48 protein-coding genes (2 of these 48 running past the window's edge) are annotated in these 57671 nt (G+C 73.8%); 28 read left to right on the plus strand and 20 right to left on the minus strand.

Translation table 11 applies throughout. The annotated features are described in order from the left end of the window. The 10 genes from ACIQG9_RS03275 to ACIQG9_RS03320 form a co-directional block, all read left to right on the plus strand. Window positions 1–2: a 2-nt sliver of a sugar ABC transporter permease gene (locus ACIQG9_RS03275; RefSeq protein WP_400397971.1), read on the plus strand. The gene continues 898 nt to the left of window position 1, outside the view; just 2 of its 900 coding nucleotides fall inside the window; its start codon lies beyond the left edge, outside the window; only part of the stop codon is in view: it crosses the left edge, with 2 bases visible at window positions 1–2. Window positions 3–220: 218 nt separating this feature from the next. Further along, entirely contained in the window at window positions 221–2041 is a 1821-nt protein-coding gene (locus ACIQG9_RS03280; protein ID WP_400397973.1) for a glycoside hydrolase family 13 protein, read from the plus strand. A gap of 781 nt (window positions 2042–2822) precedes the next feature. Beyond that, on the plus strand, window positions 2823–3164 hold the full coding sequence (locus ACIQG9_RS03285; RefSeq protein ID WP_400397975.1) for a hypothetical protein: 342 nt from the start codon (window positions 2823–2825) through the stop codon (window positions 3162–3164). 276 nt (window positions 3165–3440) lie between these two features. After that, on the plus strand, window positions 3441–4511 hold the full coding sequence (locus tag ACIQG9_RS03290) for a BMP family protein (RefSeq protein WP_400398775.1): 1071 nt from the start codon (window positions 3441–3443) through the stop codon (window positions 4509–4511). Window positions 4512–4775: 264 nt separating this feature from the next. Beyond that, window positions 4776–6347: an ABC transporter ATP-binding protein gene (locus ACIQG9_RS03295; RefSeq protein ID WP_400398776.1), complete on the plus strand. Its 1572-nt coding sequence runs from the start codon at window positions 4776–4778 to the stop codon at window positions 6345–6347. Then, complete coding sequence (locus ACIQG9_RS03300) at window positions 6344–7669, plus strand: ABC transporter permease (protein WP_400397977.1); 1326 nt, start codon at window positions 6344–6346, stop codon at window positions 7667–7669. Before ACIQG9_RS03295 ends, ACIQG9_RS03300 begins: the two co-directional genes overlap by 4 nt. Before the next feature lie 3 nt (window positions 7670–7672). Further along, window positions 7673–8953 (plus strand): ABC transporter permease, encoded by a 1281-nt coding sequence (locus ACIQG9_RS03305; RefSeq protein WP_400397979.1) that lies wholly within the window; start codon window positions 7673–7675, stop codon window positions 8951–8953. A 237-nt stretch (window positions 8954–9190) separates the two neighbouring features. Further along, window positions 9191–9898, plus strand: a complete 708-nt coding sequence (locus tag ACIQG9_RS03310; protein WP_400397981.1) for a cytidine deaminase — start codon at window positions 9191–9193, stop codon at window positions 9896–9898. Window positions 9899–9958: 60 nt separating this feature from the next. Then, complete coding sequence (locus ACIQG9_RS03315) at window positions 9959–11239, plus strand: thymidine phosphorylase (protein ID WP_400397983.1); 1281 nt, start codon at window positions 9959–9961, stop codon at window positions 11237–11239. A gap of 135 nt (window positions 11240–11374) precedes the next feature. Further along, on the plus strand, window positions 11375–12055 hold the full coding sequence (locus ACIQG9_RS03320) for a DUF4272 domain-containing protein (RefSeq protein WP_400397985.1): 681 nt from the start codon (window positions 11375–11377) through the stop codon (window positions 12053–12055). A gap of 1 nt (window position 12056) precedes the next feature. Here ACIQG9_RS03320 and ACIQG9_RS03325 read toward each other — a convergent pair whose 3' ends face one another. Beyond that, entirely contained in the window at window positions 12057–12899 is an 843-nt protein-coding gene (locus ACIQG9_RS03325; protein ID WP_400398777.1) for a putative RNA methyltransferase, read from the minus strand. Window positions 12900–13093: 194 nt separating this feature from the next. Here ACIQG9_RS03325 and ACIQG9_RS03330 point away from each other — a divergent pair, with 194 nt between their 5' ends. Continuing rightward, window positions 13094–14170, plus strand: coding sequence for an adenosine deaminase (locus ACIQG9_RS03330; RefSeq protein ID WP_400397987.1), 1077 nt, complete (start codon window positions 13094–13096; stop codon window positions 14168–14170). On the opposite strand, the gene ACIQG9_RS03335 is transcribed toward ACIQG9_RS03330, so the two are convergent. After that, window positions 14167–14646: an ATP-binding protein gene (locus tag ACIQG9_RS03335; RefSeq protein WP_400397988.1), complete on the minus strand. Its 480-nt coding sequence runs from the start codon at window positions 14644–14646 to the stop codon at window positions 14167–14169. The genes ACIQG9_RS03330 and ACIQG9_RS03335 overlap by 4 nt on opposite strands. Window positions 14647–14968: 322 nt before the next feature. Between ACIQG9_RS03335 and ACIQG9_RS03340 the strand changes: the two genes are divergently transcribed. From ACIQG9_RS03340 to ACIQG9_RS03355, 4 genes are all read left to right on the plus strand, one after another. After that, a complete protein-coding gene (locus ACIQG9_RS03340) occupies window positions 14969–18427 on the plus strand; it encodes a nitrate- and nitrite sensing domain-containing protein (protein ID WP_400397990.1) in 3459 nt (1152 codons plus the stop codon). Further along, window positions 18424–18828 (plus strand): roadblock/LC7 domain-containing protein, encoded by a 405-nt coding sequence (locus tag ACIQG9_RS03345; RefSeq protein WP_073839925.1) that lies wholly within the window; start codon window positions 18424–18426, stop codon window positions 18826–18828. The genes ACIQG9_RS03340 and ACIQG9_RS03345 overlap by 4 nt, the downstream gene beginning before the upstream one ends. A gap of 96 nt (window positions 18829–18924) precedes the next feature. Continuing rightward, window positions 18925–19302 carry a DUF742 domain-containing protein gene (locus tag ACIQG9_RS03350; RefSeq protein WP_130321596.1) on the plus strand — a complete coding sequence of 126 codons (378 nt, stop codon included), beginning with the start codon at window positions 18925–18927 and terminating at the stop codon, window positions 19300–19302. Window position 19303: 1 nt separating this feature from the next. Beyond that, a complete protein-coding gene (locus tag ACIQG9_RS03355; protein ID WP_210775114.1) occupies window positions 19304–19897 on the plus strand; it encodes an ATP/GTP-binding protein in 594 nt (197 codons plus the stop codon). A 143-nt stretch (window positions 19898–20040) separates the two neighbouring features. On the opposite strand, the gene ACIQG9_RS03360 is transcribed toward ACIQG9_RS03355, so the two are convergent. From ACIQG9_RS03360 to ACIQG9_RS03370, 3 genes are all read right to left on the minus strand, one after another. Then, window positions 20041–21270, minus strand: a complete 1230-nt coding sequence (locus tag ACIQG9_RS03360; protein ID WP_400397993.1) for an ABC transporter substrate-binding protein — start codon at window positions 21268–21270, stop codon at window positions 20041–20043. A 132-nt stretch (window positions 21271–21402) separates the two neighbouring features. Then, window positions 21403–23850 (minus strand): transposase, encoded by a 2448-nt coding sequence (locus ACIQG9_RS03365; protein ID WP_400397995.1) that lies wholly within the window; start codon window positions 23848–23850, stop codon window positions 21403–21405. A gap of 40 nt (window positions 23851–23890) precedes the next feature. After that, complete coding sequence (locus ACIQG9_RS03370; RefSeq protein WP_400397997.1) at window positions 23891–24880, minus strand: DNA primase; 990 nt, start codon at window positions 24878–24880, stop codon at window positions 23891–23893. A 118-nt stretch (window positions 24881–24998) separates the two neighbouring features. Between ACIQG9_RS03370 and ACIQG9_RS03375 the strand changes: the two genes are divergently transcribed. Continuing rightward, window positions 24999–25340, plus strand: coding sequence for a PadR family transcriptional regulator (locus tag ACIQG9_RS03375; RefSeq protein WP_400397999.1), 342 nt, complete (start codon window positions 24999–25001; stop codon window positions 25338–25340). A 59-nt stretch (window positions 25341–25399) separates the two neighbouring features. On the opposite strand, the gene cydC is transcribed toward ACIQG9_RS03375, so the two are convergent. The 5 genes from cydC to ACIQG9_RS03400 all read right to left on the minus strand — a co-directional run bounded on the left by cydC (window position 25400) and on the right by ACIQG9_RS03400 (window position 30673). Beyond that, a complete protein-coding gene (cydC, locus tag ACIQG9_RS03380; protein WP_400398000.1) occupies window positions 25400–27181 on the minus strand; it encodes a thiol reductant ABC exporter subunit CydC in 1782 nt (593 codons plus the stop codon). After that, on the minus strand, window positions 27178–28857 hold the full coding sequence (gene cydD / locus ACIQG9_RS03385; protein ID WP_400398001.1) for a thiol reductant ABC exporter subunit CydD: 1680 nt from the start codon (window positions 28855–28857) through the stop codon (window positions 27178–27180). The genes cydC and cydD overlap by 4 nt, the downstream gene beginning before the upstream one ends. Continuing rightward, on the minus strand, window positions 28854–29090 hold the full coding sequence (locus tag ACIQG9_RS03390; RefSeq protein WP_400398002.1) for a hypothetical protein: 237 nt from the start codon (window positions 29088–29090) through the stop codon (window positions 28854–28856). Before ACIQG9_RS03390 ends, cydD begins: the two co-directional genes overlap by 4 nt. A 235-nt stretch (window positions 29091–29325) precedes the next feature. Then, entirely contained in the window at window positions 29326–30231 is a 906-nt protein-coding gene (locus ACIQG9_RS03395) for a M56 family metallopeptidase (RefSeq protein WP_400398003.1), read from the minus strand. 10 nt (window positions 30232–30241) lie between these two features. After that, window positions 30242–30673: a BlaI/MecI/CopY family transcriptional regulator gene (locus ACIQG9_RS03400; RefSeq protein ID WP_400398005.1), complete on the minus strand. Its 432-nt coding sequence runs from the start codon at window positions 30671–30673 to the stop codon at window positions 30242–30244. Between the two features lie 176 nt (window positions 30674–30849). Between ACIQG9_RS03400 and ACIQG9_RS03405 the strand changes: the two genes are divergently transcribed. After that, on the plus strand, window positions 30850–34284 hold the full coding sequence (locus ACIQG9_RS03405) for a fibronectin type III domain-containing protein (protein ID WP_400398007.1): 3435 nt from the start codon (window positions 30850–30852) through the stop codon (window positions 34282–34284). 22 nt (window positions 34285–34306) lie between these two features. On the opposite strand, the gene ACIQG9_RS03410 is transcribed toward ACIQG9_RS03405, so the two are convergent. From ACIQG9_RS03410 to deoC, 3 genes are read right to left on the minus strand one after another with little or no spacing between them, the layout of a single operon-like run. Then, window positions 34307–35131 carry an aldehyde dehydrogenase family protein gene (locus ACIQG9_RS03410; protein ID WP_400398008.1) on the minus strand — a complete coding sequence of 275 codons (825 nt, stop codon included), beginning with the start codon at window positions 35129–35131 and terminating at the stop codon, window positions 34307–34309. Continuing rightward, window positions 35124–36554 (minus strand): aldehyde dehydrogenase family protein, encoded by a 1431-nt coding sequence (locus ACIQG9_RS03415; protein ID WP_400398010.1) that lies wholly within the window; start codon window positions 36552–36554, stop codon window positions 35124–35126. The genes ACIQG9_RS03410 and ACIQG9_RS03415 overlap by 8 nt, the downstream gene beginning before the upstream one ends. Before the next feature lie 6 nt (window positions 36555–36560). Further along, window positions 36561–37520, minus strand: a complete 960-nt coding sequence (gene deoC / locus ACIQG9_RS03420; protein WP_400398012.1) for a deoxyribose-phosphate aldolase — start codon at window positions 37518–37520, stop codon at window positions 36561–36563. A gap of 137 nt (window positions 37521–37657) precedes the next feature. On the opposite strand from deoC, the gene upp reads away from it, so the two are divergent. Both upp and ACIQG9_RS03430 read left to right on the plus strand, forming a co-directional pair. Then, window positions 37658–38290, plus strand: a complete 633-nt coding sequence (gene upp, locus ACIQG9_RS03425; RefSeq protein ID WP_400398014.1) for a uracil phosphoribosyltransferase — start codon at window positions 37658–37660, stop codon at window positions 38288–38290. A gap of 64 nt (window positions 38291–38354) precedes the next feature. Next, window positions 38355–39032 (plus strand): GPP34 family phosphoprotein, encoded by a 678-nt coding sequence (locus ACIQG9_RS03430; protein ID WP_400398016.1) that lies wholly within the window; start codon window positions 38355–38357, stop codon window positions 39030–39032. A gap of 72 nt (window positions 39033–39104) precedes the next feature. Here ACIQG9_RS03430 and ACIQG9_RS03435 read toward each other — a convergent pair whose 3' ends face one another. Then, on the minus strand, window positions 39105–40772 hold the full coding sequence (locus ACIQG9_RS03435; RefSeq protein ID WP_400398018.1) for a phospho-sugar mutase: 1668 nt from the start codon (window positions 40770–40772) through the stop codon (window positions 39105–39107). A 48-nt stretch (window positions 40773–40820) separates the two neighbouring features. Continuing rightward, window positions 40821–42899, minus strand: coding sequence for a protein kinase (locus ACIQG9_RS03440; protein WP_400398020.1), 2079 nt, complete (start codon window positions 42897–42899; stop codon window positions 40821–40823). 230 nt (window positions 42900–43129) lie between these two features. Here ACIQG9_RS03440 and ACIQG9_RS03445 point away from each other — a divergent pair, with 230 nt between their 5' ends. Together ACIQG9_RS03445 and ACIQG9_RS03450 are read left to right on the plus strand one after the other, a co-directional pair. Then, window positions 43130–44713, plus strand: coding sequence for a methylmalonyl-CoA mutase (locus ACIQG9_RS03445; RefSeq protein WP_400398022.1), 1584 nt, complete (start codon window positions 43130–43132; stop codon window positions 44711–44713). Window positions 44714–45337: 624 nt separating this feature from the next. Further along, the gene (locus ACIQG9_RS03450) at window positions 45338–46597 is read left to right on the plus strand and encodes an amidohydrolase (protein WP_400398024.1); all 1260 of its coding nucleotides are present in this window, start codon (window positions 45338–45340) and stop codon (window positions 46595–46597) included. On the opposite strand, the gene ACIQG9_RS03455 is transcribed toward ACIQG9_RS03450, so the two are convergent. Continuing rightward, complete coding sequence (locus ACIQG9_RS03455) at window positions 46554–47516, minus strand: DUF4349 domain-containing protein (protein WP_400398026.1); 963 nt, start codon at window positions 47514–47516, stop codon at window positions 46554–46556. The genes ACIQG9_RS03450 and ACIQG9_RS03455 overlap by 44 nt on opposite strands. A 119-nt stretch (window positions 47517–47635) precedes the next feature. On the opposite strand from ACIQG9_RS03455, the gene ACIQG9_RS03460 reads away from it, so the two are divergent. The 4 genes from ACIQG9_RS03460 to ACIQG9_RS03475 all read left to right on the plus strand — a co-directional run bounded on the left by ACIQG9_RS03460 (window position 47636) and on the right by ACIQG9_RS03475 (window position 51050). Continuing rightward, complete coding sequence (locus tag ACIQG9_RS03460) at window positions 47636–48265, plus strand: MBL fold metallo-hydrolase (RefSeq protein WP_400398028.1); 630 nt, start codon at window positions 47636–47638, stop codon at window positions 48263–48265. 3 nt (window positions 48266–48268) lie between these two features. Beyond that, entirely contained in the window at window positions 48269–49210 is a 942-nt protein-coding gene (locus ACIQG9_RS03465) for a hypothetical protein (RefSeq protein ID WP_400398030.1), read from the plus strand. A 31-nt stretch (window positions 49211–49241) separates the two neighbouring features. Continuing rightward, window positions 49242–49991 (plus strand): hypothetical protein, encoded by a 750-nt coding sequence (locus ACIQG9_RS03470; protein ID WP_400398778.1) that lies wholly within the window; start codon window positions 49242–49244, stop codon window positions 49989–49991. A 96-nt stretch (window positions 49992–50087) separates the two neighbouring features. Further along, entirely contained in the window at window positions 50088–51050 is a 963-nt protein-coding gene (locus tag ACIQG9_RS03475; protein WP_400398032.1) for a GNAT family N-acetyltransferase, read from the plus strand. A gap of 72 nt (window positions 51051–51122) precedes the next feature. Here the strand turns inward: ACIQG9_RS03475 and ACIQG9_RS03480 are convergent, their stop codons facing one another. After that, complete coding sequence (locus ACIQG9_RS03480; RefSeq protein ID WP_400398034.1) at window positions 51123–51578, minus strand: gamma-glutamylcyclotransferase; 456 nt, start codon at window positions 51576–51578, stop codon at window positions 51123–51125. A gap of 106 nt (window positions 51579–51684) precedes the next feature. Between ACIQG9_RS03480 and ACIQG9_RS03485 the strand changes: the two genes are divergently transcribed. Further along, window positions 51685–53088 carry an NAD(P)H-quinone dehydrogenase gene (locus ACIQG9_RS03485; protein WP_400398036.1) on the plus strand — a complete coding sequence of 468 codons (1404 nt, stop codon included), beginning with the start codon at window positions 51685–51687 and terminating at the stop codon, window positions 53086–53088. 82 nt (window positions 53089–53170) lie between these two features. Here ACIQG9_RS03485 and ACIQG9_RS03490 read toward each other — a convergent pair whose 3' ends face one another. Both ACIQG9_RS03490 and ACIQG9_RS03495 read right to left on the minus strand, forming a co-directional pair. Then, a complete protein-coding gene (locus ACIQG9_RS03490) occupies window positions 53171–53851 on the minus strand; it encodes a DUF998 domain-containing protein (RefSeq protein WP_400398038.1) in 681 nt (226 codons plus the stop codon). Window positions 53852–53945: 94 nt separating this feature from the next. Next, window positions 53946–54554 (minus strand): DedA family protein, encoded by a 609-nt coding sequence (locus ACIQG9_RS03495; protein ID WP_400398040.1) that lies wholly within the window; start codon window positions 54552–54554, stop codon window positions 53946–53948. A gap of 481 nt (window positions 54555–55035) precedes the next feature. Between ACIQG9_RS03495 and ACIQG9_RS03500 the strand changes: the two genes are divergently transcribed. Then, complete coding sequence (locus ACIQG9_RS03500) at window positions 55036–55311, plus strand: excalibur calcium-binding domain-containing protein (RefSeq protein WP_400398042.1); 276 nt, start codon at window positions 55036–55038, stop codon at window positions 55309–55311. A 213-nt stretch (window positions 55312–55524) separates the two neighbouring features. Then, complete coding sequence (gene thrS, locus ACIQG9_RS03505; protein WP_400398043.1) at window positions 55525–56742, plus strand: threonine--tRNA ligase; 1218 nt, start codon at window positions 55525–55527, stop codon at window positions 56740–56742. 65 nt (window positions 56743–56807) lie between these two features. Here thrS and ACIQG9_RS03510 read toward each other — a convergent pair whose 3' ends face one another. Then, window positions 56808–57671, minus strand: partial view of an ABC transporter ATP-binding protein gene (locus ACIQG9_RS03510; protein ID WP_400398045.1) — the 3' end only. 1170 nt of this gene lie beyond the right edge of the window; the window shows 864 of its 2034 coding nt (coding positions 1171–2034); the start codon falls outside the window, past its right edge; the stop codon is at window positions 56808–56810.

Below are 57671 nucleotides of genomic sequence, written 5' to 3' on the forward strand. Positions count from 1 at the left end.
GAATCGGAGGGGTGGCCGCCGTCCGCGTCCCGCGGGCTGAGCGGTCCAGGTCCGTCCACACCGGACCCGGCCGGCAAACCCTCCACAGGTACGGCACGCTGCGGCAAGGGCGTCGGGTCGACGTACACCGGAGCAGTCACGGGCCGACCGCCGCGACCGGGAGACCGGTCGCGGCGGGAGCCCGCTCTCTCCCCGTCCGAGCGACCCGAAAGGTCCTGCCATGTCGCCGCAACCACACCACGACGGATCCGCCCTCTACGTACCCGAGCAGGAACCCGCCCTCGGGCAGACCGTGCCGGTCTTCGTCCGGGTGCCGGCCGGCGCCGACGTCCGCCAGGTGCACGTGCGCACCACCGGCGACGGCGAGCCGCACTTCGCCGAGGCCACCGTCGACCGCACCACCGACGGGGACGTCTGGTGGCGGGCCGACGTCGAGGTGCGCAACCCGGTCAGCAACTACCGGTTCATGCTCACCGGGGCGAAGGGCTACCGCTGGCTGAACGCCGCCGGGCCGGTCGACCACGACGTGCCGGACAACGGTGACTTCAAGCTGGTCAGCTACCCCCCGCCGCCGGCCTGGACCCGGGACGCCCTGATCTACCAGATCTTCCCCGACCGGTTCGCCCGCTCCGCCGCCGCCGACGGCCGGACCCCGCCGGACTGGGCCATCCCGTGCGACTGGGACACCCCGGTGATCGGGCGCGGCCCGGAGACGCCCCGCCAGTTCTACGGCGGTGACCTGGACGGCGTCACCGAGCGGCTGGACCACCTGGACCGGCTCGGCGTCAACACCCTCTACCTGACCCCGATCTTCCCGGCCCGCTCCAACCACCGGTACGACGCGGCCAGCTTCGACACCGTCGACCCGCTGCTCGGCGGGGACGCCGCGCTGGCCCGGCTCACCGACGCCGTCCGGGCCCGGGGCTGGCGGCTGCTCGGCGACATCACCAGCAACCACACCGGCGACGCCCACGAGTGGTTCACCAGCGCCGTCGCCGACCCGCGCGCGCCCGAGCGGGAGCTGTACTACTTCGACGAGGCCACCGGCGACTACGAGTCCTGGAACGGGGTGAAGTCGCTGCCGAAGCTCAACTGGGGCAGCGCTGAGCTGCGTCGCCGCTTCGCCACCGCGCCGGACTCCCTGCTGCGCCGCTGGCTGCGCCCGCCGTACGCCCTCGACGGCTGGCGGGTCGACGTGGCCAACATGACCGGCCGGCGCGGCGCGGACGCCTACACCCACGAGGTGGCGAGGCTGCTGCGCGAGGTGGTCGCGCAGACCCGGGCCGACGGGCTGGTGCTCGCCGAACACGGCCACGACCACACCGGTGACCTGGACCGGGACGGCTGGCACGGCACGATGAACTACGTCGGCTTCACCGACCCGGTCTGGTCCTGGTTGCGGCACGGCGACGAGCCGTTGCCGAACTTCCTCGGCACCCCGGGCGGCGTCCGACGGCGGGCCGCCGAGGCGGTGCTGACCACCATGAACACCTACCGCTCGCTGATCTCCTGGCGGTCGTACGCCCACTCGTGGCAACTGCTCGGCTCGCACGACTCGGCCCGGATCCGCACCGTCGTCGGGGACGCGGCCCGGCAGGAGGTGGCCGCCGGCCTGCTCGCCACCCTGCCGGGCACCCCGGTCGTCTTCGCCGGTGACGAGCTGGGACTGACCGGGACCAACGGCGAGGGTTCGCGTACCCCGATGCCGTGGCACCGGCCGGAGAGCTGGGACGGCGGCACCTTCGCCGCGTACCGGTCGCTGCTGGCGCTGCGCCGGAACACCCCGGCGCTGCGGCACGGCGGCCTGCGCTGGGTGCACGCGGACGCCGACACGCTGGTCTTCCTGCGCGAGTCGCCGACCGGCACGGTGCTGGTGCTGGCCCGCCGGGCGGCGGCCCCGCCGGTGCGGCTGGCCGGCCTGCCGGCCGGGCTGCCGGCGGGGGAGAACGTCTACGGTGGCGCCCCGGCCCTGCGCCCCGACGCCGACGGCGGGATCACCCTGCCCGGCGACGGCCCGACCTTCCAGGTCTGGCGGCTCTGACGGCCGTTCGTGCCGGTGGATCGCGCCGTGTCCCGGGACGGCTGCCGTCGCGGGGCACGGCCTGCGCCAGGCGAGGTCGCGCCCGAGGGCGCGGCATCCGGCGAGGTCGCGCCGAGCCCTGCGCGGGTTGGGGCCGCGCTGCGCGGGCCGAGGCCGCGTTGGGTGGGTTGAGGTCGCATTGGGGTGGGTTGAGGTCGTGCTGCGCGCGGGGGTCGTGCTGCGCGCGAGGGTCGCCCTGCGCGCGCGAGGGTCGCGCTGCGCGCGCCAAGATCGTGCTAAATCAGGGATGTAGTGGCCTTCTCGTGGCCGGGAGGCCACTACATCCTGGATCTAGCACGATCATGAAGGCCGGCCCCCGGGCCGGGGGCTGGCCGGCTCGGGGCCGCGTGGTGTGGTCCGGCGTCCTGGCCCGGATCCCCGGCGCGGGTGCGCCAGGACGTCGGCGGGTGGGCCACCAGGTATGGGTGTGCTGGGTATGGATGGTCTGGGTGTGGGCGGTCAGGGTGTGGGCCGCCGGGTTTGGGTAGGGCCGGGCCGGGCGGGCCGGGCCAGGGCGGGCCAGGGCCAGGGCAAGCCGGGCTGGGGCGAGCCAGGGCTGAGGCGAGCCGAGCCAGGCCGGGCGAGCTGGGCTGGGGGCGAGCTGGGCCCGGCAGCCCGGGCTGGAGGCGGGCCGGGCCGGGCTGGGGAGCGGGGGCGTCGTCGCGACCGGCGGAGATCACGGATTGAACTCAGCCGTCGGGCCAACTACTACAAAGTGTCGTTGATGAGGGAGGATGGCCGGGTGGAAGCTCTTCGGCTGGTACTTCTCTATGTCCATCTGATCGGGTTCGCGCTGCTGCTCGGTGGCGCGATCGCCCAGTACGTCAGCGGCCGGCTGCGGATCAACGCGGCCATGCTCTGGGGCGTCGTGATCCAGTTGGTGACCGGCGTCGGCCTCGCCGCGCCGTTGCGCGACGGCGACGAGCCGGCGCCCGCAAAACTTGTTACCAAGTTGGTGCTGGCCCTGCTGATCTTCGTCATGGTCTTCTTCTCCCGGAAACGGGAGCAGGTGAACCGCGGCCACTTCCTGGCGCTCATCGGGCTCACCCTGGTCAACGCCGCCGTGGCGGTCTTCTGGCGGTAGTCGTCCGGGGGGCGTCGGGCGGTCGCGTAAAGGGACGTTCGTGACACCCGGTGGGTCCACTACCAGCACTGTGAGTGATCTGCCCCACGCCAGGGTTACGCCGGGATAACAGGCGTTCAACAGTCGTGCACGATTGGCGGCCGGTGGGTGGGCGCGGGCGTACGCTCCCGTCCGTAACGTGGGATGCCGGCAGCACAGCGCTGGTCGGTCAAGGGCTGCCACCGCACGAGGCGCGGTGTGCAATGGGAAGGAGACGTCTTGCGCTCTGTGCGTGGGATGCGGATCGCCTCCGCCGTCGTGGCGGGTGGGCTCGTGCTGGGCGCCGCCGCGTGTGGTGAGGCCCCCAAGGACGACAACAACGCGGGTGGCAGCGGCGCCAAGAAGTACAGCGCCTGCATGGTGACCGACGTCGGCGGCATCGACGACAAGTCCTTCAACACCTCCGCCTGGAAGGGCCTGGAGGAGGCGAAGAAGGCCAACGACAACATCGACATCAAGTACGTCGCGTCGAAGGCCGAGGCGGACTACGAGGTCAACCTGACCGGGTACGTCAACCAGAAGTGCGACTTCATCCTGGCCGTCGGTGGCCTGATGTCGGACGCCACCAAGAAGATCGCTGCCGCGAACCCGAACCAGCAGTTCGGCATCGTGGACGCGAACCCGGGCGTGGCGAACATCTACCCGATGCAGTTCGACACCGCCCAGGCCGCCTTCCAGGCCGGCTACCTGGCCGCCGGGATGAGCAAGAGCGGCAAGGTCGGCACCTACGGTGGCCTGCCGATCCCGCCGGTGACCATCTTCATGGACGGTTTCGCCGACGGCGTGGCCCACTACAACAAGGCCAAGAGCAAGAACGTCCAGGTGCTGGGCTGGGACAAGGCGACCCAGAAGGGTTCCTTCACCAACGACTTCGGCAAGCAGGACGAGGGCAAGAAGGTCTCCGACGCGCTGGTCGCCCAGGGCGCGGACATCGTCATGCCGGTCGCCGGCGGCGCCGGCCTCGGCACCACCGCCGCGGCCAAGGCCTCGGGCGGCAAGTACTCGGTCATCTGGGTCGACGTCGACGGCTGCGAGAGCACCCCGGACTGCGCGGCGCTGCTGACCACCGTGGTCAAGAACATCCCGGACGCCGTCAAGGAGGCCGTGCTCAAGGCCGCCGGTGGCGAGAAGCTCCAGGCCACGCCGGGCTTCGTCGGCAACCTGGCCAACAACGGCGTCTCGCTCGCCCCGTACCACGACTTCGACAGCAAGGTCCCGGCGGACCTCAAGGCCGAGGTCGACAAGATCAAGGCGGACATCGCCGCCGGCACCATCACGGTCACCTCGAAGGCCCAGCCGACCAAGTGACCGCCACCCCGGCCACCGCGATGGGATCATCGGCAGCGGAGGCCGGCGGGCACCAGGCATGACAGACCGGCCGCCTCGGCGTACGTGGGGAAGACCTGCGGGCGCCGGGGCGGCCGGTGCGCTCCATCCCCTCGGCCGACGTCACCCGGCGACCGGCTGACCAGCAGCTACGCTGCACCATCGCTCGCACTCCAGGAGGTTGCGCTGAGACTCGAACTGCGCGGCATCACCAAGCGGTTCGGTGATCTGGTCGCCAACGATCACATCGACCTGACGGTGGAGCCTGGAGAGATCCACGCCCTGCTCGGCGAGAACGGCGCCGGCAAGTCGACTCTGATGAACGTGCTCTACGGGCTCTACCAGCCCGACGAGGGCGAGATCCTGGTCGACGGCCAGCCGCTGAAGCTGAAGGGCCCTTCCGACGCGATCGCGGCCGGGATCGGCATGGTGCACCAGCACTTCATGCTGGTGCCGGTATTCACCGTCGCCGAGAACATCATGCTCGGGGCCGAGCAGGTCAAGGGCGGCATCGCCGGCTTCCTGGACCGCCGGCGGGCCCGCCGCGAGGTGGCCGAGGTCTCCGAGCGGTACAACCTGCGGGTCGACCCGGACGCGGTGATCGAGGACCTGCCGGTCGGCATCCAGCAGCGGGTGGAGATCGTCAAGGCGCTCACCCGCGACGTCGACCTGCTCATCCTGGACGAGCCGACCGCCGTGCTCACCCCGCAGGAGACCGAGGAACTGCTCACGGTCATGCGGTCGCTCAAGGCCGCCGGCAAGTCGATCGTCTTCATCACCCACAAGCTCGGCGAGGTCAAGGCCATCGCCGACCGGATCACCGTGATCCGGCGCGGGAAGACCGTCGGCACCGCCTCACCCGAGGCCAGCCGGGACGAGTTGGCCGCGCTGATGGTCGGCCGCAACGTCCGGCTGACCGTGGACAAGCAGCCCGCCACCCCGGGCAAGCCGATCCTGGAGGTCGCCGGCCTGGTCGTCGACGACGACCGGCAGATCCGCGCGGTCGACGGCATCGACCTGACCGTGCACGCCGGTGAGGTGCTCGGCATCGCCGGGGTGCAGGGCAACGGGCAGACCGAGCTGATCGAGGCGATCATGGGGCTGCGGCCCACCCTCGCCGGCACGGTCACCCTGGACGGGCAGGCCGTGCACGGCTGGTCGACCAAGAAGGTGCTCCGCGCCGGGGTCGGCTACGTCCCCGAGGACCGCAGCGTCGACGGCCTGGTCAAGGAGTTCAGCGTCGCGGAGAACCTGGTCCTCGACATCTACGACCGGCCGCCGTTTGGCCGGGGCCTGGCGCTCCGGCCGGACGCGATCGCCAGGTCGGCGAAGGAGCGGATCGAGCAGTTCGACGTCCGTACCCCGTCGGCGGACGCCGCGGTGGGCACCCTCTCCGGCGGCAACCAGCAGAAGGTGATCGTGGCCCGGGAGCTGTCCCGGCCGCTGAAGCTCTTCATCGCCGCCCAGCCCACCCGGGGCGTCGACGTCGGCTCGATCGAGTTCATCCACAGCCGGGTGATCCGCGAGCGGGACGTCGGCACCGCCGTCATGGTCGTCTCCAGCGAACTGGACGAGGTGATCGGCCTCGCCGACCGGATCGCGGTGATGTACCGCGGCCGGATCATCGGCATCGTCGGCCCGGACACCCCGCGTGAGGAGATCGGCCTGCTGATGGCCGGCATCATCCCGGACGCGCCCGGCGACACCGCCGGGACCGCCCCGACCGGCGGCCCGGCCACCCCGGCCAAGGCCACCGACGGTACGACCGGCGGCGTGGCCCCGGCCCCCGAGAGCCCTGGCAACGAGGACGAGGCATGAGCAACCCCAACCCGGTGTCCGGCTCCCCGGACAAGGAGCCGGCGACCGAGGCGGAGCTGACCGCGGCCGGCAAGGCCGACCGTGGCGCCACCATGACCGCCCCGAAGCAGCCCGCGCCGGAGCCCCGGCCCACGCTGGGCCGGCTCTTCCTGGACAACCTCTGGGCCGCCAACACGGTCACCGTCACGGTGCTCGCGCTGGTCCTGGCGATGGTGGTCGGCGCGGTCCTGATCATCGTGTCGGACCCGGAGGTGCTGGCCACCTACAGCTACATCACCGCCCGCCCCGGCGACGCGCTCAACGCGAGCTGGACGGTGGTCAGCGAGGCGTACACGAACCTGTTCAAGGGGGCGATCTTCGACCCCGAGGCGACCGGCTTCACCGCCGCGCTGAGCCCGATCTCGGAGACGCTCACCTACACCGCGCCGCTGGTCTTCACCGGCCTGTCGGTGGCGCTCGCCTTCCGGGGCGGCCTGTTCAACATCGGTGCCCAGGGCCAGGCGACTATGGGCGTCATCCTGGCCGCCGTCGCCGGCTTCGCGTTGCCGCTGCCGCCGGTGGTGCACCTGGTCGTCGCGCTGATCGCCGGTGCGGCCGGCGGCGCGATCTGGGGCTTCGTCCCGGGCATCCTCAAGGCGCGGACCGGCGCGCACGAGGTGATCAACACGATCATGCTCAACTACGTCGCGGTCTACTTCCTCTCCTGGGTCATCATCCAGAACGGGGTGCAGAACCCGGACCGGGCGGACGCGATCAGCAAGCCGGTCGACTCCTCCGCCCAACTGCCCCGGCTGCTCGGCGACAACCTCCGGGTGCACGCCGGCATCCTGGTCGCGGTGCTGGCCACCTGGTTCATCGCCTGGCTGCTCAACCGGTCGACGCTCGGCTTCGAGCTGCGCGCCGTCGGCGCCAACCCGGACGCGGCCCGTACCGCGGGCATCAGCGTCACCAAGACGTACGTGCTGGTGATGGTGATCGCCGGTGTGCTCGCCGGACTGGGCGGCAGTCAGATGGTCCTCGGGTCCACCGCGACCGCGCTGACCCCGCTGGTCGTCGCGCAGATCGGCTTCGACGGCATCCTGGTGGCGCTGCTCGGCCGGGTGAAGCCGTGGGGGGTGCTGCTGGCCGCGCTGCTCTTCGGCGCGCTCCAGGCCGGCGGCAACCGGATGCAGTCGTACTCGGGGATCTCGCTGGAGCTGGTCACCGTGCTCCAGGCGCTGATCGTCATCTTCATCGCCGCGCCGGCCCTGGTGAAGGCGATCTTCCAGCTCCGGGCCGCCCGCGCCGCCCGGCTGCAGACGAGCCTCGCGAAGGGCTGGTGAGGCATGTCCACCACCGCTGTTCCCGACGTCGCCGTGGCCACGGTCGACGAGGGTTTCTGGACCCGGAACCGGAAGGCCGGCGCGGTCCTGCTGGCGCTGGGTGTGCTCGCGGCGGTGCTGTTCGGGGCGCTCGCCACCGGCCAGCAGGCCCGGTTCACGCTCAGCGAGACCGAGGGTGGCGCGGCACTGGAGATCAACGGCACGATCGGCGCGATCCTGTTCGGGATCGTCGCCGCCGCGGCCGGCGGCGCGCTGCTGGCCGGGGTGCCGAAGCGCTGGTTCACCCTGGTGCTCGGCGTCGGGCTGGTCGCCTTCGTGCTGAGCTTCCTGTGCTGGCAGGTCTCCGCCGCCCCCGAGGGCCGCAACTTCATGCCGATGGTCAACATCGTGCGGGGCACCTTCGTCCTGGCCCTGCCGCTGATCTTCGGCGCCCTGGCCGGCGTGCTCTGCGAGCGGTCCGGTGTGGTCAACGTCGCCATCGAGGGCCAGCTACTGATGGGGGCGTTCAGCGGCGCGCTCTTCGGCAGCCTCACCGGTAGCGTCTGGGTGGGCCTGGTGGCCGCCGCGATCGGCGGCGCGTTCATCTCGCTGCTGCTGGCGGTCTTCGCCATCCGCTACCTGGTCGACCAGGTCGTCATGGGGGTGGTGCTCAACCTGCTGGCGGTCGGCATCACCGGGTTCCTCTACGAGCGGCTGATGCAGACCGACGCGGCGAAGTACAACAGCGCGCCGCGCTTCTCCAACTGGGAGATCCCGCTGCTCTCCGACATCCCGCTGCTCGGTCCGGCGCTGTTCCGCAGCAACATCTTCCTCTACCTCGGCCTGCTGCTGGTGCTGGTCATCCACATCGCGCTGTTCCGTACCCGGTGGGGGCTGCGGACCCGCTCGGTGGGCGAGCACCCGACCGCGGCCGACACCCTCGGCGTCAAGGTGCTGGGCCTGCGCTACCGCAACGTGCTGCTGGCGGGCGTGGTGGCCGGCATCGGCGGGGCGTCCTACACGTTGGCGCTCTACAGCTTCACCAAGAACATGATCGGCGGTAAGGGCTTCATCGCCCTGGCCGCGCTGATCTTCGGCCGGTGGAGCCCGACCGGCGCGCTGCTCGCCGCGCTCTTCTTCGGCTTCGCCGACCAGCTCGCCACCTACCTCGGCGCGATCGGCAGCAGCATCCCCAGCCAGTTCCTGGCGATGCTGCCGTACCTGGCGACGATCCTGGCGGTGGCCGGTCTGGTCGGCCGGGTCCGGGCGCCGGCCGCCGACGGCAAGCCGTACATCAAGGGCTGAGTCCCGAGTTCGCACCGTGCCCGGTGGGGGAGACCCCCGCCGGGCACGGTGTCTTTCGGACGGCACCGTCTCCGCTCGGTGCCGAATCGGCTGATGCGCCGACGTCACCAGCTCCGGAGGATGCCGGCGGCACCGCCCGGTGCCGGGACGGCCGGCCCGGGCCCGGGCGGGTGTCGGCGCACACCCGGAGGGCACCCTTCGCGCGCCCCACCAGGGTGACGTGGGCAGAATGAAGGGATGACCGACATCGACTGGGAGCGGCTACGGGCCGCCGCCACCGAGGTGATGCGCCACGCGTACGTGCCGTACTCGAAGTTCCCGGTCGGCGCGGCCGCCCTGGTCGACGACGGCCGGGTGGTGGTCGGCTGCAACGTGGAGAACGCCGGTTACGGCGTCACCCTGTGCGCCGAGTGCGGCGTGGTCTCCTCGCTGCACGCCACCGGCGGTGGCCGGCTGGTCGCCATGTCCTGCGTCGACGCCACCGGCGAGCCGCTCATGCCGTGCGGCCGGTGCCGGCAGTTGCTGTGGGAGAACGGTGGCCCGGAGTGCCTGGTCGAGTCGAAGGCCGGCCCGCTGCGGATGGCGGAGCTGTTGCCGCACGCCTTCGACGTGGCCGACATCGAGGCGGTCGTCGGCGAGACCCCGGTACCGGTGGTGCCGGACCGGTTGGCCGCCTGGCGGGGCCGGGGCACCGTCTTCGTCCACCCGGACCTCGCCGCCGGCCAGCAGGTCTGGACGGCGTACTGGGAGCGGTCGGCCGGGGACGACGCGGGCGCGGAGACCGGGGTGCTGGAGGAGGCCCCGAGCTGGGACGGCCCGGCCGAGGCGATCGCCTGGGGCCTGGCCCGTACGCCCCGGGTGGTGGTGGTCGACGCCACCGGGACGATCTTCTGGGCCGGCGAGGGCGAGCCACCGATGGAGATTCCGGTCCGCTGGGCGGGTTGAGGTTCGGGCCCGCCAGCGGGTCGCACAGCGCAAGCACCAACAACACGAAGGAACTCAACGGTGAGTGCTTTTACGGCGGTCGACGTCATCCGGACCAAGCGGGACGGGGGCGTGCTGAGCGACGCCCAGATCGACTGGGTGGTCGACGCGTACACGGCGGGGCTGGTGGCCGACGAGCAGATGTCGGCGCTGGCCATGGCGATCCTGCTGCGCGGGATGACCGCGCCGGAGATCGCCCGGTGGACCGCCGCGATGATCGCCAGCGGCGAGCGGCTGGACCTCTCCCCGGTGGCCCGGCCGACCGTCGACAAGCACTCCACCGGCGGCGTCGGTGACAAGATCACCCTGCCGCTCACCCCGCTCGTCGCGGCGTGCGGGGGCGCGGTCCCGCAGCTCTCCGGCCGGGGCCTCGGGCACACCGGCGGCACCCTGGACAAGCTGGAGTCGATCCCCGGCTGGCGGGCCGCGCTGAGCAACGACGAGTTCATCGCCCAGCTCCGCGACGTCGGCGCGGTGATCTGCGCGGCCGGCGAGGGGCTCGCCCCGGCCGACCGCAAGCTGTACGCGCTGCGCGACGTCACCGGCACCGTGGAGGCGATCCCGCTGATCGCCAGCTCGATCATGAGCAAGAAGATCGCCGAGGGGACCGGGGCGCTGGTCCTCGACGTCAAGGTCGGCTCCGGCGCGTTCATGAAGAACGTCGACGACGCCCGTGAGCTGGCCCGGACCATGGTGGCGCTCGGCGGCGCGCACGGCGTGCGCACGGTCGCCCTGCTCACCGACATGTCCACCCCGCTCGGCCTGACCGTGGGCAACGCGGTCGAGGTGACCGAGTCGGTGGAGGTGCTGGCCGGCGGCGGCCCGGCCGACGTGGTGGAGCTGACCCTGGCCCTGGCCCGGGAGATGCTCGACGCCGCCGGGCTGCCGGACGCCGACCCGGCCGCCGCACTGCGCGACGGCCGGGCGATGGATGCCTGGCGCGCGATGATCCGCGCCCAGGGCGGCGACCCGGACGCCCCGATGCCGACCGCCAACGAGGTCGAGGTGGTGCGCGCCGAGACCGACGGCTTCGTCGAGTCGGTCGACGCGTACGCGATCGGGGTGGCCGCGTGGCGGCTCGGCGCCGGTCGGGCCCGCAAGGAGGACCCGGTCAGCGTCGCCGCCGGGGTGGTGCTGCACAAGCGCCCCGGTGACCCGGTGCGCGTCGGTGACCCGCTGTACGAGCTGCGCGCCGACCACGAGGCGCGGATCCCGGCGGCCCGGGCCGAGGCCGAGCGGGCGGTCCGGGTGGCGGCTGCCGCGCCGGTCACGTCGCCGCTGGTCATCGAGCGGATCGGCTGAACGGCCGAGCCCCGACGACCGGTCGGCCGATGGGGGTCGGCGGCCATGGTGCCGGCCCCCACGGACCGCTATCCTCCCTGGCCAGGGGGGACAGACCGGCGGTGACGCCGGCGTGAGCAGACAGGGAATCCGACCGTGCTGGTAGCCGCCCCCGATCCCCGGGAGGTACGCGAGGCGAGCCTCGACGAGCTGTCCCGCCTGCGTCTGCCCCTGCCTCCCGCGCAGTTCCCGCTGGTCTGGGAGCCGGGCGACGAGATCGAGCTGCGGCCCACCGGGGAGATCGAGGCGCGCATCGCGGTGCTGCACCTGATCCTGGCCCGGTGCTTCGGGATGCCGGCCCAGTCGGCGATGAGCTGGCTGCTGGAGGCCCACCTGGTCGACCTGGTCACCCCGCCGGAGTGGCAGTTCGTGATGGGCGGCAAGGGCGACCACCGGTCGTTCGTGCTGCACCACGACGCGCTCTTCTCGCTGTCCTGGGTGCTCGGCCTGACCAAGCAGCTCGACCCGACCGTCCCGGTGGACGAGCGGCTGGTGGAGCGGATGCCGCACCTGGCCGGCGGGGAGACCTTCGGCCAGTGGCGGGCCCGGATCCTGGCCGCCCCGCAACATCCGGCGGACGCCGCCGCCCTGCTCGACCTGCACTACTGCCTGGACTGGGCGTACCTGGAGGTGGAGAAGTCGGGCCGGCGGCTGCCCGGCCTGGTGGACGCGAACGCGATCGGCCAGCGCCGGTGGGCGTTGGAGTGGGCGGTGATGCTGCGCGGGCCGTACCACGACGAGCCGCCGGGCTGGGAAGAGGTCGACCTCTCCACCTGAGTCAGCGGGGCCGCCAGACGGTGAGCCGTACCGCCGCGGTCACGGTGACCGGCGCGGGCAGCGCGGCGATCGCGGCGGCGAGCCGCTCCGGGTCGGTGTGCCAGGCGCTGGGCCCCATCCCGACCAGGGTGGCGACCTCCGCCCGGTCGAGGGCGAGCCGGGCGGTGTACCCGGTCGCCCGTTCCTCGGTGAAGTGCCCGGCCAGGCTGTCGGCGACCCGGTCCGCCTTGGCCGGGTCGACCCGCAGCAGGTCGAGCGCGTCGACCAGTTCGCCGAGGTGCGCCTCGGTGGGGGTGACCACCAGCAGCGCCCCGGCCGGGTGGAGCACCCGGTGGAACTCCGCGCCGTTGCGCGGGGCGAAGACGTTGAGCAGCACGGCGGCCGAGTGGTCGGCCAGCGGCAGCCGCTGCCAGGTGTCGGCGAGGGCGGCGGCGGCCCGGGGGTGGGCCCGGGCGGCGCGGCGCAGCGCCGGCTTGGCGACGTCCAGGGCCAGGCCGACGGCGTCCGGCAGCGCCGCCAGCACCGCCGCGAGATGCCGGCCGGTACCCGCCCCGGCGTCCACCACCAGCGGGTACGCCCCGAAGCCCGGCTCCGCCAGCACGTCCGTCGCCGCGTCGGCCAGGGCGGCGGAGACGACGTCGTAGTGCCCGGCGGCCAGGAAGTCGGCGCGGGCGGCCACCATCGCGGCGGTGTCCCCGACGTGCGGGGCGCGGCCGGTGAGCAGGTTGACGTACCCCTGGCGGGCGACGTCGAAGCTGTGCCGGCGCGGGCAGCGCAGCGCGCGGGTGTCGGCGGCCTCGGCCAGCGGCTCGCCGCAGACCGGGCAGCGCAGCCGGTCCCGCACCCGGGGATGCGCCGTGGGCTGGTCGGACGGGTGCGCGGCGGTCACCGGGGCAGCCTACGGGAGTGGTCGCGATGGGCCGGGTCATGCCGACGGCGCGACCGGCAGGCCGGGGCACGGCCCGGTCGGCCGGGGCCTGGGCCACACGCCGGCTGGTCCGGTCCCGGTCCCGGCCGGGGCGTGACTAGGGTCTGGGCATGGTCGCAATCCAATACGAGGACATCGTCAAGGTCCCGAAGGCGCTGCTGCACGATCATCTCGACGGCGGCCTGCGGCCGGCGACGGTCGTCGACCTCGCCGCCGAGGTGGGGCACGAGCTGCCCAGCACCGATCCCGAGGCGCTCGGCCGGTGGTTCGCGGAGGCGGCGAACTCCGGTTCGCTGGAGCGTTACCTGGAGACCTTCGCGCACACCGTCGGCGTCATGCAGACCGCACCGGCGCTGCGCCGGGTCGCCCGGGAGTGCGCGCTCGACCTGGCCGCCGACGGTGTGGTGTACGCCGAGGTCCGGTTCGCCCCCGAGCAGCACCTGGAGCAGAACCTCACCCTGGACGAGGTGGTCGAGGCGGTGGTCGCCGGCTTCGCCGAGGGCAGCGCGCAGGCTGCGGCGGCGGGCACGCCGATCCGGGTCGGCACCCTGCTCACCGCGATGCGGCACGCCGCCCGGTCGCAGGAGATCGCCGAACTGGCCGTCCGGCACCGGGACGCCGGGGTGGTGGGCTTCGACATCGCCGGGGCCGAGGCCGGGTTCCCGCCCACCCGGCACCTGGACGCCTTCGAGTACCTCCAGCGGGAGAACTTCCACTTCACCATCCACGCCGGCGAGGCGTTCGGGTTGCCGTCGATCTGGCAGGCGATCCAGTGGTGCGGGGCGGACCGGCTCGGCCACGGGGTGCGCATCGTGGACGACATCACCCCGGGTCCGGAGCCGGCGCTCGGCCGGCTGGCCGCGTACGTCCGGGACAAGCGGATCCCGCTGGAGCTGTGCCCGTCGTCGAACGTGCAGACCGGGGCGGCGGCGTCCATCGCCGACCACCCGATCGGGCTGCTCCGCGACCTGCGCTTCCGGGTGACGGTGAACACCGACAACCGGCTGATGAGCGGCACCTCGATGTCGCGGGAGATGGCCCTGCTGGCGGACGCCTTCGGCTACGGCTGGAAGGAACTCCAGTGGTTCACCATCAACGCGATGAAGAGCGCCTTCATCCCGTTCGACGAGCGGTTGCAGATCATCGACGAGGTGATCAAGCCGGCGTACGCGAAGCTGCTCGGCTAGCTCGACCGGTGCGGGTGGCCGGCGACCATGCCGGCCACCCGCCGCAGGATCTCGCGGGCCCGGGCCGCCTCGGCGCCGAGGCCGGTCTGTCGACGTAGCACGGCCGGCTCGGCGCGCAGCAGCGCCACGCCGCGCCGGATCAGCACCTTCGGTGCCTTGCGCTGCTCGGCCAGGTCCCGGGTCAACCGGCGGAGGAAGGTCGTGCCGCGCGGCCGGCGCAGCGCGTACGCCCCGGCGAGGAGCCCGCGTCGGCGACATTCCTCGACAATCTCGGCGGCGAAAATCCCTTCGGCGACGAAGAGTGGCGATCCGGTCACCTCGAATGGCCGGGTGGCTACCCGCCGGTCGGCACCGATCGAATAAACCGGCACGTCGGCCTTGCCCTGCTCGGCCAACCGGGCAATCGTTTCCACCGCCGTCGCGGCGTCCCAGGACGCGGGCGAGTCCCAGTCGACCAGCCCGTCGTGTGTCGGCAACGTAGGGTCATCGCCGTCCTTGTAGAAGTCGTCCAGGCACAGTACGGGAAGCCCGGTTCGCTGGGCTATGTACGACTTTCCTGAGCCGGACGGGCCAGCGAGAAGGACAACGCGGTGACGATATTCCATTACGTTCGGTAACTCCGGCCAGACGGATTGCGATCAAATTGCATCAACATCTCATCACACCTCCGGTGACCGACAACCTGGGCTTTCTCTTTCAGAGGCGGCGTGATGGAATCTCGGAGGTCCGACCCCGCCGGGTCGGTCGCTGGGCGTTGCCCGTGGCAACGCGGGACGCTGTAATCGCGAGGGCGGTGACGTGAGCAAACGGCCAAAGACGGCGGGCTCCTTCCTGTCGCGGCTGCGCCGGCCGGCAGGTTGGCTCCGCGACATGCCGATCTGGTCAAAGCTCGGTCTGATCATGATCGTGCCGACCATCGCCACGGTCGTGGTGGGCACCATCGGGCTGGTGGACCACCTGCAGACGCTCAACAATGCCAACCGGGCCGGTGACCTGGCCAACCTGGTGAGCTACTCCGGCGACCTGGTCAACACCCTCCAGGACGAACGCACCAACGCCGTCCTGCTGCTCGGCTCGCCCAAGGGGCAGGCCCGCGAGCAGTACCGGGAGGCGTACAACCGGGTCAACCAGCGGGTCGACCAGTCCAAGGCGCCCTACTCGCAGCAGCGGGCCGAGATCGAGGGCCTGCCGGCGACCCTGGAGTCGCAGCTCGCCCGGATCGACAGCGACCTGACGGAGATGCCCGGCATCCGGAGTCAGGTCTACAACGGCAAACTCCGCCTCAGCGAGGCGGTGGACCGGTACACCGGCCTGATCAACAACCTGATCGGCATCCGGGACTCGGCGACCCAGCTCGCCGGCGACAACGACCTGAGCGACCGGATGCGGGCCGCCGCCGCCGTGGCCCGAGCCAAGGAGTACGCCTCGGTGCGCCGGATCGCGGTGCACCAGGTGCTGCTCCAGAAGGCGTACACCCCGGTGCTGCGCGAGCTGTACATCTCCAGCAACACCGGTGAGCAGCAGGCGTTGCAGAGCTTCCAGGCGGTGGCCAGCCGCACCGAACGCGAGTTCCAGGACCAGACCGTGTCCGGCTCGGACCGGCGCCAGGCGGACATCTACGCCGGCCAGGTCAGCGCGCTGAACAGCGACAAGCTGGAGAGTCTCACCTTCGGCACCGACCAGTGGGACGCGGCCATGGTCGCGTACGCCCAGCTCACCCGCACCGTCGAGGTGAAGCTCGACGGCAACGTGGTGGCCCAGGCCGACGAGCTGCGCTCGGACGTGCAGCGCCAGGTCTTCATGGAGACCGGCCTGCTGCTCAGCATGCTGCTGCTGGCGATCCTCTTCGCGTACCTGGTCGCCCGGTCGATGGCCCGGTCCCTGCGCGAACTGCGGCAGGGTGCCCTCTCCATCGCCCAGTACGGCCTGCCGCAGGCGGTGGCCCGGCTGCGTGACCCCCAGGTCACCGGCCAGCTCTCCCCGGCCCAACTGGCCAATCAGATCGCCGAGCCGCTGCCGGTGCGCAGCAAGGACGAGTTCGGCCAGGTGACCGAGGCGTTCAACGCCGTCCACCTGGAGGCCGTCCGCACCGCCGCCGAGCAGGCCGCGCTCCGCTCCTCGGTCGCGACGATGTTCGTCAACCTCGCCCGCCGTTCGCAGATCCTGGTCGACCGGCTGATCGGTCACCTCGACCGGCTGGAGCGCGGCGAGGAGGACCCGGACCGGCTGGCCGAGCTATTCCAGCTCGACCACCTGGCCACCCGGATGCGCCGTAACGACGAGAACCTGCTGGTCCTCGCCGGCGCCGACTCCACCCGCGTGCAGCGCGAGCCGGCCGCCCTGATCGACGTGCTGCGCGCCGCGCAGTCCGAGGTCGAGCACTACACCCGGATCGAGTTCGGGGTCATCGACCGGGACATCGAGGTCGCCGCCCACGCGGTCAACGACCTGGTGCACCTGGTCGCCGAGCTGTTCGACAACGCGACCGCCTTCTCCCCGCCCGACTCGCAGGTGATGGTCGAGGCCCGCCGGGTCGGCGACCGGGCGTCGCTCTACGTCGAGGACCGTGGCATCGGCATCAGCGCCGAGCAGTTGTCCGACCTCAACGAGCGGCTCGCCACGCCGCCCCAGGTGGACGTGGCCGTCTCCCGGATGATGGGCCTGGTCGTGGTCGCCCGGCTGGCGTCCCGGCACGGCGTCAAGGTCGAGCTGCGGCTCGGCACCGACCGCGGCACGGTGGCCGAGGTCGTCCTGCCCACCTCCGTGCTGGTGCCCCGCGCCCTCTCCGGCCGGGCCCAGTACTCCCCGGCCCTGCCGGCCCCCGGCCAGCAGTTCGGCAGCCCCGCCCCGACCCTCGGCGCGCTCCCCGCGCTGGGCAACGGCCCCGCGCCGACCCCCCGCCAGGGCGAGTCCGGCAACCAGGTGACCCTCGGCGGCCGGCCCTTCGACCCGGCGTCGCGCAACGGCTCCGGCGCCCCGGCCAACGGTGGGCGGGCCATGCCCGCCTGGTCCGACCTGACCGGTGCCAGCGGGACCAACAGCAGCGACAACTTCGCCCCGCGCTCGGCGAACGGCCAGCCGGTCGACCCGCTGCCCCAGCGGCGCGGCGACGACCCGGGCAGCACCGGCCAGCAGCCGGTCATCCCGCGTCAACTGCCGAGCAGCCCCGAGGCCCGGCCGTACAGCGCCCCGCCGTTCCCGCCGGTGTCCTCGCCCCCCGTTCCGCCGGTTTCGGCCCCGCCGCTGCCGACCTACCCGGCCGCCCCGATCTCCGCGCAGCCGTACTCCGGGTACCCGGTGTCGGCCTCCCCGGTCTCCGGGCAGCCGGTCTCGGCCGCGCCGGTCTCCGGGTCGCCCAGCGGTCCGCTGCCGACCCGGTCCACCCCGGGAATGTCCACGCCCGGTGCCGCCGCGCCGCCGGTCTGGCCGCCGGTGGCCAACCCGGAGCGGGAGGCGGCCACCCCGCCGGTTCCCGAGCGGCTCGCCGCCGCGCTGGACATGACCACCGAACTGCCCCGGGTGCCGCGCAACGAACCCGCGCCGGCACCGCGGCAGCCGATGGCCCCGCCGGCCAACCGGCAGCCGACTCCGCAGCAGGCCCCCAACCGGCAGCGGTACGCGGACGAGACGATGGAGCTGCCGATCTTCCGGGAGCTGGAGTCGGCCTGGTTCCGTACCCGCAAGCCGGGCCCGGAGGAGGCGGCCCCCGCCCAGCCGGTGACCAACGGCGCAGCGACCCCGCCGTCCGCCGTCGACACCGCCGCTCGCGCCGTCCAGTACACCCCAGCAGGGACGACAGGTAACGCACCGATGGCAGACACTCCGACGGCCGGAGGGGCGCCGCGCGACAACGGGTCGACAGCGAACGGGGGCCTCCCCGGTCGTGGCGACACCCCGTCGCCCCGTCGCCCCGCCCCGCAGTCCGCTGGCTGGCAGACGGCCGCCGACGACGGTTGGCGGGCCGCCGTGGCCGCCTCCGACGCGCCGGTGGCGGGGACCACCCAGACCGGCCTGCCGAAGCGGACGCCGATGGCGCAACTCGTGCCGGGAGCGATCGAGAAGCCGACCGCGTCGGTGCAGCGGCGTACGCCGGAAGCCGTCCGGGGTCTGCTCTCGGCCTACCATCGAGGTGTGCAACGCGGCCGGACCACCTCGGACAACCCCACCAACCCGGACGCGACTCCGGGCGGGCAGCAATCCTCGCAGTCGGGCTTCGGCCTGATGGGCGGGAGCGGGCAGAAGGAGCAAGAAGGATGACAAGTACGCAGGATCTCGGTTGGCTGCTGGCCAACTTCGCGGATCGGGTGCCGGGTGTCGCACACGCGGTCGCCGTCTCCGCGGACGGCCTGCTCCTCGCTTCGTCGCGCGACCTGCCGCGGGACCGGGCCGACCAGTTGGCCGCCATCGCGTCCGGTCTGGTCAGCCTGACCCAGGGCGCGGCCCGCTGCTTCGAGGGCGGGGCGGTGCTGCAGACCGTCGTCGAGATGGACAACGGCTTCCTGTTCCTGATGTCCATCTCGGACGGCTCGTCGTTCGCCGTGCTGGCCGCCCGGAGCAGTGACGTCGGCCAGGTCGGCTACGAGATGGCGCTGCTGGTCGACCGGGTGGGCGACGCGCTCACCCCGCAGCCCCGTACGGCTGTCGGGATGATGGGCTGACCGGGCTGACCACCTGGTCGGCACGGAACGACAACAACAACGACGGGTTCCACCGGGCGAGAGCCGGTGTCGGGTACGAGGGAGGTGAGCGGCGACATGGCTGATCGTGACGAACCGACCGGCGCGTTGGTCCGTCCATACGCCGTGACCCGTGGTCGTACCCGTCCCCGGCTCGACATCGCCATGGAGGCGCTCGTCGAGACGACGGTGCGCGGTCGCGCCGCTGCCAATGGCAACGGCGGTCAGGGCCGGGAGCACCAGTACATTGCCGCGCTGTGTGACGGGCGCGTGCAGTCGCTGGCGGAGATCGCAGCGCGCATGCAGCTTCCGCTCGGCGTGGCCCGGGTGCTCATCGCCGACATGGCGACGGACGGCCTGGTCGCGGTCCACGAGCCGACCATCCTGGACGACTCGGACGACGCGGTGGGCACTGAACTGCTGGAGAGGGTGCTGAGTGGACTTCGCAGGCTCTGACATGTCGCACCGGCCGCCGGCCCCGAGCGGCCGAGTGACGTCGGCGAAGATCGTTATCGCCGGCGGGTTCGGCGTCGGCAAGACGACGCTGGTCGGTTCGGTTTCGGAGATCACACCGCTGACCACCGAGGCCATCATGACCTCCGCCGGCGTGGGCGTCGACGACACCCGGCAGGTGCCGGGCAAGACGACAACCACGGTGGCGATGGACTTCGGCCGTATCTCGATCGACCGGGATCTGATCCTGTACCTGTTCGGTACGCCCGGTCAGACGCGGTTCTGGTTCATGTGGGACGAGCTGGTCCGGGGCGCGATCGGTGCCGTGGTCCTGGTCGACACCCGCCGACTGGCCGACTGCTTCGCGGCGATCGACTTCTTCGAGCACCGGCGGCTGCCCTACCTGGTGGCCATCAACTGCTTCGACGGGATGCAGTACCACGACCCGCAGGACGTCCGGGACGCGCTGGCGATCTCCACCGACGTGCCGGTCGTGGCCTGCGACGCCCGTAACCGGGAGTCGACCAAGCACGTGCTGATCTCGCTGGTCGAGTACGTGCTGACGATGCGTCGCACCCGCGCGGTCGCGCCGGCCTGACCGACCTCGACGCGCCCGGTGACGGCTCCGGCCGTGACCGGGCGCTTCCTGGTGTCCATAAGCGTGCGCCGGGTGGATGTCCCGACGGCGGTGCGGACGGGCGACCCGCCGGCACCCGGTGGGCCGTGCGCCCCCGGGGACGGTCAGGAGAACCGGACCCAGCCGCCCTGGTTGACCTGGTAGACGCCGAGCGAGTCCCGCTCCATCCCGCCGTGCCGGATCGGCGCGAACGCGTACGCCCCGGCCAGTCCGTCGATTACCTGCGTCTGCAGGTAGGCGCGGATCCGTCCCCGGTCGACGCTGTGGGAGAGCCGGGCCGCGTTGGCGATGAGCTGGACGGCGTCCGAGGCGTACGGGGCGAAGCCCTTGAAACCGCCGTGTAGCTGGAGATAGCGGAAGATGAAGTCCCGCCGGGCCAGCGCCGCCGAGGTGGTGTTGGTCAGCGTGGTGCCGCCCAGGCAGGCCGGGTGCACCGCGTAGGCCCCCTCGACCACGGTCGCGTTGCTGCCCTCCAGGGTCTCCTCGGCCACCGCGGCGGCGTCGAAGAACAGCGGACCCCGCCAGCCGGCCCGGCGCAGTTCCCGGGCGGCGCTGCCGGCGTCCGGGGCGGCCGCCCAGACGATGATCCCGTCGGGTGCCCCGGCCACCGCCCGGCGGGCCGCCGTGGCGAAGGCCGTGCCGGTACGGGGCAGCCGCACGGTCCGGTCCAGCGTCACGCCGGCGGTGTCCAGGGCGGCGGCGACCGCCCGCGCGCCGGAGTCACCGTGCAGGCCGTCGGCGACGACCAGGGCCACCCGGCCGAGGCCCTGCTGTTCGATCAGGCGGGCCAGCCGGCGGGCCACGTCGGGCGCGTCGGGGGTGAGCTTGTAGACGTACGTCCGGTCGGTGAGGGGCAGCACGATGCCGTCCCCGGGCGCCAGCGAGACGAACGGGGTCTGTAGCCGCTGGGCCACCCCGATCACGCCCAGGGCGGTCTCCGGCAGGGTGGTGCCGAGCAGGGCGTGCACCTGTTCCTGGCGGATCAGCTCGGTGACCTGCCGGGCGGCGAGCCGGGGATCGCTGCGATTGTCCCGCACCACCACCCGTACCCGGCGACGCTGGTTGCCGACCTGCACCCGGTCGGTGTTGATCGCGTCCAGGGTGATCCGCAGGGCCCGTTCCTGGAGGACGCCGAGGGCGGCGCCGCGCCCGGTCAGCTCCAGGCTCGCCCCGATCAGCAGCTCCGGCCCGTCAGGTGCGGCGCTGCCGTCCGACTCGGCCTCGTCAACCGGCCGGTCCGCCTGGCCGCAGCCGGCGAGCAGCAGCGTGCCGGCCGTGGCGGCGAGCACCCGCCGACGGTTGAACACGGAGGAGTCGAGTGCCGGTGTCGCCATTGGAGTCGCCTTCCCACCCCGGCGTCACCTGCCGCCGTCGGTTCCGCCGGTATGCTTCCGGCCGTCACGACCCGACGTCAAATTCCTCGGGTGTGGGTAGAAACACGCAGGTGGGGGCGGTTGCCGCTCGGTTCAGGAGCGGTAACCGGCGGAGCGGAACTCGTACTCTCGGTCGTCGTCCCGTTCGGTCGGGTCCCGGCTGAAGTCCCAGCCACCGGCCGCCTCGCGGCCCGGACGACCCCCGACCGCGAACCCGCCGATCTCCTGCCCGCGACGCCAGCCGCGGAAGTAGCCGGTGGTGTTCTCGGCGAGGCTCGCCGCGTCCCGGACGATCCGCAGCGGACGCTCCTCGCGCAGCGGCGAACCGGGGACCAGGTTGGCCTGGGGGACCCGCTTCGGCAGCCCGGCGGAGGTCTCCGCGCCGACGGCCGGGCGGGCCGCCTGCTCGGCCGCCTGCCAGCCGGTGTCGGCGGTGGTCGACCAGTCCAGGTCGCTCTCCTCGGGCTGCCCGACGAACCACGCCGACTTGGCCTGCGCGAAGATCAGCAGATCGCCGTCGCCCTCGTCGGACACCGGCGGGGGGCGGTGCTCCATCGGCGCGGGGCGACGCTCGACCGGCTCCGGCCGGCGTTCCAGGGTCGGCCGCTCGGCCCGGGTGGCCCGCCCGGGCCGCCCCGACTCCTCACGGTCCACCAACCGCAGCGGTGGGGTGTCCAGGTGCGGGTCGGCGGACGGGCCCAGCCCGTCGCGCAGCGCCCGGTCGGCCAGCGGCGGCGGCTCCACCAGCCGCAGCATCGGCGGCTCCTGGGGCAGGTCGTCGGCGAGCCAGGGCGGGGTGACCCGGCGCTCGGTGCCGGGCCCGGCCGGGGCGTCGGCGGGCCGGCCGGGCCGTTCGCCGTACGGCGGCACCACCGGGTTGGCGGCGGAGCTGTCGGACAGGTCCTCCGGGTTGTTGACCAGCGGCCAGTTCGCCCGGGAACCGGGCGGGGCGGCAGGCTCCGGCTCGGGCCGGGGGGTCGGCACCGGGACGTTGAGGTCGGTCGCGCTGAACCCACCGGTGGGCGCCGAGAGCGCGCCGTTGGTCTTCGGCCGGGGCGGGATCACGGTGCGCTGCCGCTCGGCGCGGGCGTTGTTGATCGCGGCCGTGGTCAGCGTGGGCCGGAACGGCTCGCCCGCCTCGGCCGGAGGCACGTTGCCGCGCTGTGCCGGGGCGATCGGGGTGATCCCCGGCGGCGGGGGCGGCGGCGCGGAGACCGGGCGGTTCGTCGGCGCGTCCACACCCCGCCGGATCGGCGGGATCATGGTGGTCGGGGCGTCCGCCCCGCGCCGGATCACCGGCATGGCGGGGTCGGTACGCGCGGGCGGGGCGGCGGCCGGGGTGCCGGCCGCGGCGGCCGGGGTCACCGGCTGCGGGGCGACGGGCGGCGGCGTGACCGGGGCGGGCGCGACCGGCGGTGGCCCGAGCGGTCGGGGCGCGGCGGGCAACGCCCCGCCGGAGAGCGGCTCGGGACGACTGCGTCGCCCGGCGGGGACCGGCGGTGCCGGGTCGGCGGGCCGGACCGGACGCAGGCCGGTGCCGGTGCCGCTGAGGCCGGTCAACTCGCCGACCTGCTCGCCCCGGCGGGCGGCGGCCCGGCGGCCCGGGGCCGGGCTCGGGCTCGGGCTCGGCGTGCTGACCCGGCTGCTGAGCGCGCTCACCAGGGCCTCGCAGCCGGCGTCGCAGGCCCGTACCGAGGCGACCGCCTGCCGGACGGTCTCGGCGACGGCGGAGGTGAGTGCCCGGTTGACGGTGGCCCGACGTGGGGTCTCGGAGATGGCCACCCGCAGCGCGGTGACGGCCGCCTCGATCTCCTCGGCCTCGGCCACCCCGTCGGCGGTGAGGTGCGCCGTCACCGCCTCGGCGGCGACCGGCATCTCGTGGCCCCGGGCCGACGTGCCGGTGAGCATGTTCGGCTCGGGCAGGGCGTCGAGGACGGCCAGGGCCACCGGCTCGGCCGGGTCCGGGTACGCCCGCAGGGCGGCCGGGTAGAGCTCGCGGAGCACCTCGCGCAGCGCCACGGCGGCGGAGTGCCGGCCACTGGAGAGCGCGGCGTGCGCGGCGAGAACCTGCTTGAAGCCGGCCAGGTCGCGGGGGGCGGGCAGGGTGACCGCGGAGAGCGCGCCGGCCTGGAGGGCGCGGGCCAGGCCCACCGCCCGCCGCTCGGCCGGCGGGGACTGCATCTCTTCCAGGGAGTCGTCGTCGGCGAACCGCTCGGCGAAGTCGTCGACCGAGTCGTCGTCCGCGATCGCGAGTGGGCGGCCCGCCGCGCTCAGCAGCGAGGTGACCGTGTGGTCGTCGCTGTCCGCCGCGATCGCCGCGCCGCTCGGGCCGCCCGACCGTTCCACCAGCAGCGCGACCAGCCGGGCGTAGCCCGCCGCGTCGTCACTGATCTCGCAGACAAGCAGCAGGCGGCCTGCGTCGTCGACCACCGCGGACGTCAGCGTCGATCCGGCCGAGGCCGGTCGGTCGGCCGGATCCGCCGAGGCCAGACCGCAGTACACGCGCACGAGCGCCACGGCGTCGTCCTCCTCCCGGGACACAGGGCTTCTTCTGCCAGAGGTTGATGCTCCCCGCTCGGGGTCAGTCGCGCCAGTCCACGACAGCAGAGATCTTCCCGACAATGGTGCGCCAACCCAAACTTGCGGTTTGTGCCCCGATTTTCTTCAGCCGACGTCGACCGAGAAAACCACCGATTCCGCCGTTGACAGAGGCGCGCAGCGCCTCGTCCAGGTCGTCCAGGCTGGAGCCGGCGGAGAGCATGTCCAGCACCGCGGGTAGCCGCAGCGCGTACGACAGGTCACGGGCCGCCTCACCGGCCTCGATCAGCAGCGTCGGGTCCCACGTGTCGTGCCCGCCACGCAGGTTCTCCACGACCAGGTCGAGTTCGTAGGTGTCCTCGTCGAGCGGCGCGATGTCGGCCGGTTCCACCCGTTCGGACAGTTCATTCCAGCCGTCCAGTTGGGACATGTCGTTGGGCGCACCGGAACGGATGAAACTGACCAGCGCCTCGGGCGACTTGAACAGCAGCAGCCGGCCCTTGTGGGTCAGGAAGGCCGGCACCTCCTCGTCGCCGGCCGGATCCTCGTCCTCGTCCTCCTCCTCGTCGGCCGCTTCCCCGGCGTCGGAGTCGGTGACGCCGGCGTCGGCGTCGTCGGTGGTGGCGCGCTTGCGGCCGGCGGGCTTCTTGCCGTCCTCGTCCTTCTCGTCGTCCTCGTCCTCGGCCGACAGGGCGGCGAACTCCTCGTCGAGGATCACCACCTCCTCGTCGTCCTCGGTCTCGACGACCTGGCGCCGGGCCAGGAAGGGGTCGTCCTCGTCGCGCTCGGCGACGTCGGTCGGGGTCAGCTCGCGCGCCGGCCGGTACGCCCGGAGGGTGAAACCGGTGCCGGCGGGCAGGGCGATCTCCACCGGGTCGATGCGTAGCTCGTCCCAGAGGGAGCGGTCGGCAGGGCCGGGCTCCACCTCGGGCTCGGCCGGCCCGTCGGTGTCGTCGAGCTCGGGTTCGTCGGCGTCGGGCCGTTGGGGCGACTGGCGGGCCACGCTGACCTCCGTGTGCGTCGGTTTGCCCACTCGCCGACCCGTCCGGTCGCCGAGTGACTCTGGGCACATACCCTAGTGGGCGTCCCGGCGCGGGCGGACCCCGCACCCCGCTGGCGGTCCGGACGGCCGACAAGTAGCGTAGCTACGTATGAAGGCTCAGGCGCTGCACGGCCACCTCGACGCGCTGCTGCTGGCCGTGCTGGAGCAGGGCGAACTGCACGGCTACGCGGTCATCGAGGCGCTCCGGGCCCGCAGCGACGGCAGCCTCGACCTACCCACCGGCACCATCTACCCGGCACTGCGCCGGCTGGAGCGGGCCGGTCACGTGGCCAGCTCCTGGAGCACCGTCAACGGGCGGGAGCGGCGTACCTACCGGCTCACCGACTCCGGGCGCGCGGCGCTCGCCGGCGAGCGCGCCGGCTGGCGGGAGTTCAGCGCCACCGTCGGCCGCTTCCTCGCCCCCGGCGGCCCCGGCCCCACCCCGGCCTGATCCGCCGGCCCACCCCCGGCCCGAAGCCCCCGCCGCTCCAGCTCAACCCCGCCAGGGGGTCAGGGTGCCAGGGCCAGGTAGCCGCGCTCGGCGGCCTCCTGGAGCAGCCACTGGTCCCGGTACCAGCCGGGGACGCCGACCAGCTCCGGATGCCGGCCCCGCTGGATCACCCGGCCGGCGTCCAGCACCACGATCTCGTCCAGCCCGTCCAGACCGCTGAGCCGGTGGCTGATCAGCAGCACCGAGTGCCCGGCCGGGGTGGCGGACAACGCCGAGGCGAGCACCGCGTCCGCGGCGACCGGGTCGAGGCCCTCGGTCGGCTCGTCCAGCACCAGCACGGCGGGGGCGGCGAGCAGCGCCCGGGCCAGCGCGAGCCGCTGCCGCTGGCCGCCGGACAACTGGCCGCCCTCCTCGCCGACCACGGTGTCCCAGCCGTCGGGTTGGGCGCGGACCCAGTCCAGCAGCCCGGCGGCGCGGGTCGCGGCGGCCAGTTCCGCCTCGTCGGCGCGGGGCCGGCCGAGCAGCAGGTTGTCCCGCACCGAGGCGTGGAACACGTGCGCCTCGGCGAGCAGCCCGCCGATCGCCCGGGGCAGCTCCTCGGCCGGGTACGCCGACAGGTCGCGCCCGTCCAGGGTGATCCGCCCGGCGTCGGGGCGTACGGCTGCGGTCAGCACGGCGGCCAGGGTGCTCTTGCCGGCGCCGCTCGGCCCGACGACGGCGATCCGGCGGCCGGCCGGCAGGTCCAGGTCGACCCCGTCCAGGGCGGGCGCGGCACCCGCCCGGTACCGGACGACGACCCCCGCGAAGCGCACGTCGGGCGCCGCCCCCTCGGGCACCGGGACAGGACCCGCCGTCGGTGCCCCCGACTCACCGGTCCCGGTCGCCGCCGGCCCGGCGTCGGGCTCGTCGAGCAGGGCCGCGACCCGGGACAGCCCGGCCCGGAGCTGGGTGTGCTGCCGGGCCGCGCCGACCAGGGCGAGAGCGATCTCCACCGCCGCGAGGGTGCCGACGGCGAGGACGCCCACCAGCACGCCGTCCACCCCGGCGCGGAGCGCGGCGAGCACCACCCCGGCGGCGGTCAGCCCGGCCACCAGCACCCCGGCGCCGTCCACCGCGAACCCGGTCGCGGCGAGCCGGCGCTCCAGCCGGGCCAGCCGGTCGGCGCGGCCGGTGGCGGCCCGCAGCGCCGGCCCGGTGGCACCGAAGGCGGCCAGGTCGGCGGCGCCGTGGGTGAGGTCCACCGCGTCGGTGGCGAGCGCCCCGCGTAGCGGCGCGACCTCGTCGGCGGCCCGTCGGGTCAGCGCGGTGGCCAGCATCGGCAGCGCCACCCCGGCGACCAGCAGCCCGACCGCGAGCACCCCGGCCGCAGGGAGGGAGAGCAGCGCGGCCCCACCGACGGCGAGTGCGCCGACCAGCGCCGCCGCGGCGCCGGGCACCAGCACCCGCAGCAGCAGATCCTGCACCGCCTCCACGTCGGAGACCAGCCGGCTCAGGGCGTCCCCGGTCCGTTGCCCGGCGGTGTCCCGGCGGCCGGCGAGGGTGGCGAAGACCCGGGCCCGGACGTCGGTGATCATGCGGAGCACGGCGTCGTGGCCGGCGAGTCGTTCGGTGTAGCGGAACACCCCCCGGCTGATGGCCAGCGCCCGGACCGCGACGATGGCCACGGTGAGCCGGTCCAGCGGCGGCCGGCCGGCGGCGCTCATCAGCAACCAGGTGGCGGTGGCCATCAGGGCCAGCCCGGCGAGTTCGGTGGCCGCGGCGAGCAGCCCCGCCCCGACCAGCCGGCCCAGGTACGGCCGGGCCAGCCGCAGCACCGCCCGCTCCGCTCCGGTGCCGCTCATCGGGTCGCCTTCCCGGCCGGCGTCGGGTTCAGCTCGGTGACCCGGCCGTCGGCGACGTGCAGGACCCGGTCGGCGTCCTCCAGCAGCGCCGGCCGGTGGGCCACCAGCAGCGCGGTACGCCCGGCCACCAGCCGGCGGGTGGCGGCCAGGACGATCGCCTCGCTCGCCGTGTCCAGCCGGGCGGTCGGCTCGTCGAGCAGCACCAGCGGGGCGTCCCGGAGGAAGGCCCGGGCCAGCGCGACCCGCTGCCGTTGGCCGCTGGAGAGCCCGTGGCCGCGCTCGCCGAGCGGGGTGCCCAGCCCCTCGGGCAGGGCCGCCACCACGTCGTCCAGGGCGGCGTCGGCGACCGCGTCGGCCAGCGCGGCGTCCGGGGTGTCGGGGGCCCCGAGGCGGATGTTGTCGGCCAGCGTGGCGGCGAACAGGTGGGCCCGCTGCGGCACCCAGGCGACCTGCCGACGCCAGTCGTCGAGGTCGACACCCGCGAGGTCGACGCCGGCCACGGTGACCCGGCCGGAGGTGGGGGCGACGAAGCCGAGCAGGAGGTTGAGCAGGGTGCTCTTGCCGGCGCCGCTTGGCCCGACCACGGCGATCCGCTCACCGGGCCGGACGGTCAGCGTGACGTCCCGCAGCGCGGTGGTCCGGTCGTAGCTGACGGTGACGTTCTCGAACCGGATCTCACCGGCGCCGGACGGTGCCGGCCCGGGCCGGGCGGCCGGCGTCGCGCCGGCCGGGTCGGCGGAGACGGTCAGCGCCTCGTCCAGCGCGGTCAGCCCCTCCATGCTGGCGTGGAACCGGCTGCCGGCCGCCCGCAGCGGCAGGTACGCCTCCGGGGTGAGCAGCAGCACCAGCAGCGCGGTGGACAGGGTGATCCCGCCGGAGAGCAGCCGGATGCCGACCGGCACCGCGACCAGCGCCACCGACAGGGTGGCGACCAGCTCCAGCACCAGCGCGGAGAGGAAGGCGATCCGCAGCGTCTTCATGGTGGCGACCCGGTGCCCGTCGGCCATCCGGCGGACCACCCCGGTCTGTGCCCGGGCCCGGCCGAACGCGCGCAGTGTGGGCAGCCCGGCGACCATGTCGAGGAAGTGCCCGCCGAGCAGCGCCAGCCGCCGCCACTGGCGTTCGGTGGCGGCCTGCGCCTGCCAGCCGAGCAGCGCGCCGAAGACCGGGATCAGCGGGATGGTCAGCGCGATGATCAGGGCCGAGCCCCAGTCGGCGAAGACCAGCCGGGCCAGTACGGCCGCCGGCACGGTCACGCTCAGCACCAACTGGGGGAGGTACCCGGTGAAGTAGGCGTCCAGCGCGTCGAGGCCGCGCCCGGTGAGGGTGGCCAACTCCCCGGCCCGCTGGCCGGCCACCCAGCCGGGGCCGTGCCGGCCGACGGCGGCGAGCAGGTCGGCGCGGAGCGTCGCCTTCACCGTGGCGGCGGCCCGCGCCGCGACCGTGCCCTGCCCCCAGGAGACCAGGGCCCGACCGCCGACGGCGGCGACGAAGCCGGCCAGCGCGGTGCTGTCCAGCCGCCCGTGGATCGCGGTGGCCAGCAGTGCGGCCAGGGCGGTGGCCTGCCCGACGACCAGCAGCGCGGTGAGCCCGCCGAGGACCGCGAGCACGGCGAGGTCGCGCCGGGCCCCGGGGACCCGACGCAGCAGACGTGGGTCGAAGGGACGGCGGTTCACCAGTACACCGGTGCCCTGCCGTCGGTCCGTCCCCGGAACACCCACCAGCACATCGCCTGAAAGCCTAGTAGGGCCGGTAGGAGCGGCAGCGCCAGCCAGCCCAGCCGGCCGACCGCCCCGAGCAGCAGGCTGAAGCCGACCGGCGAGGTGAGCATCACGACGGGGGTCCACGCCGGAGACGGCCCGGTCCTGGTGGTGGCGAACTGCAGGCGTGCGAGGAGCAGGGTGTCCATGACCGCTCTCCAGGGGTGTCGGCTCCCTTATCGTAGGAAGCCTACACGTAGCTTCGCTACACGTGTCTACTGCGTCATGTCGTAGGCAACATTACGACAAGGCGTAGTAGCTGTTCCCCCGGCGGCGCCCGCAAGATCGTGCGCGAACGTGGAAACAGTGCGTCCGGGCCCGCGCGAGGCCACCGGATCCTGGCAGTAGCGCGCTCCCCGGGGCCGACCGGCGGCCGGGATCAGGTCAGCTCAGGAAGAGGGAGATCGGCAGGGCGACCAGGGTGGTCGCCACCGCCAGCGCGGCGGCCCCGAGCAGCCGGGGCGGCCGGTCGGCCACCATCAGCCGCTGCACCCGGACGTCGAGATCGCGGTCGCCCATGCCCAGCGCGCCGGCCGGGGTGACCCGGTGGCCGGCGGCGGCGAACCGCCGCAGCGCACCCGCCAGCGGAGCCTCGGCGTGCAGTTCGCGGGCCTTGTCGTCGGCCCGCATCTCGACCAGCAGGGCCACCCGCTCGTGCGCGTCGCGGACCCAGCGGAACCACGGCAGCGCCCGGCAGAGCGCGGTGAACGGCAGCAGCACCAGATCGTGCCGCTCCTGGGCGTGCGCCCGCTCGTGGGTGAGCACCGCCGCCAGTTCGGCCCGGTCGAGCAGGCTGAGCGTCCCGGCGCTGACCACCACCCGGGGCCGCACCCCGGGCAGGCAGTACGCGGCGGCACCGGGATGGTCGAGCACCAGCGCGCCGGGCACCGTCGGATCCCGTCGGGCGACCAGGGTGAGCAGGTCGCGGTGCCGGCGCTGGGCCCGGACGGCCGCGTGCACGCTGCGGACGGTCGTGGTGAGCAGCACCACCCCGATGCCGAAGCCGATCCCCACCAGACCCAGGTGGACGGCGGTCACCCCGGCCGGGAGGGTGCCCTGGCCCAGGTCGGTGGCGAGGGCGAGCAGCGCGCCGCCGGTCGGCCGGTCGTACCCGGCCAACCCGAGCGCCATCGGCAGGCCCATCGCGGAGAGACCGAGCGCCAGCCCGACCGCCTGCCAGCAGACGATCGCCACCCGGGGGGCCCGCCACGTCCAGGTCGAACCGGCCAGGACCTGCGCGGTCAGCCAACAGGCCAGGATCGACGCGGCGAAGTGCAGGGCGTACGCCACGACCGTCGCCCTACCGGTCCGTCGCCTCGTCGGCGAACCTGGCCCGGCCGGCCTGCGGGTCCTCGACCCGGTCGGTCAGTCCGGCCTCGGCACCGAGCGCCGCCCGCAGCACGTCGGCCTCGGTGCCGGTCACCGACCGGGCGAAGCGCACCAGCGCCGCGTCCCGGCTCCCGCCGAGGTCGAGGGCGTCGAGCATGAGCTGGGCGATGTACGCCTCACGGCTGGCGGCGGCCCGGTAACGCCAGGCCCGCCCCTCCCGTTCCCGCTGCACCATGCCCTTGCCGGCGAGCCGGTCCAGCACGGTCATCACGGTGGTGTACGCCAATTCGCGCCCGTCCAGCGCGTCGGCGACCTCGCGCACGGTCACCCCGTCCGACGCGGCGGGCACCGAGTCCCACAGCACGTCCATCACCGCACGCTCAAGATCGCCCAACCGAGTCACGGCGCAATCCTACCCCCCGTAGTACGACCAACTGTCGGACCGGGGCCGGTCGAATCGGCACCGCCCGCAGCCGTTCGGACCGAGATCGGGGTCGCCGCTGTCCGGTGCCGGACCGCCCACTGTCGGGTGGCCCCACCCGACTGGTAGACGGTCTCCAGTCTGTGAAGGAGGCACCCATGAACGCTCACGTCCGTCGGCTGGCCGTCGTGCTCGCCGCGACGGTTCTCGGGTCGCTCGCCGCCGTGCCCGCGTCCGCCGCCGGGGCACCGCCCGGTCCCGTCGCCGTCGCGGCGGAGGCCGACGGGCTCGCCCTCCGCGTGGACTGGACGCCGCCGCCGGACAGCACGGGGATCACCGGGTACCGGGTGAGAACGGTGCCCGCCGGTCTCTCCCTCGACCTCCCGGCCGGCGCCGACCACGCGGTCCTCGCCGGGATACGCCCGAACACCGGGTACGTCGCCCAGGTGGCGGCACTGGCCGGTGCCGAGGTGTCGCCGCCCACCCGGGCCGGGCAGGCCGTCACCGTGACCGCCCCGGGCGGTTCACTGACCGCCGTGCCACCGGCCCGGCTGTTGGACACCCGGGCGGGTCTGGGTGCGCCGACCGGAGTCACCCGGCAGGTGGTGTTGACCGTGGCCGGCCGCGGGGGCATCCCCGCCACGGGCGTGGCGGCGGTGGCGCTGAACGTCACGGTCACCGAACCGGCCGGCGGTGGCTTCGTCACGGCGTACCCGGGTGGAACGGCCCGGCCGACGGCCTCGAACGTCAACTTCGACCGGGGACAGACGGTCGCCAACCTGGCCGTGGTACCGGTCGGCGCGGACGGCACCGTCGTCGTCTACTCGTCCGCGCCGACCCACCTGGTGGCCGACGCCGCCGGCTGGTTCTCCACCGCGCGGACCGCCTCGCCCGCCGCCGGCCTGTTCCACGGGCTGAGTCCCACCCGGCTCGTCGACACCCGGACCGGACTCGGCGGCACCACCCCGGGCCCGGACGGCCGGCTCGACGTCCAGGTCACCGGGGCCGGTGGGGTGCCCGCCTCCGGGGTGTCCGCGGTGGTGCTCAACACCACCGTGGCCGGCTCCGACGCCAGCGGGTTCGTGACGGCCTACCCGGCGGGGCAGCCCCGGCCGACCGCCTCGACGCTGAACTTCGTGGCCCGACAGGTCCTCGCCAACCGGGTGATCGTGCCGGTCGGCGGCGACGGCAGGGTGAGCTTCTACAACCGGGCCGGTTCGACTCCGCTCGTCATCGACGTCACGGGCTGGTTCAGCGACGGCTCGGACCCCTCCGTCGGCGGCGGCTATCTCGCCAGCGTCCCGCCGACCCGGATCGTCGACACCCGCACCGGGCTGGGCGCCAGCAGGGGGCCGGTGGCCGGTGGCGCCTCGCTGCCGGTTGTCGTGGCGGGCCGGGCGGGCCTGCCGGCGGCGACCGCACCCGTGCCGCCCACCGGGCTGGTCGCCAACGTCACGGCGGTCCAGCCGACCAGCGCCGGGTTCCTCACCGTCTATCCGTCCGTCACCGCCCGACCCACCGCGTCGGACCTCAACTTCACGGCCGGCTCGGTCGTGCCCAACCTCTCCGTCGCCCCGCTCGGCGTCGACGGCGGCACGCTCGTGCACAACTCCGCCGGGGCCACCCACGTCGTCGTCGACGTGGTCGGCTACTTCCTCGGCGACACGGCCGCGCCGAGCAGCACCCACCAGGCCCGGCCCGGCGACGTCCAGGCGGTGACCGGCCCACCCGGGGGCGTCCGGCAGGTCGTGCTGGCGTCGCAGGCGAGCGCGCCGCAGCCCGGTGAGGTGCTGTCCGCCGGGGCCGGCCCGACCACCCCCGACGGGCTGCTGGTCAAGGTCACCGGCACCGGCACCGACGCGCAGGGCAACCGGGTGCTGGCCACCGAGCCGGCGACGTTGCAGGAGGCGTTCGGCGCCGGGCACTTCTCGGTGTCCGCGCCGCTCTCCGCCGACGACGTCGCCGTCGCCGGCACACCCGCCGGATCGGGTCCGCCCGCCCTGACCCCGGACCGGCTGCGTCACCGCCTCACGGGACGGGAGTCGACCAGCCCGGTGGGACAGGGCATCGACAGGGCGGTGACCTGCACGGGCGGCGGGTCGGTCAAGGTGGTGGGGAGCATCAGCGTCAGCCCGTCGGTCAACCTCTCGGTCGAGTGGGGCTGGTTCTCGGTGCAGTCGGTGACGTTCACCGGCACCCTCACCCAGGACGCGTCGCTGACCGCGACCGCGCAGGCGGCGAGCGGCTGCCAGCTCGGCCCGGTGCCGCTGCTGCCCGCGCCGATCCGCTTCGCGCCGATCACGTTCAGCATCGGCCCGGTGCCGGTGGTCGTCACCCCGCAGTTGCAGTTCTACCTCTCCGCCGACGGCACCGTCAGCGCCCAGGTCAGCGCGGGCGCCACCCAGCACGCCGCCGGCACGCTCGGGCTGTCGTGGTCCGCTGCCGGCCTTCGTCCGATCGCCCAGACCAGCAGCAGCTTCAGCTACCCGCCGCCCGCCCTGTCCGGGGGCGCGTCGATGACGGCGCGGGTGGGTCCCCGGCTCGAACTGTTCCTGTACGGCGTGGCCGGCCCCTACCTGACGGCGGACGTCAACGTGAACCTGGCGGCGAATCCGGCGGCCGAACCCTGGTGGACGCTCACCGGCGGACTGGACGCCGGTGCCGGCATCGCCCTGCCGTCGCTCGGCTTCGACCAGAGCAACCCGTCGATCCTGCGCTACCGCAGGACGCTCGCGCACGCCCCGTGGCCACAGCACCTCTACGCCGTGGAGTGCGTGAGCAGCGACTGCTTCACCACGCTGCGCCTCGTCCAGACCGACGACCGGGGTGGCAGCAGGCGGCAGATCGGCGGCACCTTCTCCGGCGGCCCGAGTGCCGTCGCCGTCAATCCCGCCGGCACCGAGGTGGTCTTCGAACGGATGGGGGGCAGCCGTGGGATGACTCTGTTCGTCCGCAACGTGGCCACCGGGCAGGATCGTCAGCTCACCTTCCAGGACCCGAAGTGCAGCATCGACACCTTCGACGACGACCCTGTGTGGTCCCCGAACGGCGCGACCGTCAGCTTCTCCCGCAGCAGCACCTTCGGTACCTACACCTGCCCGTCGGACGGCATCTACGTCGTCGCCGCCGGTGGCGGCACCCCGAGCCGGGTCAGCACCAACCGATGGGACGGGCCGCCGTCCTGGAACCCGGCCGGCGACCGGTGGGCGATGACCACGGCCACCCGACCCGCGACGCTCTACACGAGCGCCCCCAACGGCAGTGGGAAGAAGACCCTCTACACCGGGGGCCGCGACGAGGGGTTCAGCCCCGCCGCCTGGTCGCCGGACGGCGCGACGATCGCCTTCGGCACGGACGGCGGCAAGGTGTACGGCTACTCGCCGGCCGGCGCCCGGCTGTGGAGCCTGACGCCGGCCAACTACTGCACCGGATACCCGGTGGCCTGGGCCCGGGACAGCGAGTCCGTCTTCTACCCCGGGTGCCAGTCGGGCAGCCACTCCCGCACCGTCTACCGGGTCACCGCGGCCACCGGTGCGACGCCCACCCCGATCACGTTCGACCGCCCGGTCCTCGCGCTCGGGGTGGGCCGCTGACCGTCACCAGCGGCCCGGACCGTCACACCCCCTTGGGATGCCAGACCGTCTTGGTCTCCAGCAGCCTGGTCATCCGGGTGAGGCCCGGGTCGGCGGTCCAGTCGTGGTCGGCCGGGGCCGGCCGGAGCACCCGCTTCAGGTTCTCCGCCGCCCTGACCTCCAGCTCGGCCGCCAGTTCGGCGTCGGCCACCCCGGTCAGGTCGACCGCGTTGACGTCCATGTGCGCGGCCAGCGCCGGCACCGTCTCGGTGATCTTGCCGGTGAGGATGTTGACCACCCCGCCGGGCAGGTCGGAGGTGGCCAGCACCTCGGCCAGGGTCACCGCCGCGAGCGGCGCCGACGGGGAGGCCGCCACCACCACCGTGTTGCCGGTGACGATCGCCGGGGCGATCACGCTGACCAGGCCGAGCAGCGCCGGCGCGTCGGGGGCCACCACGGCCACCACGCCGGTCGGTTCGGGCGCGGACAGGTTGAAGTACGGCCCGGCGACCGGGTTGGCGCCGCCGTACACCTGGGCCAGCTTGTCGGCCCAGCCGGCGTACCAGACCCAGCGGTCGATCGCCGCGTCCACCTCGGCGGCCGGTACGCCGAGGGCGACGAACTGCTCGCGGCGTCCCTCCAGCATCTCGGCCACCCGGTAGAGGATCTGACCCCGGTTGTACGCGGTCGCCCCGGCCCACCCCTTGACGGCGGCGCGGGCGGCGACGACGGCGTCCCGCGCGTCCTTGCGGGAGGCCAACGACACATTCGAGGACTGCACGAGATACGACCGTCCCGACTCGCTGCGCGGGAACTTCCCGCCGATGAAGAGCTTGTACGTCTTGCGTACCGCGACCCGCTCAGACATTGAGGTAGCCCTCCAGCCCGTGCCGGCCGCCCTCGCGGCCGTAGCCCGACTCCTTGTACCCGCCGAACGGCGAGGTCGGGTCGAACTTGTTGAACGTGTTGGCCCAGACCACCCCGGCGCGCAGCCGGTCGGCCATCCACAGGATCCGGGAGCCCTTGTCGGTCCAGATCCCGGCCGACAGCCCGTACGGCGTGTTGTTGGCCTTCTCCACGGCCTCGGCCGGGGTGCGGAAGGTCAGTACCGACAGCACCGGGCCGAAGATCTCCTCCCGGGCGATCCGGTGCGCCTGGGTGACCCCGGTGAAGATGGTCGGCGCGAACCAGAAGCCCCGGTCGGGCAGCTCGCACGGCGGCGACCAGCGCTCCGCCCCCTCGGCGGCACCGGCGTCCGACAGTTCGCGGATCCGGGCGAGCTGGGCGGCCGAGTTGATCGCCCCGATGTCGGTGTTCTTGTCCAGCGGGTCGCCGACCCGTAGCTGGGCCATCCGCCGCTTCAGCGACTCCAGCACCCGCTCGGCGACGTTCTCCTGGACCAGCAGCCGGGAGCCGGCGCAGCAGACGTGCCCCTGGTTGAAGAAGATGCCGTTGACGATCCCCTCGACCGCCTGGTCGATCGGGGCGTCGTCGAAGACGATGTTGGCGGCCTTGCCGCCCAGCTCCAGGGTGAGCTTCTTGCGGGTGCCGGCGACCGACCGGGCGATGGCCCGGCCGACGTCGGTGGAGCCGGTGAAGGCCACCTTGTCCACGCCGGCGTGTTCGACCAGGGCGCGGCCGGTGTCGCCGGCGCCGGTGACGATGTTGACCACACCGGCCGGCAGGTCGGCCTGCTGGCAGATCTCGGCGAAGAGCAGCGCGGTCAGCGGGGTGGTCTCGGCCGGCTTGAGCACCACCGTGTTGCCGGCGGCGAGCGCCGGGGCGATCTTCCAGGCCAGCATGAGCAGCGGGAAGTTCCACGGGATGACCTGCGCGGCCACGCCGAGCGGCGGCGGGTTCGCGCCGAAGCCGGCGTGACCCAGCTTGTCGGCCCAGCCGGCGTAGTAGAAGAAGTGCGCGGCGACAAGGGGCAGGTCGACGTCCCGGGACTCCTTGATCGGCTTGCCGTTGTCCAGCGACTCCAGCACGGCCAGTTCGCGCGAGCGCTCCTGGATGATCCGGGCGATCCGGAACAGGTACTTGGCCCGGTCCCGGCCCGGCATCGGACCCCACACCTTCTCGTACGCCGTGCGGGCGGCGCGGACCGCGCGGTCCACGTCCTCGGCGCCGGCCTCGGCGATCTCGGCGAGGACCTCCTCGGAGGCCGGGTTGACCGACTTGAAACTGCCACCGTCGGCCGGGTCGACGAACTTCCCGTCGACGAAGAGCCCGTACGAGGGCTGGAGGTCCACCACCGAGCGGGACTCGGGGGCGGGTGCGTATTCGAACATCGGCTCTCAGTCCAGGGTGAAGTAGTCGGGACCGGAGTAGACGCCGGTCGTCAGCTTGGTGCGCTGCATGAGCAGGTCGTTGAGCAGGCTGGACGCGCCGAACCGGAACCAGTCCGGGTCGAGCCAGTCCGGGCCGACGGTCTCGTTGACCATGACCAGGTACTTGATGGCGTCCTTGGTGTTCTTGATGCCGCCGGCCGGCTTCACGCCGACCTGCCGTCCGGTGGCGGCCCGGAAGTCGCGGACCGCCTCCAGCATCACCAGGGTCACCGGCAGGGTGGCCGCGACGGGGACCTTGCCGGTGGAGGTCTTGATGAAGTCACCGCCGGCCAGCATGGCCAGCCAGGAGGCCCGCCGGACGTTGTCGTAGGTGGCCAGCTCGCCGGTCTCCAGGATCACCTTCAGGTGGGCGTCCCCGCAGGCGTCCTTGGTGGCCACGATCTCGTCGTAGACCTCGGCGTACCGCCCGGCCAGGAAGGCGCCCCGGTTGATCACCATGTCGATCTCGTCGGCGCCGGCCGCGACGGCCGCCCGGGTGTCGGCGAGCTTGATCTCCAGCGGGGCCTGCCCGGACGGGAAGGCGGTCGCCACGCTGGCCAGGTGCACGCCGGAGCCGGCCAGCACCTCGGCCACGTGCGGGACCATCGCCGGGTAGACGCAGACCGCGCCGACGTGTGGGCAGGACGGGTCGGCCGGGTCGGGGCGCAGCGCCTTGGCGGCGAGCGCCCGCACCTTGCCGGGGGTGTCCGCGCCTTCGAGGGTGGTCAGGTCGACCATCCGGATGGCCAGGTCGATCGCCTGGGCCTTGGCGGTGGTCTTGATGGAGCGGGTGCCGAGCTGTGCCGCCCGCTGCTCCGCGCCGACCTGATCCACGCCCGGCAGGCCGTGCAGGAAGGTCCGCAGAGCGGTCTCGGATCGTCCCAGCTCGGAGAGGTCCGACCGGGCCGACGTCGTTGTCGCCGTCATGCCCCGAATACTACGCACCCGCGAGTCGAGTGATCTTGGTCACGGCAGGGGCGTCGGATGGCCCACACGTGAGCGGCGTCGCTGCGTACCCCGCACCCCGCACGGCCGTTGGGTGCCGACCGGTAGGTTGAGCGATCGTGGACGTACACGTCATTGACCATCCGCTCGCCCAGTCGCGGCTGACCGCCATGCGGGACGCCCGGACCGACTCGTCGTCGTTCCGGGCCGCGCTGCACGAACTCACCACCATGCTGGTGTACGAGGCCGCGCGCACCTTCCCGGTCGAGAGGTACCCGGTGCAGACGCCGGTGACCGGTACCGAGGGCACCCGGCTGGCCAACCCGCCGCTGCTGGTGCCGGTGCTGCGGGCCGGCCTCGGCATGGCCGACGCCGCGCTCGGCCTGCTGCCGGAGTCGTCGATGGGCTTCGTGGGTCTGGCCCGCGACGAACAGACGTACGAGCCGCGCGCGTACATGGAGTCGCTGCCCCGGGACCTGAGCGGTCTGCCGGTGCTGGTGCTCGACCCGATGCTGGCCACCGGCGGCTCGCTGGAGCACTGCTGCCGGCTGCTCGCCGACCGGGGCTGCACCGACATCACCGTGCTCTGCGTGCTGGCCGCGCCGGTGGGCATCGAGCGGCTGGCCCGGTCCGGGCTGCCGCTGCGCCTGGTCACCGCCTCGATCGACGAGGGGCTGAACGACCACATGTTCATCGTCCCGGGTCTCGGCGACGCCGGCGACCGGCAGTTCGGCGGCATGCCCCGGTTCTGACCGGTCCCCGCGAACGGGCGCGTTGGGGCGCGAGGCTCGCGCCCAACCGCTACCGTCTCGGGCCATGACTGGTGTTGCGCTCGCCGAAGAGCTGCTGCTGCTGGCGTACGACGACGAGACCGGCAAGGCGACCATGCCCCGGATCAGCCTGGACCTGGGGATGGCCGCCGCCGTCCTGGTCGAGCTGGCGCTGGCCGGCCGGATCGCGTACGCCGAGGGTTCCCTGGTGGTGACCGACCCGACGCCGGTCGGTGAGCCGATCATCGACGGGGTGCTGGGCCGGATGGCCGCCGACACCCCGCACAGCCCGTCCTCCTGGGTGCAGCGGCTGCGGCACGGCCTGCGCGACCGGATCCTCGGCGACCTGGTCGACCACGGCGTGGTGCGCGACGTCGAGGAGACCGAGCTGGGCTTCATCGTGGTGCACCGCTACCCGCTGGCGGACCCGACGGTGGAGCAGGACACCCGGCGGCGGCTGGCCGAGGCGCTGGCCGACGGGCAACTCCCCGACGAGCGGACCGCGGCGCTGGCCACCCTGGTGGCGGTGCTGCGGATGGAGCCGGCGCTCGGCCTGTCCGGCCCGGCCGCCGAGGACGCCCGCCGCCGGCTGGAGGAGATCGCCGGCGGGGCCGGCTTCTCCGGCAACGTCAGCCTGGACGACTCGGTGGTCCGCCCCTCGGTGGGCCTGGTGGTGGCGGCCCTCGGTCAGGCCGTCGACCAGGCCCTCGGCAAGCGCGTCTGACCCGACCACCCCCCACCGACGCCGTCGGCTCCGGCCCGGGTCCCGCTGCCGCGCGACCCGGGCCGGAGCCGCTCAGAGCCCCAGCGCGAGGGCGATCTCGGCCCGCAGCTCCGCCACCGCGGCCTGCGCGCGGGTGCGGGCCGCCGGCACGTCGCCGTCCGCGACCGGCTCCACCACCTCCAGGTACGCCTTGAGCTTCGGCTCGGTCCCCGACGGGCGGATCACCACCCGGGCGGCGGCGGTCCGCAGGATCACCACGTCGGAGGCGGGCAGCAGGTCCTGCGTCTCGGTGACCGGCGTGCCGAGCAGCGCCGTCGGGGTGGACGCCCGGATCCGGGCCATCGCGTCGGCGATCACCCGCAGGTCGTCCACCCGTACCGAGAGCTGGTCGGTGTGGTGCACCCCGAACTCGGCGGCCAACTCGTCCAGCCGGTCGGTGAGCGTGCGCCCCTGCGTCTTCAGGCCGGCGGCCAGCTCGGCGACGGTCAGCGCGGCGGTGATGCCGTCCTTGTCCCGGACCTGCTCCGGCGCCACGCAGTAGCCCAACGCCTCCTCGTAGCCGAAGACCAGCGGCTGCCGCCCGCCCCCGCCCCGGACGATCCACTTGAACCCGGTCAGCGTCTCGTCGTACGGCAGGCCCCGGGCCGCGCACATCGCCCGCAGCAGGGACGACGAGACGATCGTGGTGGCGTACAGGCCGTCGACGCCGCGCCGCATCAGGTGGTCGGCGAGGAGCACGCCCACCTCGTCCCCGCGCAGCATCCGCCAACCGGCGGCGCCGTCGCGGACGGCCACCGCGCAGCGGTCCGCGTCCGGATCGTTGGCGATCGCCAGGTCCGCGCCGGTCCGGTCGGCGAGCGCCACCAGCCGGTCCACCGCGCCCGGCTCCTCCGGGTTGGGGAAGCTGACCGTCGGGAAGTCCGGGTCCGGCTCCGCCTGGTCGGGCACCACGCCGGGGACCGGGAAGCCGGCCCGGGCGAAGGCGGCCGTCAGCACCGCCGCGCCCACCCCGTGCAGCGGGGTGTACGCCACCTTCAGGTCGCGTGGCGCGTCCGGCGCGACCACCCCGGCGGCCTGCTCGACGTACGCGGCGACCAGGTCGTCACCGAGCACCTGGCCGGCCGGACCGAGCGGGAGCTGGGCCAGCGACCCGACCGCCCGGATGGCCGCCTCGATGCCCGCGTCGGCCGGCGGCACGATCTGCGCGCCCGCGCCGAGCGTCCCGCCGAGCTGAGCGCCCAGGTAGACCTTGTAGCCGTTGTCCTGCGGCGGGTTGTGGCTGGCGGTCACCATCACCCCGGCGACCGCGCCCAGGTGCCGGACCGCGTACGCCAGCACCGGGGTGGGCAGCGGGCGGGGCAGCAGCAGCGCCGGCCGGCCGGCCCCGGTGGCCACCTGGGCGGTGCGCTCGGCGAACGCCCGCGAGCCGTGCCGGGCGTCGTACCCGATCACCAGCGGACCCTCGCCGCCCTCGGCGGCGAGCCAGCCGACCAGCCCGGCCGCCGCCCGGGTGACCACCGCGAGGTTCATCCCGTTCGGGCCGGCGCGCAGCGGGCCCCGCAACCCGGCGGTGCCGAAGGTCAGCGGCCCGGCGAACCGGTCGGCCAGCTCGGGCGCGCTGGCCGGCAGCCGGTCGAGCACCGCCAGCAGCTCGTCCCGGCTGGCCGGGTCGGGGTCGTCGTCGAGCCAGCGTCGAGCCTGCTCGCGCATGTGGTCAAGGTCAGTGGTTTCCGCCGCCATTGCCTCTTGATAGCACGGCGGCGGATCACCGCGTCCCGTCGGGCCGGTTCAGCCCGCCGCCGTGAGCTGGAACGACTTCACCATCTCGTCGAAGATCGGCTTGCTCTCGGCGAACTTGGTGTCGGTGGCGGAGAGGTAGAACGAGTAGATCCGGCCCTCGTGGACCACCCCCCGCCACACCCCGTGCCGCATGGTGTCGCCCTCGCCGCAGGTGTACTCCAGCTCGGCGGCCGGCTCGCCGGCGAGCGTCTGCTCGGTGATCCCGAGCTGCTGGTACGGCTTGAGGCAGGACTTGGAGCGGGTACGCAGGCCGTCCCCGGCCACCTCGGCCCAGCGGACCGAGCTGCTGCCGCCCTTCTCGACCAGGATCCGGACCTTGCGGGTGTCGTCCTCGGGGTCGATGTAGTCGACCCAGTCGCCGGCGCTCTTGCGGGCCCAGCCCTTCGGCACGTTGACCTGGACACCCTTGGCGTTGTGCTGCTGCATCTCCGGCAGGTCGCCACCGGCGGCCGGCGCGCTCGGCCCGGCCTGCGGGGGAGGGGTCGGATCGTCGCCGCCGCCGAAGAGGGCGACCGCGCCGATCAGCAGCACCACCGCCAGGCCGCCGGCCGCGGCGAGCTGGACCTTGCGCGGCCAGCGCTTCACCGTGCCGACGAGCTGGGCGCCGGCGCCCTTCACCCCGCCGCCCGTCCCGCCCGGCGTGGGGGCCGGTGCGGTCCACGACTGGCCGGTGCCGGGGACGGACCACTGCCCGCCGCCGTACACCGGCTGGGTCGCGTCCGGCGCGCCGCCGTACACCCGCTGGGTGGCGTCCGCGCCGCCGATCTGCTGGGTGGCGTCGGCGGTGCCCCCGGCGGCGATCCGCTGGGTGGCGTCCGGGGTGATCCGCTGGGTGGCCTCCGGTGCTCCGCCGTACGTCCGGCCGGCCGGGCGGGCCGGCGGCGCGCCGGCGGTGGGCCCGGCCGGCGTCGGCATCGCGCCGGTCGGGGTGTGCAGCGGGCCGGCGAGCGCGTCGGCGCTGGTGTCGTCGAGCCCGGCGGCGGGGGCGACGGCCGGCTTCGGCCGGTCACCCCGGCGCAGCTTGGCCAGCCGGTCGGTCAGCGACTCACCCGGGCCGAGCATCGCCCGGCCGCCGATCTGCCCGCTCGGCTTCGGCTCGGCCGGCGCGGCCGGGGCCGGCGGCGCCGACGGGCGCTGCACCGGCACCACCGCGTACGGGTCGGTGACCGAGTTGACCGCGGTCGCGGTGCTGGTCAACGGCCCGGCGAGCAGTTCGCGGAGCATCGCCCGGGCGGTGTGCACGTCCAGCCGGCGGGCCGGGTCCTTCTCCAGCAGGCCCATCAGCACCCGGGTGAGCGGGCCGCTGCGCTGCGGGGTGGCCGGCGGGTCCTCGACCACCGCGTGCATGGTCTCGATCGGGTCACCCTTGTCGAACGGGGGTCGACCCTCGACCGCCGTGTAGAGGGTCACGCCGAGCGAGAAGAGGTCGCTGGGCGGCCCGAAATCCTGCCCCATGGCCCGCTCGGGGGAGATGAAGTGCGGCGAGCCGAGCACCATCCCGGGCGTGGTGAGCTGGACGTCGGTCGGCATCCGCGCCACCCCGAAGTCGGTCAGCACGCACCGGCCGTCGGTGCAGATCAGCACGTTGGCCGGCTTGACGTCGCGGTGCAGCACGCCGTTGGCGTGCGCCACCTCCAGGGCGCCGAGCAGCGCGATACCGATCTTGGCGACCGCGCGCGGGGCCACCGGACCGTCCTCGATCACCATGTCGGCGAGGCTGCGGGCGTCCAGCAGCTCCATCACGATCCACGGCCGGCCGCTCTCGGTGACCACGTCGTACACCTGGACCACGGCCGGGTGCTGGATCGCGGCGGCGGCGCGGGCCTCGCGCAGGGTGCGTTCGTACATGGCGTCCCGGTCGCTGGGGGCCAGCCCCGGCGGGAGGACCACCTCCTTGACCGCCACGTCACGCCGCAGCAGGGTGTCTGTCGCACGCCAGACCGTGCCCATGCCGCCGTTGCCCACCGCGGAACGCAGCGAGTAGCGCCCACCGATGGTGGTGCCGGGTGCCGCGCGTCCGTTGGGGGGACTCACTGGTCCGCCGCTCCACGTCGGGATCTGAGTCACAGAAAAGCCACCGGGGAAGTCGAGGGGGCTGGGACACAACATCTCTATCTTGCTGGTTCCGACGCCCGATGCGAAACCCGACGCGGCGTACCTTTGTCGTACCCGACGGTACGCACCCGCACACCCGACGGTACGTACCCGGTCGTTCACCTGCCGTCGAACCCGCTCCGACACGGGGTGTGCGCTATCCCTCACCCCATCGATGCGGCCGGGCGTCCTACCATCCGTGGATGAGCGAAGTGCGGGCGAGCGAGTCGGGGTTCCCCATCAAGGGCGTCTACACCGCTGCGGACCTTCCGCAGGACCTGGACCCCCGGCTGGGCGGGCCGGGTGAGTACCCGTACACCCGTGGGGTCTACCCCACGATGTACACCTCCCGTCCGTGGACGATGCGGCAGTACGCCGGCTTCGGCACCGCCACCGAGTCCAACGCGCGCTACCACCAGCTCCTGCGGGCCGGCACGATGGGCCTCTCGGTCGCCTTCGACCTGCCCACCCAGATGGGCTACGACTCGGACGACCCGATCGCGCACGGCGAGGTCGGCAAGGTGGGCGTGGCGATCGACTCCATCGAGGACATGCGGCTGCTCTTCGCCGGCATCCCGCTGGACAAGGTCTCCACCTCGATGACCATCAACGCGCCCGGCTCGGTGCTGCTGCTGCTCTACCAGCTCGTCGCCGAGGAGAACGGGGTGCCGGGCGCCGCGCTCAGCGGCACCATCCAGAACGACATCCTCAAGGAGTACATCGCCCGGGGGACGTACATCTTCCCGCCGAAGCCGTCGCTGCGGCTGGTGGCCGACACCTTCGCGTACTGCCGCAAGGAGGTGCCGAAGTGGAACACCATCTCCATCTCCGGCTACCACATGGCCGAGGCCGGCGCGTCGCCCGCGCAGGAGATCGCGTTCACCCTGGCCAACGGCGTGGAGTACGTCCGGGCCGCGCTGGCGGCCGGGCTGGCCGTGGACGACTTCGCGCCCCGGCTGTCGTTCTTCTTCGTGGCCCGGACGACCCTGCTGGAGGAGGTCGCGAAGTTCCGCGCCGCCCGCCGGATCTGGGCCCGGCTGATGCGTGACGACTTCGGCGCGAAGGACCCGAAGTCGATGATGCTGCGGTTCCACACCCAGACCGCGGGGGTGCAGCTCACCGCCCAGCAGCCGGAGGTGAACCTGGTCCGGGTGGCGATCCAGGGCCTCGGCGCGGTGCTCGGCGGCACCCAGTCGCTGCACACCAACAGCTTCGACGAGGCGATCGCGCTGCCGACGGAGAAGGCCGCCCGGCTGGCGCTGCGCACCCAGCAGGTGCTCGCGTACGAGACGGACCTCACCGCCACCGTCGACCCGTTCGCCGGGTCGTACGTGGTGGAGGCGATGACCGCCGAGATCGAGGCGGCGGCGAACGAGCTGATGGACCGGGTCTTCGACCACGGCTCGGCGGTGGACGCGATCGAGGCCGGCTTCCAGAAGCGGGAGATCGAGCAGTCGGCGTACCGGATCGCCCAGCAGATCGACGCGGGCGAGCGGGTGGTGGTCGGGCTGAACCGGTTCCAGGTCGACACCGAGGAGCCGTACGAGCCGCTGCGGGTGGACCCGACCATCGAGGCGGCCCAGGCGGAGCGGCTGGCCACGCTCCGCGCGGAACGGGACGCCGGTGCCGTCGAGCGGGCCCTCGCCGAGTTGCGTACCGCCGCCGAGGGCGACGAGAACCTGCTCTACCCGATGCGCGAGGCGCTGCGCGCCCGGGCCACCGTGGGCGAGGTCTGCGGGACGCTGCGCCAGGTCTGGGGGACGTACCGCCCGAGCGACCGGTTCTGACCGGTGCCGCCGGTGGACGGCGGACGACCTCCCGGCGATCCCGCGCCCGCGTTCCGACGCCGGCAGGGGTCGCCGTCGTCGTACCGTCGGGGGTGTTAGGGGTCGCCGGTCGGCCGACTGCGGAGTTACCGTCGGTGACACGCTCCTGGTGCGCGGCCAGTCGAGCCGTCCGGGCGGCGTGGGGCCTGCGGGCGGGGCGTGTGCCCCCGGGGTTCCTGGGTAAACCCGAACGGGTGAACGGGACGGACAGGATGTCCGGGCGGGTGCGGGGCCATCGTGTCACCGTCGGGAGTCGCCCGGCTGCCGAGTGTCGTCGGCTAATTGTCCGAGCGGCGGTTCACAGCGGCGACTAATGCGACAATTCGGAACGACGGCCCCGGACCGACACCGATTTCGCGACCGCCGAATCGGTTACGCGTTGTAGGAGGTGGGGGGCAGATGACGGCGTTCGACCGCGATCTACCTGCTGTCCCGCAGATATTCGAGCCCTCTCACCAGGGCTTACGTGACGCTGTGCGGTCCGACCACTACCGTAACGAGGTTGCGCAGCGTCACCGTCGGAGGTCTAGGCTGTCTGCTGTCCTCCCCGATGATCCATCCATTCCTAGTGATCGAGAATTCGACGTGACGAGTGCGTTGACGCTGCCCAACGGCAGCCCGCTGGCGTCGTCCTGGCCGGAGGCGCCGTCCGGATCCCAGCCCCTGCCCCATGATCTGGATCATCTGCTCGCGCTGCGGGTACCCGGCCTGATCGCCACCCGCCGGCACCTCCACTCCCACCCGGAGCTCTCCGGCGAGGAGTTCGAGACGGCGGCGCTGATCGCCCGGGAACTCACCATGGCCGGTCTGCACCCGCGGCTGCTGCCCAAGGGCAACGGGGTGGTCTGCGACATCGACGGGCGGCCCGACGGCCCGGTCATCGCGCTCCGCGCCGACATCGACGCGTTGCCGCTGACCGACCTGAAGGAGGTCTCCTACCGGTCCACCGTGGAGGGCGTCTGCCACGCCTGCGGCCACGACGTGCACACCACGGTGATGCTCGGCGTCGGCATGCTGCTGGCCCAGCTCGCCGACGCCGGCCAGCTCGACGGGCGGGTCCGGCTGATCTTCCAGCCGGCGGAGGAGATCCTGCCCTGCGGCTCGCTGGAGGTCATCGAGGCCGGCGGCCTGGAGGACGTGGTCCAGATCTTCGCGGTGCACTGCGACCCCAGCCAGCCGGTCGGCAAGGTCGGGCTGCGGGTCGGCCCGATCACCGCGGCGGCCGACAACGTCACCGTACGACTCACCGGGCCGGGCGGGCACACCGCCCGTCCGCACCTGACCGTCGACCTGGTCGACGCGCTCGGCCGGCTGGTCACCGAGGTGCCGGCCCTGGTCAACCGCCGGGTGCCGGCCAACAGCGGGCTGCTGCTGGTGTTCGGTCACGCCTCGGCCGGCACCCGGTACAACGTCATCCCCTCCGAGGCGTCGGCCGCCGGCACCCTGCGGGTGATGGACCGCGACACCTGGGAGCAGGCCCCCAAGATCGTCGCTCAGGTCGTCCGGGACGTCATCGCGCCCACCGGCGCCACGGTCGACCTGGAGTACCTGCGGGGCCGTCCGCCGGTGAGCAACGACGCCCGCGCCATCGGCATCCTCACCGCCGCCACCGCCGCGGCGCTCGGCCCCGAGGGGATCGCCGAGACGCCACAGAGCATGGGCGGCGAGGACTTCTCCTGGTACCTCGAACACGTCCCCGGCGCGCTGGCCCGGCTCGGCGTCGGCCGCTCCGGACCCAACGTGGACCTGCACCGGGCGTCGTTCGACGTCGACGAGCGGGCCATCCCCGTCGGGGTGCGGCTCATGGTGCAGACCGCGTTGCGGGCACTGGCGGCGGTCCGGTAGGAGTCGGCGGGTGGCCCCCGCCGACCGGCCCGACCGGCGGCGCGGGCCGCCGCCGACGCCGGCGCAGCACCGCGACGAGCACCACCACCGGTACGCCGAACACCAGCAGCCACGGCAGCAGCGCCCCGAGCACGGTGAGCAGCACGCTCATCGAGGCGAGGAAGACCTTCCAGCCACCCCGCAGGCCGACCATGAACCCGGTCCGGTCCTCCTCCTCGTCGGCCGTCGAGGCGTCCCGCCCGACGAAGGTCACCGTGATGGTGGAGAGGGCGGTCAGGTCGGCCAGCCGCCGCTTCTTCGCCTCCAGCGAGGCCAGGTCCGCCTCCCGCCGGGCCACCTCGCTCTCCAGCGAGACCAGCTCGCTGACCGAGGTGGCCCGGGCCAGCAGCTTGCGGGCGCTGTCCACCCGGGCCCGCTGGGTCGTGATCCGGGCGTCCAGGTCGACGGTCTCCTCGGTGACGTCCTGGGTCCGTACCTCGCGGCGCTGCTGCCGCCCGTAGCCGGCCAGCTCGTCGACGATCGCGGTGAACCGCGCCGCCGGCACCCGCAGTTCCAGCTCCGCCTGGGCGGCGGCGTCGACACTGCGCCGCTGGTCCCCGCCGACGAACCCACCGGCGGCGGTGACCGTGGCGACGGCCCGGCGGGCCGCACCCTCCACGTCGTCCACCTGCACCCGCATCGTTCCGGTGTAGACGATCGCCCGCTGGTCGACCCGCAGGTCCGGCGCGCCCGCGCCGGCCTGCCCCGGCGCCGCCTCGCCGGCCTGCGGGGCACCGCCGGCCACCTTGGCGGGCGGTGCCGCCGCCGAGTCGGCCGACCCGCTGGACCGGTCGGCCGCCCCGCACCCGGCCAGCAGCAGCGCCGCCAACCCGATCGCCGTCAGGGCACCTGCCCGGCCACCCGCTGTCCTCAGTGTCATCCCCGCTCCCCTCGTCGTCGCCCCGGCTTCCGAGGCGATAGCTCGGACGCGCCGCGCCGTCACGCCGGTTCCGGCAGACTGCGCTCAGGACGTCACGATTCGGTATTCGAGGAGTCACGATGCAGCTCACCAAGTACACCCACTCCTGCCTACGGATCGAACGCGACGGCGCGGTGCTGGTCGTCGACCCGGGCGGATTCAGCGAACCGGAGGCGCTGGACGGGGCGGACGCGGTGCTGGTCACCCACGAACATCCCGACCACCTCGACGTCGCCGCGCTCACCCGGAGGCTGGAGAAGAGCCCGATCCCGGTGTACGGGCCGGCCGCGCTCGGGGGTGTCCTCGGCGACGCGGCGGAGGCGCTGACCCCGGTCGGACCGGGCGACACGTTCACCGCCGCCGGTGTCCCGGTGCGCGCCGTCGGCGGCCGGCACGCCGTCATCCACCCGGACATCCCGGTGGTGGAGAACGTCGGTTACCTGCTCGACGGGACGGTCTACCACCCCGGCGACGCGCTCTTCGTCCCCGACGGCGTCGAGGTGGAGACGCTCTTCGCCCCGATCCACGCCCCCTGGTCGAAGTTCTCCGAGGTGGTCGACTTCATCCGGGCGGTCGCCCCCCGCCGCGCGTACGCCCTGCACGACGCGCTGCTCAACGCCAACGGGTACGGCGTGCTCGACCGGCAGTACACCGCGCTGGCCCGCACCGACTACCAGCGGCTGGAGCCGGGCAGCCGGATCGACGCCTGAGCCGTGACCGACGAGGAGCCCGAGCTGGTCCGGCAGCTCTACCGCAGCCCGCCCGACCGGTTCGTCGCCGCCCGGGACGCGGCCGTCGCGGCGGCCCGCCGGGCCGGGGACCCCGCCGGCGCCCGGCAGCTCGCCCGGCTGAAACGGCCCACCGTGGCGGCCTGGCTGGTCAACCTGCTCGCCCTGGAACGTCCCGACCTGGTCGCCGACCTCGGCCCGCTCGCCGAGGCGCTGCGCACCGCCCAGCGCGACCTCAAGGGGGCCCGGCTGCGGGAACTCTCCGCCCAACGGCGGGCGGTGGTGGCCGCGCTGGTCGCCGAGGTGCGCCGGATCGCCGTCGACACCCCGGACGCGCCGCCCGCCGCCCGGCTGCCGCTGGCCGAGGTCGAGGCCACCCTGAACGCGGCGCTCGCCGACGCCGACGTGGCCGCGCAGGTGCGCGCCGGGCGGCTGCTCAAGGCCGTCCACTACGCCGGCTTCGGCGAGGTGCCCCGCCCGCAACTGCGGCTGGTCACCGGCGGCGGCGCGGAGGCTGCCCCGGTACCCGACCGGGCGGACGAGCGGGCCGGGGCGCGACGGGCCCACGACGAGCGGGCGGCGGCCCAGGCCGCCCGGGTCGAACGGGCGAGGCGGCGGCGGGCGCTGGACCGGGAGTTGGCGGCGGCGCGGACCGCGCAGCGGCAGGCGGAGCGGGAGCTGGACGGCGCGGTCGGCGCCGAACGGGACGGTGCCGCCACCCTCGATCGGATCGAGGTCGAACTGGCCGAACTGGAGCGTCGCCGGGCCGCCGCCGAGCAGGAGCTGAGCCGGTCCAAACTGGCCCGCCGGGCCGCCGAGCGGTCGCTCACCGCCGCCCGCCGCCGCACCGGCGAGGTCGAGGGCGCGATCGAGGCGGTCGACGCCGAAGAGGGGGATGCCGCCAGGGGCGACGGCGGGGCAGACTGAGCACGATGGATGCGTGCGGCGGGCGGTCGGGATGACACCGGAACAGGTCGCGGCCGGCAGCAAACCCGCCGTGCTGGAGCTGGGCGAGGCGTTCGGCCGGTGCCCCGGCACGCTGCGCCGGGCCCGGCTGCTCGGCATCCCCGGCTGGGCGTTCTACGTCGCCGGGCGGGCCGGCGCGTTGGGCGACGTCCGCGCCGAGACGGTCGCCGCCGCGCTCGGCTTCCTCGCCCCGGAGGCGGTCGCCGACGGGTGGGAGGCCGCCGTCCGGGTGGTCCGGCCGCTGGAGGTGGCCACCGCCAACCTGGCCGAGTGCTGCCGGTGGGGCGCCCAGCACCTGGACGACCTGCCCGGCACGCCCCGGCTGACCGTCCTGCTGGAGCGGGTGGTGGCCGCCGCCGACGCGACCGGCATGCCGCTCTTCGCCGCCTGGCGGGCCATGCCGCTGCCCGAGCACGCCGCCGGGGCCCGCGCCGCCGTGGCGCTGCTGCTGCTCCGCGAGCACTTCACCGGGGCGTACCTGCTGGCCGTCCGGGCCGCCGGGTTGACCCCGCTGGAGGCGGTGCTGGCCGGGCCGGAGGGGGAGGCCGGGGCGGCGGCGTGCGGGTGGTCCCCGCCGTACCCGCCGGTCGGGCCGCTGGTGCGGCGACGGCTCTGGGCCGAGGCGGTCACCGACCGGCTGGCCTCGGCCGGGTTCCGGGAGCTGCGGCCGGGGGAGGGCGGGGAGCTGATCGAGCTGCTCACCGACACCCGGGCCCGGGTGGGCGCCCCGGCCCGCCGCTAGGCTTTCCGCGGCCCGCCCCGGCCGCCACCCCGGGCCGGCACCCGGCGGGCGGAAAATCAGCGGCGTCCTTCGCGGCCGGCTGCCAGGATCTGCGGCGTGACGCTCCCCGCCGGCTGGACCGCCCGCCGCCCCCGCCTCGACGACGTCCCCGCGCTGCTGGCCGTGGTGCACGCCGCCGACACGTTCGCCCTCGGCCACCCCGACTTCGACGCCGAGGACGTGCACGCGGCGCTGACCGCGCCCTTCTTCGACCCGGCGCGCGACTCCTGGCTGGTCACCGATCCCGACGGCCGGGTCGTCGGATGGACGCTGGTGGACAACCCGACCGGGGTGGGCCGCGAGTTCGTCGAGGTGTATGTCGACCCGGAGCGGGCCGAGGCGGTACGCGCCGCGCTGCTCGACCGGATGCTGGACCGGGTCGCCGAGCGGGCCGCCGAGCGCGGCCTGCCCGCGTTGACCGCCCGCGCCGCCGCCTTCGCCCCGGAGAGCCGGTGGGCGGCGGAGCTGACCACGGCCGGCTTCACCCGGGTCAAGCGGTACGTGCGGATGAGCCGGTCGCTGGCCGACCTGCCCGCCGAGCCGCCGCCCCCGCCCGGGGTGACCGTCCGCCCGCTGCGCGCCGGTGACGACACGGACCTGCGCCTGTTCCACCGGATCTTCGACACCGCCTTCCGGGACACCCCGGACTACGAGCCGGTCGGCTTCGACGGCTGGCGGGAGCAGCTACCCGGCTCCGCCCGGCGCTGGGACGAGTGGTTCGTCGCCGAGGTCGACGGGGAGCCGGCCGGCGCGCTCCAGTCCTCCGACCAGGCGTTGGAGCAGGACATGGGCTGGGTACGCACGCTCTCGGTGCTGCCGGGCCACCGGCGGCGCGGGGTGGGCGCCGCGCTGCTGCGGCGGGCCTTCGCGGTGTACGCGGCGAAGGGCCGCGCCCACGCCGGGCTCGGCGTGGACCTGGCCAACCCCACCACGCCGGTCACCCTCTACCGCTCGGTGGGGCTGCGCGAGCGGCGCTGGACCGACATGTACGAGCGGAGCGTGCCGGCCGCCGGTGTGTGATGCACGACGCCCGGCGGGGTCGCCGCCGGGCGGCACCGGCCCCGGTAGCAGACTGGACGGGTGCGATACGCGCTACGCCGACGCGGTGCCGGTGGGGCGGGACCGCAGCTCGGAGACGTAGTCGTCCGGCGCGCCCGCCTTCTCGGCCGCGTTCGCGATCTCCGACAGGTACCAGGAGGTCGGCAGCCCGCCCTCGTAGCCGTCGAAGACGTACACCCAGGCGGTGACGTCCCCGGCCAGCGCCGAGACGCGGACGGTGAGCTTGCGGTACGTCCCGGAGGTCACGCCCTCGATCTCGTCGAGCTGCGCGGCGTCGTACGGGTGGATGTCGTACAGCGCCACGAAGACCCGGTCGCCCGGGGACTCCACGACGGTGCTGACCGAGCCCTCCCAGCCGATCACGTCCTCGCCCGCGAAGGTCAGCCGCCACCCCTCCAGCCAGCCGACGCCCACCATCGGCGAATGCGGACAGTAGGCGCGCATCCGGGCGGGGTCCAGGTTTGAGCCGTAGGCCGCGTAGTGACGCACGGCGATGACGATAGCCCGGCGGACGGGTGGGGGAGAATACGACGGTGCGTGTCGGACGGGTTCGGGAGAAGAAAGTCACTGTGAGCACTGACGGAGGGCGAGGGCTGTGAGCCACATCGTGATCATCGGCGGGGGGCCGGCCGGCTACGAGGCGGCCCTGGTCGCCGCCCAGCTCGACGCCGACGTCACCGTGGTGGAGGCGGAGGGGGCCGGCGGCGCCTGCGTGCTCTCCGACTGCGTCCCGTCGAAGACCTTCATCGCCAGCTCGGAGGTGGTGACCGGCTACCGGGACACCGAGGAGTTCGGGGTGCACTCCGACGGGCTGGAGGCGGTGACGGTCGACGCCCGCGCGGTCAACGAGCGGGTGAAGCGGCTCGCCCTGGCCCAGTCCGCCGACATCCACGCCAAACTGGTCAAGGCCGGCGTCACCTTCGTCGCGGGCACCGCCCGGCTCGGTGAGGACACGCTCGGTCACACCCACCGGGTGGTCGTCACTCCCGCCGACGGTGGCGGTGAGTACTCGATCGCCGCGTCCACCGTCCTGGTCGCCACCGGCGCCACCCCGCGCCAGCTCCCCACCGCCCGCCCCGACGGGGAGCGGATCCTCACCTGGCGGCAGGTGTACGACCTGCCCGACCTGCCCGACCACCTGATCGTGGTCGGCTCCGGCGTCACCGGCGCCGAGTTCGCCAGCGCCTACCTGGCGATGGGCGTCGAGGTGACCCTGGTGTCCAGCCGGGACCGGGTGATGCCGCACGAGGACGCCGACGCGGCGATGGCCATCGAACGGGTCTTCCGCACCCGGGGCATGAGCATCCTCAACAACTCCCGCGCGGACGCCGTGCGGCGTACCGACGACGGCGTCGAGGTCCAGCTCTCCGACGGTCGGGTGGTGTACGGCTCGCACGCCCTGATCGCCGTCGGTTCGATCCCGAACACGGCCGGCCTGGGCCTGGCCGAGTACGGCGTCGAGCTGGCCAAGGGCGGCTACGTGACGGTGGACCGGGTGTCCCGGACCAACGTTCCCGGCATCTACGCCGCCGGTGACTGCACCGGGGTGCTGCCGCTGGCCAGCGTCGCCGCCATGCAGGGCCGGATCGCGATGTGGCACGCGCTCGGCGAGGCGGTCCGCCCGCTGCGGCTGCGTACCGTGGCGGCGAACGTCTTCACCGACCCGGAGCTGGCCACCGTCGGCGTCTCGCAGGACGAGGTGGACGCCGGTAAGACCCCGGCCCGCCAGGTGATGCTGCCGTTGTCGGGCAACGCCCGGGCGAAGATGGACGACCTGGCCGACGGCTTCGTGAAGCTCTTCTGCCGGCCGGCCAGCGGCCAGGTCATCGGTGGCGTGGTGGTGGCCCCGAAGGCCAGCGAGCTGATCCTCCCGATCACCATGGCGGTGGAGAACAACCTCACCGTCAACGAGCTGGCCCAGACCATCACCATCTACCCCAGCCTGTCCGGCTCGATCACCGAGGCCGCCCGGCAGCTCATGCTGCACGAGCTGGAGTGACCCGCGGTGGGTCAGCCGAAGGCGAGGGCGTGGTCGACGGCCCAGCCGGCGTACGCGCCCGTCCGACGGCCGTTCCTCGGCGTCACGCCCCGACCCGAGGAGCTGACGGGCGGTGGAGGTCAACCGTCGACGGGTGCCGGACCAGGGCGACCGCGACGGCCACCAGCAACCCCACCTCGGCGAGGATGAGCAGCCGTTCGGCGAGCCCGATCAGCGCCCGGTCGCCCGGGTACGCCGACCAGATCATCGCCGCCGCGAGGAGCAGGCTGGTCAGGGCCAGCCCGCGTAGCCAGGGCGCGACCCCGGCCAGCGCGACCCGGCGGGCGAGCAGCCAGCCGCCCGCCGGGAGGGCGAGGAACGCCACCACCGAGGCGTACCGGTGCAGGTAGGCGGCGGTGTCCATCGGTAGGCCGGGCTCGTTGGTGGGCACCACCGCGCTGGTGAGCAGCCCGGCCACCCAGGCCAGCAGCAGGAGTTCCGCCACCCGTCTGCCGCCTCCGGGCGGCCCGCCGGAGCCATGGCCGTCCGGGTACGCGGCCCGGGTGGTGCGGCGTAGGGCGGGGACGAGGACGGCGGTGGCCACGGCGAGCACCACCATGGCCGTGTCGATGACGCCGCCCCGTTCGGAGACGGCGAAGTCGCTGACGGTCAGCGACCAGGGATCCAGGTCGTCGTTCACCCCGAGGTGACCGAGTACGGCGAGCAGCGCCGCCAGGGCGATCCCGCCGAGGGCCAGCAGCCCGCTGATCCGGCTTCCACGCATACCCCAGCCTGTCGCCGGAACCACCCGAAGCGGATCCGGTACACCCACCGAGATCGATCCCCGGGACCACCCCTAGGCGGTGGGTGCGCAGGGCTCAGTCGGCGGAAACCTCGGCGCGCGAGGCGCGGGCGCCGACCACGGTCATCGCCCAGCCCGCCGCCGCGAACCCGGCCGCCGCCGCTGCCGCGATGATGCCCAGCCGCCAGGCGGACCCGGTCAGCGCGGTGCCGCCGAGGTGGCCGACCAGCGCCCCGTAACTGGCCCAGCCGACAGCAGCCGCCGCCTCGTAGCAGAGGAAGAGCCGGTACGGGTAACGGCTGCGGCCGGCGGAGAAGCAGGCCGCCATCCGGCCGCCGGGCACGAAACGGCAGAGCAGAATGGTCATCGGTCCGGGCCGGCGCAGCCCCCGGGTGACCCGCCCGGCGACCCGGCGGACTCGGCTGGGCTCGGCGTGCCGGGCCGACCGGCGGTCCGGAGCGCTGCGGCCGAGCAGGTAGCAGGCCAGGTCACCGGCGAAGACGCCGAGCGCGCCGACGCCGATGGTCAGCGGCAGGCTCAGCCCGCCGACCACGGTGAGCGCCCCGCCGGTGATCATGACGACCTGGGTCGGGATGACCGGCACGAAGGCGTCCGCGACGAGCAGGCCGAGCAGCACCAGGTACGCCCAGGTCGGCGACGCGACGTCAGTGAGAAGTTCGGGCACGACTGCCACCTCGCCGGTCAAGGCTGATTCCAGGTGCCGAGCCTGCCGCCGTGTCCGCCGTCACCGGGGACCGGCCCGGCCGGTGGTGACCAGGGACACCACAGGCCCGGCGGTGTACAACGAAGCAGGTCGTCGCGGCGTGACGCCGCAGCCCGGAGCGGGTCGGCGGATCGGCGGGCGTCGGCGTACCGTTGTGGACGCGCGGCCCCACTTCCGTCGGGTCCCCCGTTCCTGACGAGCGGGCCGCAGCGGGTCGCCGGCAGGTCCCGTGCCGGCGGCCCGCCCCCTTCCGGGGGATCACCCACGCGTGTCGTACGAGGTTCCGGTCGACGGTCGGGCCAGTGGTCCCGCAGTACCGGCTGAGGTGCAGTCGGCGTTCGTACACATCGCCTGTCGGCCAGCGGACTGGACTCCCCTGTGGTTGGTGTAGCTGGGATAGCGTGCCGGGCTCAACCGACATTCCCATCCGGGAGGCTTTCAGATGGTTTCCAAGCTGGTGCAGGGCGCGCTCGCCGTGACCCTGGCACTCGGTGGCACGCTCGTTGCCGTCGGCCCGGCCGAGGCGGCGACGACGAGGTACAAGAACTGCACCGCGTTGCACCAGAAGTACAAGCACGGCGTGGGCAAGGCGGGCGCGCGGGACAAGGTCCGGGGCAGCACCAAACCGGTCACCAATTTCACCGTGTCCAATGCGGTCTACGCGAAGAACGCCCACCTGGACCGGGACAAGGACAAGGTCGCCTGCGAGAAGCGCTGAGCGGTCGTCGGCGGCCGGAAACGCGGTCGCCCCGGCTGCCGCCACTGCTCTACGGTCGCGGTATGCGCTGTGCGGGACTGACCACGACGCCGGGAGATCCCGGCGCGCCGCACTGACGTCTTCCGTCGACGAGGCCCCGGGCGATCCGCCCCGGGGCCTCGCAGCGTTCCGGGCCAGGTCGCCTCCGGGTCGTACCCGATCAAGGAGAGCGACATGATCGACCACCGCAGGCTCGGCCGGGAGTTGGAGTTGTTCGTCTCCGACCCCCTGGTGGGCTCCGGCCTGCCCATCTGGCTGCCGGCCGGCGCCGCCGCCCGGCACGCCGTCGAGGAGTACGTCCGCGAGCTGGAACGCCGGGCCGGCTACCGGCACGTCTACTCGCCCCCGCTGGGCCGGCGGGAGCTGTTCGCGCTCTCCGGGCACCTCGGCTACTTCGCCGACGACATGTTCCCGCCGATGCGGCTGAGCGCCGACGACGAGTTCGTGCTCCGGCCGGCGCTCTGCCCGCACCACGCCCTGGTCTTCCGGGCCCGGGGCCGCTCCTACCGGGAGCTGCCGCTGCGCATCGGCGAGCTGGGCGGGATGTACCGGGCGGAGCGCTCCGGGGTGCTCGGCGGGCTGTCCCGGGTGCGGGCCATCTCGCTCAACGACGCGCACAACTTCTGCACCCTGGAGCAGGTCGGCGACGAGGTCCGGGAGATCCTGCGGCTGATCCGCGAGGCGCACGCCGCGCTCGGGGTCCGGCCGGCCGGGTTCCGGCTGTCGCTGCGCGGGCCGGGCGAGAAGTACGTCGGCGACGACGCCCAGTGGGCGCGGGCCGAGGACCTGCTCCGCGCCGCCCTCGACGGGCTGGACCACCAGGAGGCGCCCGGTGAGGCGGCCTTCTACGGTCCGAAGATCGACATCCAGATCGTGGACGCGGCCGGCCGGGAGTCCACCCTCTCCACCGTCCAGCTCGACTTCGACAAACCGGAGAAGTTCGACCTGTCGTACACCGACTCCGACGGTGCCCGGCGGCGGCCCGTGCTGGTGCACCGCAGCCTGATCGGCAGCATGGAACGGCTCTTCGCCTACCTGATCGAGGTGTACCAGGGCGCCTTCCCGCCCTGGTACGCCCCGGTCCAGTTGGTGCTCCTGCCGGTCGACGACGGGCCGGCCGCCGGGCTGGCGGCGCTGGCCCGCCGGGCGGTGGACGCCGGCCTGCGGGTCGAGGTCGACGCCGTCGGCTCGCTGGGGGCCCGGATCCGCGACGCCGCCCGCCGCCGGGTGCCGTACGTCGGGGTGGTCGGCGCCCGGGAGGCGGCCGACGGCACCCTCGCCCTGCGCCTGCGCGACGGTCGCCAGCTCGACCCGATGCCCGTGGCGGACGCGCTCGGCCTGGTCGGTGCGGTGGTGGCCGCCCGCTCGGCGGACCTGCTGCCCGCCGGTTGACGGGCCGGGGGCGGGGCCGGGGTGCGACGACCCCGGCCCCGCCCCCGACGCTGTCGGCACGGTGCTCAGCCCCGCACCGGCGTCGGCTCCGGCGCGGCGTCGGCCTCGTCGTCGACCACCGCCCCGGTGAACTGCGACTGGTACAGCCGGTGGTACGCGCCCTGCGCGGCCAGCAGTTGCTGGTGGGTGCCCTGCTCGACGATCCGGCCGTTCTCCATCATCAGGATCAGGTCGGCGTCGCGGATGGTGGACAGCCGGTGCGCGATGACGAAGCTGGTCCGGTCGGAGCGCAGCGCCGCCATCGCCCGTTGCAGCAGCACCTCGGTGCGGGTGTCCACCGAGCTGGTCGCCTCGTCCAGGATCAGCAGCGACGGCTCGGCCAGGAACGCCCGGGCGATGGTGATGAGCTGCTTCTCGCCGGCGCTGACGTTGCTGCCCTCCTCGTCGATGACGGTGTCGTAGCCGGCGGGGAGGCTGCGGACGAACCGGTCCACGAAGGTGGCCCGGGAGGCGGCCAGGATCTCCTCCTCGGTCGCGTCCGGGCGGCCGTAGGCGATGTTGTCCCGGATGGTGCCGCCGAAGAGCCAGGTGTCCTGGAGGACCATGCCGATCCGGCCGCGCAGGTCGTCCCGGCGCATGGTGGTGATGTCCACCCCGTCGAGGGTGATCCGACCGGCATCCAGCTCGTAGAAGCGCATGACCAGGTTGACCAGGGTGGTCTTCCCGGCACCGGTCGGGCCGACGATCGCCACGGTGTGGCCGGGCTCGGCGACCAGCGACAGGTCGTCGATCAGCGGCTTCTCCGGGTCGTACCGGAAGGAGACGTGCTCGAACTCGACCCGCCCGTGCGGCTCGGCGACCCGGGCCGGCGTGGCCGGGTCCGGGGTCTGCTCGTCGGCGTCGAGCACCGCGAAGACCCGCTCGGCCGA

Origin of the sequence: Micromonospora sp. NPDC092111, from assembly GCF_044755745.1 — a bacterium.
Lineage (GTDB): Bacteria > Actinomycetota > Actinomycetes > Mycobacteriales > Micromonosporaceae > Micromonospora.

What these genes read in the sequence shown, in the direction of transcription:
- ACIQG9_RS03280 (WP_400397973.1), top strand. Translation starts at nt 221, where the DNA reads ATGTCGCCGCAACCACACCACGACGGATCCGCCCTCTACGTACCCGAG.
- ACIQG9_RS03290 (WP_400398775.1), top strand. Translation starts at nt 3,441, where the DNA reads ATGCGGATCGCCTCCGCCGTCGTGGCGGGTGGGCTCGTGCTGGGCGCC.
- ACIQG9_RS03300 (WP_400397977.1), top strand. Translation starts at nt 6,344, where the DNA reads ATGAGCAACCCCAACCCGGTGTCCGGCTCCCCGGACAAGGAGCCGGCG.
- ACIQG9_RS03305 (WP_400397979.1), top strand. Translation starts at nt 7,673, where the DNA reads ATGTCCACCACCGCTGTTCCCGACGTCGCCGTGGCCACGGTCGACGAG.
- ACIQG9_RS03310 (WP_400397981.1), top strand. Translation starts at nt 9,191, where the DNA reads ATGACCGACATCGACTGGGAGCGGCTACGGGCCGCCGCCACCGAGGTG.
- ACIQG9_RS03330 (WP_400397987.1), top strand. Translation starts at nt 13,094, where the DNA reads ATGGTCGCAATCCAATACGAGGACATCGTCAAGGTCCCGAAGGCGCTG.
- ACIQG9_RS03345 (WP_073839925.1), top strand. Translation starts at nt 18,424, where the DNA reads ATGACAAGTACGCAGGATCTCGGTTGGCTGCTGGCCAACTTCGCGGAT.
- ACIQG9_RS03350 (WP_130321596.1), top strand. Translation starts at nt 18,925, where the DNA reads ATGGCTGATCGTGACGAACCGACCGGCGCGTTGGTCCGTCCATACGCC.
- ACIQG9_RS03355 (WP_210775114.1), top strand. Translation starts at nt 19,304, where the DNA reads ATGTCGCACCGGCCGCCGGCCCCGAGCGGCCGAGTGACGTCGGCGAAG.
- ACIQG9_RS03360 (WP_400397993.1), bottom strand. Translation starts at nt 21,270, where the DNA reads ATGGCGACACCGGCACTCGACTCCTCCGTGTTCAACCGTCGGCGGGTG.
- ACIQG9_RS03375 (WP_400397999.1), top strand. Translation starts at nt 24,999, where the DNA reads ATGAAGGCTCAGGCGCTGCACGGCCACCTCGACGCGCTGCTGCTGGCC.
- cydC (WP_400398000.1), bottom strand. Translation starts at nt 27,181, where the DNA reads ATGAGCGGCACCGGAGCGGAGCGGGCGGTGCTGCGGCTGGCCCGGCCG.
- ACIQG9_RS03390 (WP_400398002.1), bottom strand. Translation starts at nt 29,090, where the DNA reads ATGGACACCCTGCTCCTCGCACGCCTGCAGTTCGCCACCACCAGGACC.
- ACIQG9_RS03405 (WP_400398007.1), top strand. Translation starts at nt 30,850, where the DNA reads ATGAACGCTCACGTCCGTCGGCTGGCCGTCGTGCTCGCCGCGACGGTT.
- ACIQG9_RS03410 (WP_400398008.1), bottom strand. Translation starts at nt 35,131, where the DNA reads ATGTCTGAGCGGGTCGCGGTACGCAAGACGTACAAGCTCTTCATCGGC.
- ACIQG9_RS03415 (WP_400398010.1), bottom strand. Translation starts at nt 36,554, where the DNA reads ATGTTCGAATACGCACCCGCCCCCGAGTCCCGCTCGGTGGTGGACCTC.
- deoC (WP_400398012.1), bottom strand. Translation starts at nt 37,520, where the DNA reads ATGACGGCGACAACGACGTCGGCCCGGTCGGACCTCTCCGAGCTGGGA.
- ACIQG9_RS03430 (WP_400398016.1), top strand. Translation starts at nt 38,355, where the DNA reads ATGACTGGTGTTGCGCTCGCCGAAGAGCTGCTGCTGCTGGCGTACGAC.
- ACIQG9_RS03435 (WP_400398018.1), bottom strand. Translation starts at nt 40,772, where the DNA reads ATGGCGGCGGAAACCACTGACCTTGACCACATGCGCGAGCAGGCTCGA.
- ACIQG9_RS03445 (WP_400398022.1), top strand. Translation starts at nt 43,130, where the DNA reads ATGAGCGAAGTGCGGGCGAGCGAGTCGGGGTTCCCCATCAAGGGCGTC.
- ACIQG9_RS03455 (WP_400398026.1), bottom strand. Translation starts at nt 47,516, where the DNA reads ATGACACTGAGGACAGCGGGTGGCCGGGCAGGTGCCCTGACGGCGATC.
- ACIQG9_RS03460 (WP_400398028.1), top strand. Translation starts at nt 47,636, where the DNA reads ATGCAGCTCACCAAGTACACCCACTCCTGCCTACGGATCGAACGCGAC.
- ACIQG9_RS03470 (WP_400398778.1), top strand. Translation starts at nt 49,242, where the DNA reads ATGACACCGGAACAGGTCGCGGCCGGCAGCAAACCCGCCGTGCTGGAG.
- ACIQG9_RS03490 (WP_400398038.1), bottom strand. Translation starts at nt 53,851, where the DNA reads ATGCGTGGAAGCCGGATCAGCGGGCTGCTGGCCCTCGGCGGGATCGCC.
- ACIQG9_RS03500 (WP_400398042.1), top strand. Translation starts at nt 55,036, where the DNA reads ATGGTTTCCAAGCTGGTGCAGGGCGCGCTCGCCGTGACCCTGGCACTC.
- thrS (WP_400398043.1), top strand. Translation starts at nt 55,525, where the DNA reads ATGATCGACCACCGCAGGCTCGGCCGGGAGTTGGAGTTGTTCGTCTCC.